Below are 54,701 nucleotides of genomic sequence, written 5' to 3'. Positions count from 1 at the left end.
ACCACCGTAGATGGTGGGCAGCCCCGGCGAGGTGCGGCTGGCGTTGATGTGACTGGTGATGAGGATCGCGCCGCCGCCGACGGTGAGCCCAAGCACCAACAGCACGAACACAATCCAGCCGAGGCGCAGACCCGGAGTGGATGACGACACCGACGGTGGCGCGTAATACCCGGGCGGAGGCGGCCCGTAATACCCGGGGGGAGGCGGTGTCCAGTTGCTCGGCGGCACCGAGGTCCCCAGCTCGCTGGTGTGGGCCTGCTCGGTCAGCGGACGCTCGAGTTGCTGAATGCGTTTCTCGGGATCGTCGTCTGGGTTCATCGCCTCGCACTCCTCGTTCCGGTTCCCGACAGAATATTGCCCACCCGGGTCTGCCCGGGGGTGATGAGGTCAACTTTCGGGTGCGCGCGGTATTGCCGTTGTTTGACCTCGAAAGCGTCATTGCTTGATGTCGAAAGCGCCTGTTTTGCGCTGGTCACGTAGGGGTACCTGCCGGCATGGCTCGTCCGCACCCCATCATCCGGCTGGCGCTTCACACCCCGGTCGAGATCTACGAGCACGGCTTCGGCCGGCTGCTCGGCAAGCGCTTCGTTCGCCTCAGTCACGGCGGATCCAACTCGTGCGACTGCCGCACGGTCCTCGAAGTCATCGGCGCGAGCGACGACGAGGTGATGGTCATCGCCGGTCTCGGGCCGTCGTGCGAGTGGTTCCGCGACATCGCATCCGGTTCACCGGCATCGATCGAACTCGGCGGGATGACGTTCTCCGCCGAGCACCGGGTGCTCAGCGAGCCGGAGGCCGTTGCGGTGATCGCCGAGTACGAACGGCGTCACTGGCTGATCCGCCCCCTCGTCTACCGGGTGATGGGGATCCTGCTTTGCCGGGACTACGACGGCAGTCCGGCAGCGCACGTCGAACTCGCGCACCGGCTGCCGATCGTCGCGTTTCGCCCTGCCCGCCTGGCCGCCTAGGTATGAGTGAGGGACTAGTTCGGCAGCAGTAGCCGAACGGCATGGGCGACGACCGCGTCGACGTCATCGCCGAGTGTGCCGGCCAGCCACTGCTGGGCCAACTCGGCCATCGCGCCCGCATACATCGCAGCACCGACTTCGGTTGCCACCCGGTCGGATTCGGGTGCGGTGCGGCGGTGCTCGTCGAGGACGAGTTCGCGGACGTGGTCCTGGGCCAGGGTCCGCCGCGCGGCCAGAACGGGATTGGTGCGTGCCTCGGTGAACAGGATCCTGCCCCGCCGCGGGTCGGCCGCGCTGAAGGCGAGCACCGCTCGGATGCCGGCCCGTAGCCGGGCGCGCCGGTCGCGGGCACCGGCCATCGCCGCGGTCAGCATCCCGCCGAGTTCTCCCGCAACCTCGTCGTAGACGGCGCCAAGGAGTGCATCGGTGTCGGTGAAGCTCTCGTAGAAGTAACGGGTGTTGAGTTCGGCTGCCCGGCACACCGACCGCACGGACATCGCGGTCTCGCCGCCCTCGCCGAACAGCGCGTAGGCGGCACGGACCAGAAGGGTCCGGCGCTCGGCCTGGCGGTCGGCGGCGGACAAACCCGCCCACCGGGTGGCACTCGGCATTGGCCGAGGATATACGGACATCGGGCGGCGCCATGTTATTTTGGTTACGGGCGTAACCAAAATGGCGTGCTCGCCGGAAGGGATCAGCCGAGATGAAACTGCCACTGCCGCACCAGCTTCTCGAGCGCAAGATCAGAGGCGATTTCGACAAGAACATCCGCGGGAAGTTCTTTCGTGGTCTGGAGTTTTCCGAACCCGAGGGCGACCCGGGCTGGTTCGGTCCCGGAAGCGCGGTCTGGCATGTCCACTCGCACACCCCTGCATTGATCTTCGGACTGCAGTGCGCCGCATTCATCGAGCGCTTCGACCCGAGCATCTTCTGGATGGGCTCCGATCATTCCCGGGTCGTCGAGCACGACGAGGACGGCAACCCCACCGGTCGGCTGGATCTCAAAGGGTCCGGGGTCCGCCTTGCCCACTCGGTGGCGTTCTTCATCGGAACTGCCTACGGATCCACCGCCACCGCCGAGCGGGTTGCCCAAACCGTGCGCGCCATGCACCACACGATCAAGGGAGTGCGGCCCGACGGCTTGCCCTATGACGCCGACGATCCCGAATGGCTGCGCTGGAATTACGCCACCGTGGTCTGGGGGATTGCGACGGGCCACGAGCTCTATCACCCGACGCCGCTGCGCAACATCGACCGGTACTACGGCGAGTTCGTGCGAGTCGGTCATGCCCTGGGCGGCACCGACCTGCCGTCGACCAAGGCCGAGACCCTCGATTGCCTGCGGTCGTATCTACCGCGGCTGGCCCTGACTCACGGCGCCGCCATGTTCACCGGGCCCAACCTGCAGAACAATCCGGACGTTCCGCAGGAGGCCAAGTTCTTCGACTGGGCCATCCGCGACAGCATGCCGGACTGGGCGGCGCAGATGCTCGGGCATCAACCGCCTCACCCGGTGGAACGAGCCGCGCGGCGTGCCGCAACCTGGGCCGCGCTCAACGCGACGCACCTCGCGATGGATCCGCTGCCGGAGTTCCAGCAAGCCTGTCGGCGGGTGGCCGGCGGCACCGTGGTCGGCCACACCGAGCCGTCCTATGTGTTGGGCAGCGATCCGGTCCGCAGCCGCGGGACCGTCGAACAGATGGTGTGATCTGGACCACTGGCGAATTGCTGAGACTGACTCGCTAAGCCTGCCGATCAGCGAACACGGTCGACATCAAGATCGTCGAGGGCCACATCCTGCCTCGGCGGAGCTCCGGGCGCGTCAATAAGTTAAGAACTTTCCTTAGGAATTTAGACGCGGCTGAGGCATTGTGATTTGTGCCTCTTTCGGCCCGGCGCCGGTAAGAAAATCTAAGGACGCGGGTCGTTGCATCCATTCGTCTGTGATCTTGAATACTGCTAAATGGGCACGTCAGAATACCTTTTCGCACGGCCATCAAACCTTTGCAACGAAATGATAACGATCACTGTCTTAGCAGTTGCTGAGATCTTCGGCGTGCTTGGGAATGGGTTCCGAAAAGCCGCGAATTCTCCGTGAATTGACTAGCTACACTCGACCCAGGCGGTTACCGGCAGGTAACGCGAAAACGACTAAAGACAATGCGCGGTGCAGTCCAGGCCGCCGGAGGTACGAGATCATGGCAAACACAACGGGAGTTACGGAAGGGTCCAATGTCACCGGTGTCGCGGTGGCTGAGCGGGCCACCGCGGAGCGCTCTCTGTGGCTGTCCTCGCTGCCGTCGATCCGACGGACCCCTATCGGCGACCTGCTGCCCCAGCTGCTGGGCGGCGCCGGACTGGAGCCGCTGACCGACCCGATCGCAGCGCCGGTGATGACCGTCGCCCGCACGCTCGCCGTCGGGCACGGACCCGTCAGCGACATCGCCGTCAGCCCGGACGGCCGTCATCTCATCACCGCCCACTACGGCGCCGACGTGGTGGGCGTCATCGACACCGCCACGCTGTCGGTCACCGCGACCATCGACGGGCTCAGCGAGCCATACGCGGCCGTCATCGTCGGTGACCGCGCCTACGTCAGCGCAGCCTCCAACGCCGAGGATGCCGTCATCGCCGTCGACACCCGCACCGCGACACCGCTCGCGGCTAAGACGTTCGACATGACGCTTTCCGGCCTGGCCGTCAGCCCGGCCGGCGACGTTCTCTACGTCGGCAGGACCGGCGAGGACGATGTCGATATCGCGGTCATCGACATCGAGTCCGGCTCCGTCACCAGCATCGCCGTCCCGGCCGCGCCCGGCGCCTCCATCGAGACGGTTCGGCTCAATGCCGATGGCACGCGTCTGTTCGCCGCGCTGACCACCCCGACGGGCGGCATGCTGGCGATCGTCGACACCACCGCCCGTGCGGTCAAAGCCGGAGTGTCCATCGACGGTTCGATCGGTGACATCGCAGTTGTGCCCAACGGCCGCACCGTTTTTGCCACCGGGTGGGACGTTGAACTCGGCGGCGTCATCCATGTCATCGACATCGCCGGGGCCCGCGTCACCGACACCATCGACATGGGTGGGGTCCCGACGCAGCTGGTGCTCAGCCGCGGCGGCGCGTGCGCCTACATCGTCGACCGTGACGAGATCGCGGTGATGTGCACCGCCACCACCGAGATCGTCGACAGCGTCGTCATCGGCCCGCAGTTGTCCTGCCTGGCCGTCGACCCGGTGCGGAACCGGCTGTACGCGGCGGACTACGCCGGTGCGATCACCGCCATCCGGCTCGATCCGGCCGTGCCACAGCCCCAGATGGCCGTCGCGGCATCCTGACCGGGCTGCCACGATGGAGTGATGACTTCGACTCCACGGCAGCGCGTCGTCAACTTCGTCCAGCGGCGGGTCGCCAACCCACTGATGCGGCTGGTCCCGATTCAGACTCTGCTGGAGACGACCGGGCGAAAATCCGGCCAACCGCGGACCACCCCGATCGGCGGCCGGCTCGACGGTGAAAAGTTCTGGCTGGTGTCGGAATTCGGCGATCGATCCCAATATGTCCGCAACATCGCGGCGAACCCGCGGGTACGGGTCCGCGTCCGCGGTCGCTGGCACAGCGGAACCGCCGTGGTTTTACCTGACGACGACGCGCGGGCGCGCCTGTCCGAGCTTCCTCGGATGAACAGTGCGGCGGTACGCGCGATGGGAGACAACCTGCTCACCATCCGCGTGGACTTGGACTAGTGCGCGCTGCAGTCCAGTGACACCGAGATCGTCTGGCTGGTGACCACCGGCACCAGAATGGTGCGATTGTTGCCGCGCCCCGGTCCGGTATAGGGCACCCACTGAGTGACGGTCTGCGGATTGCGCACATTTGTGACCACACACTTCGACATCGGACCCGTGCCGATGCGGTCGATGTTCACGGTGTAACCCTGACTCTGCAGCTGGCTGATCGTGGCCTGTGCCGAACTGTCGGCCCACGCCGTCGCGGCCGGCCCTGCGACGATTCCACCCGCGGCCGCCACCGCGGCGAGCGCATATGCGGTCCGCATGATCGTGTCTCCTCTTTTCCCGCCCAATGATCCTCCAGGTACATCGTCGTTGCCGATGAAAACGTTCCCGCTCCTGCAGATTCGCCTGGAGTTGTTTAGTCGGGGCAGGGCCGGGAACCCCGGACCTGCGGGCGGATGTGCGGTTGCGCGGTCGAAGACGACCGGCGCTGACCGAGAAATCGCCCGGTCAATGGGATGCACGGTGCGCATGCGCCTCATCCCGCACTGCAGGAACAGACGCCAAGGAGGACCCATGGCAGACAACAGCGGACCCGAAGAGGGCATCAAGGGCGTCGTCGAAGACGTCAAGGGCAAGGCCAAGGAAGCCGTCGGCGCCGTGACCGGCAGCGATGACCTCACCGAAGAGGGCAAGGCGCAGCAGGACAAGGCCGAGGCTCAGCGTGACGCCGCGGCCAAGGAAGCCGAGGCCGAGAAGGCTCGCGGCGAGGCGAAGGCCCAAGAGAAGCGACAAGAGTCGCACCAGTAGACGAGGTGCGAGAACCCGGCCGGAGCACCCGGCCGGGTTCTTGTCCTTTCAGGACCGTGGGCCGTACATGATCAGCGCCACCCCCACCAGGCAGATGATCGAACCGGTCACATCCCAGCGGTCCGGGCGAAAACCATCGGCCGCCATGCCCCAGAGCAGCGAGCCGGCGACAAATACCCCGCCATACGCGGCCAGGATTCGGCCGAAGTGCGGGTCGGGCTGCAGCGTCGCGACGAAACCGTAAGCCCCCAAAGCGATTACACCGAAGCCGACCCAAACCCAGCCTCGATGTTCGCGGACGCCCTGCCACACCAGCCAGGCGCCGCCGATCTCCAGAAGCGCCGCAGCCAGGAACAGAGCCGCTGATTTCAGCACAACCACCGGGCCAGCATGGCACGGGCGAGTTGCTCACACCCGCGCCGATCAGTCGCCAACGACACAGTGTGCGAAGCCGATCTGCGGTTAATCCCAGGCCGGTGACCACCACAGAACTGCCTTCCGGTGCGCGCGTCCGGCTCAGCCACGACGTGGTGCGCCTCGACGACGGTCACCGGGTCGGCGTCTCGACCGGCGGCCGCGGTGTCCCGCTGGTGTTCCTGCACGGCTACGGCCTGAACGCGCGGGCCTATCTGGGGCTGCTGAGCCGGCTGGGGGCGCTGGGATTCAGCGTGATCGCTGTCGACGCCGCCGGTCATGGCGGAACGCCGAGGCTGCCCGCCGAGGCAACGCTGGAACGCCGTGTCGATCTGACGCTGCGCGCCCTGGATGCAGTGGGCGTCCGGAAAGCGGTTTTTCTCGGCCACTCCATGGGTGGCCGGATGATCGTCGACCTGGCGGCCCGCGCACCCGAGCGGGTGCTGGCGGCGGTGTTGCTCAACGCCGCCGCGGGCGCGCCGTTCGACGAGTCGATCTCGTCCGGGCACCGCTCACCCCGCGCGGTCGCCGAGCGGCTACTGGCCGTTGCCGTCGACGCCCAGGGCGACCCGAGGCGGCTCCCGTTGGGTGAAATGGCCGGCTATCTGCGGGTGATGGCGGGTGCACTGGCTCGAAATACGCGCTCGCCGCGCGGACTGTCCGGGTCCCTGAGGGCGCTTCTGGGCTCCGGCGACTTCGGCGACAAGCTGGTCGCCATGCGCGCCAACGGTGTGCCCACGATCGTCGTGCACGGCGAGAAGGACGGCGTCGTTCCGTTCGAGAACGCCTACGACATGGCCGAGCGGGCCGACGGGACGCTCTACCGGGTGCCGGGTGCGCACCATTCGTGGATGTTGGCTCACCCGCGTCAGGGCGCCGACATGATGCGCCAGTTGCTCGGCGCCGAACTCGGCCGGGCGCTGGCGCGGGTGTACCGCGATACCCCGGACCTGGATGCCGATGAACTCGAACCCGTCGAACTGGAGTTGCTCCGATCGCCGGCGGCGCGTCGTCATTCGCGCCGTCGCCCGTGGGCTTTCCGGTGGCCGGCCCGCCGCCGGGTTCCGGCGGCACTGACCGGGTAACCGATCCCGGGCCTGCCGCGTTGCCCGCCGCGATAGATTCGGGCCTATGCAGAGCACCATGCAGAACTTTCCGCTGACCGTTTCCGCGATCCTGCGCTACGCCGCCACCGTTCACGGCGATCGGACCGTGACCACCGCGACCGGCGACGGGTTCCGGCACGCCACCTACCGCGAGGTGGGACAACAGGCCGCCCGGTTGGCCAATGCGTTGCGGCGCCTGGGTATCAAGGGCGATGACCGGGTTGCCACTTTCATGTGGAACAACCAGGAACACCTGGAGGCCTACGTCGCGGTGCCCTCGATGGGGGCGGTGCTCCACACGCTGAACATCCGGCTGTTCCCCGAGCAGATCGAGTTCGTCGCGTACGAGGCCGAGGATCAGGTGGTGATCGCCGACCTGTCGCTGGCGCCGATTCTGGCCCCGGTGCTGCCCAAGATGGAGACGGTGCACACAGTGATCGCCGTCGGGTCCGGCGATCTGGAGCCGTTCGAGGCGTCGGGCAAGCGGGTGGTGCGCTACCACGACGTGCTCGGTGCCGAGTCCGATGAGTTCGAGTGGCCGGAGATCGACGAAAACTCTGCCGCCGCAATGTGTTACACCAGCGGTACCACCGGTCATCCGAAGGGTGTGGTCTACGGGCACCGGTCGAGCTACCTGCACTCGATGGCAGTCTGCAGCGGTAACGGGCTCGGACTCAGCTTCTCCGACAAGGCCTTACCGATCGTGCCGATGTTCCACGCCAATGCCTGGGGGCTGCCGTATGCGGCGTTGATGGCCGGCGCGGATCTGGTGCTGCCGGATCGATTCATGGATCCCACCTCGTTGGTGAACCTGATCGAAAGCCAGCGCCCGACGGTGGCCGGGGCGGTGCCGACCATCTGGAACGACGTGATGAACCATCTGGACCGCAACCCTGGTCACGACATCTCGTCGCTGCGGTTGGTGTCGTGTGGCGGCTCGGCCGTGCCGGTGTCGCTGATGAAGGCGTTCGAGGAGAAGTTCGATGTGGAAATCCGCCAGCTGTGGGGGATGACCGAAACGTCGCCGATCGCCACCCTGGCTTGGCCGCCGCCGGGCTTGACCCCCGAAAAGCAGTGGGAGGTCCGGGGAACGCAGGGCCGGCCGATCTGCGGTGTGGAGACCCGCATCGTCGACGACGAGGGCGCCGTGCTGCCCAACGACGGCGAGGCGGTCGGGGAGCTGGAGGTCCGCGGTGCGTGGATCACCGGCTCCTACTACCGCAACACCGACGAGTCGAAGTTCCAGTCGGGCTGGTTGCGCACCGGGGACGTGGGTCGAATCGACGGCCAGGGCTACATCACGTTGACCGACCGCGCCAAGGACGTCATCAAGTCCGGTGGTGAGTGGATCTCCTCGGTCGAACTCGAGAACTATCTGATCTCCCACCCCGCGGTGCGGGAGGCCGCGGTGGTCGGGGTGCCCGACGAACGCTGGCAGGAACGACCGCTGGCCGCGGTGGTGCTGCACGAGGGGGCCGAGGCCTCGCCGCAGGAGCTACGTAATTTCCTGTCCGACAAGGTCGTTCGGTGGTGGCTGCCGGAACGGTGGACATTCGTCGACGAGATCCCGCGGACCAGCGTCGGCAAGTACGACAAGAAGACCATCCGTGCCAGGCACGCCGACGACGTCTACGACGTCACCCACCTCGGCTAGTGCGGCCATACCGGCGACGGAACTTCTCCACCTGACCGGCCGCGTCCATGATCCGGCGCTCACCGGTCCAGAACGGATGAGAGTCCGCGGTCACCTCCGCGACCACAAGAGGGTAGGTGCGCACGCCATCGGCCGTCTCCACGTCGATCGTGCGTGACGTCGTTACCGTGGAACGAGTCAGGAACGTCGTGCCCGTCGTGGCGTCCTGGAAGACCACCGGGCGGTAGTCGGGGTGGATACCGGGTTTCATCGATCTTCTCCGTGGTTGGTTGTGGGTTTGGGTGTGGGCTTGCTTGTGGGCGAAGATAATTCGCTGTGCCCGGCCGAGTCGCCGCACGGCTCCTCGTGCCAATGGCCGAACGGGTCGGGATAATCGGCCCAGCTTTCGGGACTGGTCATCTCGTCGTCGGTGACCAACGCCTGCCACAGCGCGTCCTCGATCTCGCGGCGTTCCGCCCCGCAGACCAGAACGGTCATCGACGTTCGGCGATCGCCGTATCGGTCGTCCCACGCCAGGCTTGCCATGACCCGGCGCTCCGGCTCGACGTAGGCGACCTCCGAATCGCTCATCGCCGCCAGCCACTTTCCGCCCGAGCTGACGCGCAGTCCGCCACCGGCGGACTCTAGGTACATCACGTTGTCGGGCTCATTGGCCAACCAGACCCGGCCGCGGCTGCGCACCACGCCCGTCAGCAGGACATCGAGCGCGTCGTGAAGGCGCTCAGGGTGAAACGGGCGGTCGGCGGCGAACTCGAGGATGCTCACCTGTCCGTCGGTGTCCAGTGGTGGCTCACCGTCCAGCAGCGGTCCGTGCGGATCGTCACTGCGGCCGCGACGCGCGCCGGACTCCAGGTTCGCCACCGCTTCCTCGACGTGATCGGGCAGCTGGATGATCCACGCGCGGGGCGCCAATCGACGCAGAACGGCCACGGTGGTGCGGTCCACTCTCGGCGCCACGATCACGTCGGCGAACTCACAGTGGCCGACCACCACCTGGGCCACGGTGCGCCCGTCGTCGAGCTCGTCGTCGCAGAGCGCCTGCGCGAGCCAGGTCGGTGAATCCAAACAGGTTATGACGCCGGTGATTTCGACGTCGCGGGACGCGGGTCCGTCGACGTAGCCGGGACCGAGGCGGGTGCGGATGTGGTTGATGGCCCAGCAGACAGGTTCGGGCTCCAGGGTGGACTCCAGGTGTACGACGATCCGCTCCACATCGCCGCGGCGGTGCAGTCTGCGCAACAGCAGGAGCAGGTCATTGCGCACCGTGCACGACAGGCAGCCGTGGTCCAGCTCCAGGACATAACCGGCGGAGGTTGGGACGCCGTTCTGGACGGTGGTCAGAACTCGGTGCACCACGTGGCCGTCGAAGTGGTGCCGCACGACCAGAGTTCCCTCCTGCCGCAGCAGTGTTCTGGCCACGGCGTCACTGTCACCGTGACCTGCGACGAGCAGTACCGGGGTTCGCACCGCACCTCCCGTATTGAAAACGATTTCCATTAACTGCCGGCACACGCTACAGTGCGAGACGGCACTTGTCGAAAATCATTTTCAATAACGCAAACGGCCGCAGGAGGGTTGTCGATGTCCGCACGATGCCAAGTCACCGGGCGCTCACCGGGTTTCGGGAACTCGGTGTCGCACTCGCATCGGCGCACCAGCCGGCGCTGGTCGCCGAATATCCAGACCAAGACCTACTACCTGCCGGCGGAGGGTCGGCGCGTCCGGCTTCGGGTCAGCGCCAAGGGCATCAAGGTCATCGACCGCGACGGGATCGAAGCCGTGGTGGCGCGCTTGCGCCGGGAAGGACAGAAAATCTGATGGCACGCAATGAGATACGGCCCACCGTGAAGCTACGGTCGACCGCCGGCACCGGGTATACGTACGTGACCAAGAAGAACCGCCGCAACGATCCCGATCGGATCGTGTTGCGGAAATACGACCCCGTGATCCGTCGCCACGTCGAGTTCCGAGAGGAGCGCTGACGTGGCCAAGCGATCCAAGATCGTCAAGAACAACCATCGCGCCGAGATCGTCGCCCGCCACGCCGAGCGGCGCGGCGAGCTCAAGCGCATCATCTGTTCGCCGCAGAGCACCGCCGAGCAGAAACTACAGGCGCAGCAGGAATTGGCGCGCCAGCCACGAGATGCCAGCGCGGTGCGGGTGCGCAACCGCGACTCCATCGACGGCCGTCCCCGCGGACATCTGCGGAAGTTCGGGCTCTCGCGGGTCCGGGTGCGCGAGCTCGCCCACCGAGGTGAGCTTCCCGGCGTGCGGAAGGCGAGCTGGTGAAGGCCAAAACCCGGAACCGGCGCCCCGCGGCGGAGGTCAAGCCCCGCCGCAACACTCTCACCGGAATGGGTCTGCGCGAGGTCGACTACAAGGACACCGCCACCTTGCGGGTGTTCATCTCCGAACGCGGAAAGATCCGATCGCGCAGAGTCACCGGCCTCACGGTCCGCCAGCAGCGGCAAGTCGCGACCGCGATCAAGAACGCCAGAGAGATGGCGCTGTTGCCGTACCCGGGGTCGACATGACGTCCACGCCGTTCACCGTTGTCGTGTGCGCCGGTTGCGCGCCACCGGACACGTCGGTGATCGACGCACTGCGGACCATGGTGCGGGAAAGCTCAGGCGGGATGCTGGTGTCCACGCCGTGCCTGCTCGGCCCGGACGGCTGCCCGGACGGCTGTCAGGCGCACCGCGGTGACGGTGCGGTCGCCATGCTCCAGCCGTGCCGCGCTGACCGCACGCCGGTCGGTCCCGCGCGGTGGATCGACCTCAGCGCTCCGCGCGCTGGTAGGCGGTGACGACCGCCGCGCCGCCCAGGCCGATGTTGTGCTGCAACGCGGCGGTGACGTTGTCCACCTGACGCTTGTCCGCGGTGCCACGCAGCTGCCAGGTCAGCTCGGCGCACTGCGCCAGGCCGGTCGCGCCCAGCGGATGACCCTTGGAGATCAGCCCACCCGACGGGTTCACCACCCAGCGTCCGCCGTAGGTGGTGTCGCCTGCGTCGATCAGCTCGGGAGCCTCACCCTCGCCGCACAGCCCCAGGGCCTCATAGAGCAGCAGCTCGTTGGCCGAGAAACAGTCGTGCAGCTCGATCACCTGGAAGTCGGCCGGGCCGAGACCGGACTGATCGTAAACCTGTTGTGCGGCCTGCACATTCATGTCATGGCCGATGATGTTGGCCGCGCTGCCGTCGAACGTCGACGCGAAATCGGTGGTCATCGCCTGCCCGACGATCTCGACGGCCTGACCGGCCAGCCCGTGCTTGTCGACGAACGCCTCGCTGGCCACGATCGCCGCGCCGCTGCCGTCCGAGGTGGGCGAGCACTGCAGCTTGGTCAGCGGATCGGAGATCATCTTCGCGCCCAGGATGTCGTCGAGGGTGTACTCCTCCTGGAACTGCGCATACGGATTGTTCACCGAATGCTTGTGATTCTTGAAACCGATCTTCGCGAAATGCTCGGCCGTGGTGCCGTACTTCTTCATGTGCTCGCGGCCTGCCGCACCGAACATCCACGGCGCCACCGGAAACGTCATCGAGTCGGTCTCGTTGAGGGCGACGATATGCCGCATCAGCGGCGACTCGCGGTCTTCGGCGCCACCGCCGAGCGAGCCGGGCTGCATCTTCTCGAACCCGAGGGCGATGGTGCAATCGGCGAGGCCTCCCCGGATCGCTTGCGCGGCCAGGTACAGCGCCGTCGAGCCCGTCGAACAGTTGTTGTTGACGTTGACGATCGGGATGCCGGTCATGCCGAGCTCATAGAGCGCACGCTGCCCGGAGGTGGAGTCGCCCGAGCAGTAGCCGACGTACCCCTGCTGCACCTCGGCGTAGTCGATGCCGGCGTCGGCCAGCGCCTTGGTGCCGGACTCGTTGGCCATCTGGGGATAGTCCCAGCCTTCGCGGCGGCCGGGCTTCTCGAATTTGGTCATCCCGACCCCGACGACGAACACCCGGTTCTTTGTTCCGGCCATGGCCCATTCCTTCCGTCTGCGGTGACGATCCCGCTAGTGTAGACCCGGCTGTAACACGTTCTAGTTTTCTGCGGAGGAGCACCAATGGCGTTGCGAGTCGTGCAGTGGGCAACCGGGTCGGTCGGGGTCGCGGCGATCAAGGGTGTGCTGGAACATCCCGAACTCGAACTGGCCGGCTGCTGGGTGCATTCCACGGACAAGGCCGGCAAGGACGTCGGCGATATCATCGGCACCGACCCGCTGGGCATCACAGCCACCAACAGCATCGACGACATCCTCGCCCTGGACGCCGACGCGGTGATCTACGCGCCACTGCTGCCCAACGTCGAGGAAGTGACCGCACTGCTGCGCTCGGGCAAGAACGTCGTCAGCCCGCTGGGCTGGTTCTACCCGAGTGAATCCGAAGCCGCCCCGCTGGAGGCCGCCGCCCGCGAGGGCAACGTCACCCTGCACGGCGCCGGGATCGGACCGGGTGCGGCCACCGAGCTGTTCCCGCTGCTGCTGTCGGTGATGTCCACCGGGGTGACGTACGTTCGCGCCGAAGAGTTCTCCGACCTCCGGACGTACGGCGCACCCGACGTGCTGCGCCACGTGATGGGCTTCGGCGGAACGCCGGAGAGCGCGTTGACCGGACCGATGCAGAAACTGCTCAACGGCGGCTTCTTCCAGTCGGTTCGGCTCATCGTCGACCGCCTGGGTTTTGCCGCCGAGCCGCAGATCCGCACCTCCCAGGAAGTAGCTGTCGCAACCGCCCCCATCGACTCGCCGATGGGGGTCATCGAACCCGGCCAGGTGGCTGGGCGGCGCTTCCACTGGGATGCCGTGGTCACCAACACCATCGTCGTGCGCATCACCGTCAACTGGCTGATGGGTGAGGAAAATCTCGATCCCGCATGGTCTTTCGGGCCGGCGGGGGAGCGCTACGAGATGGAGGTCCGGGGCAACCCGAACACGTTCGTCACGGTCAAGGGCTGGCAGCCGGAGAGCGTGGAGGAAGGGTTGGTCAGAAACCCCGGTGTGGTGGCCACCGCGGCGCACTGCGTCAACTCCGTGCCGGCGACCTGCGCCGCCGCGCCGGGCATCGCCGGCTTCTTCGACCTGCCACTGATCACCGGACGCGCAGCACCTCAGCTCGCACGCTGACTATCCTTGGCGAGATGGCTCACCCCGTCGTCGTCCAGCAGTCCCGCGCCATTCCCGTCGCGGTACCCGATGCGTTCGCCAAGACGCTGCCGATGCCGCTGCCCCAGTTGTTCCACCGCTGGTATGGACCGATCCCGCCGATCAAAGCCGTGCACGACCAGACCGGCGACTGGTCGGCGGTGGGGCAGACCCGCACCATCGCCCTGGTCGGGGGCGGAGGCATGCGGGAAACCCTGACGACGGTGGATGCCCCACATGCGTTCGGCTACACCCTCACCGACGTCCGCGGTGCGATGGCGCCGCTGATCGATCACGTCGAGGGGCTGTGGGCCTTCAGCGAACGCGGGACCGGCACCAAGGTCACGTGGCAATGGACCTTGCATCCCAAGTCGGCGCTGACCGCGCCGTTGCTGCCGGTGTTCGCCCGGATCTGGCGTGGCTACGCCAGCCAGGCCCTGGGCACCCTGTCGGATCATCTGCTGAGTTAGGACCCCAGAATGGCCGCGGGCCCGCGCTGCAGCAGCTGGCGCCCGATGATGATCCGCTGAATCTCGCTGGCGCCCTCCCAGATTCGCTCCACCCGCAACTCGCGGAACATCCGCTCTGCGACGTTCTCGCGCATGTATCCGCGCCCGCCGAAGATCTGCACCGCCCGGTCGGCGACCCGGCCGGCCATCTCCGAGCAATACAGCTTGGCCATCGAGGCCTGCCCATGCAGCGCCTTGCGGTCGAGTCCGGCGTCGATACCCCGGGCCACCTCGTAGAGCATGCTGCGTGCGGCGAACAGCTCGGTGGCGCTGTCGGCGAGCATGCCGGCCACCAACTGGTATTCGCCGAGTGGCTTGCCGTCCACCATGCGATCCGTTGCGAATGAGGTCATCTCGTCGACCAGACGTTGAGCGGCCCCCACACAGCGCGACGCCACCATGAGCCGTTCGAACCGGAACCAGTCCTGGGTGAACATCATGCCTTCACCCTCGGCGCCGACCAGATGACTGACCGGAACCCGGACATCGGTGAACGACACGATCGGATGCTCGTCGGGAATGTGGTGCGAATAGTGCGGGGTGCGCACCACCTCCACGCCCGGCCAGGGCAGATCCACCACCAGCAGCACGTGGTCGCCCTCGTGCGGACCGCCGACCAGAACAGCCTGAACGAAGACGTACTCGGCCAGATTGAACGACGTGACGTGCCACTTGATCCCGTTGATCACGTACTCGTCGCCCTGGCGGCGCGCGGTCGTCTCCAGCGCCGACACATCGGAGCCGGCGAACTCCTCGGTGATGGCGTACGCCTCGTGCTTCTCGCCACGCACCGCGGGCAGCAGCCAGCGCTGCTTCTGGTAGTCGGTGGCCACCTCGGCCCACCATTGCGGCGGGGTGTGCATCACCCAGGCGATCGCGTTGGTGACCCTACCGACCTGCTCTTGGACCAGAACCTGTTGTAGCGCAGTGAATCCCGGGCCACCCACCGAGGTGGGCATGTTGGTGGCGTACAGGCCCAGCTCGATCGCCCTGGCGTGATGCTCGGCGGTCAGCTCCTTGGGTAGCCGGCCGCCGGCCATCTCGGCATCCACCTCGTAGGGGATCAGGGTCTCGACGAACTCGCGGGCGGTGTCCCGGATCCGCAGGTCTTCGGCTGTCAACCCGTACATTCGCGGTGCTCTCCGCTCGCTGGAAGCTCTTGACTGAGCGTTCAGTCTATGCCACGGTCTTGAGGTATGGCCAGCAGTCGCAGTGCAGACGTCGTGGTCGTCGGTGGCGGAACTGTCGGGGCGTGGACGGCCGTGCAATTGGCCGAACGCGGCGCAGGCCGCGTGGTGCTCCTCGAGGCTCAGACACTCGGTGACGGGGCCAGCAGTCGCGCCGCCGGAATGGTGCGCGCACAAGGTGGCACCGAGACCGCGATCCGGTTGGGGCTGCGCAGCCAAGAGTTCTACGCCACCAGCGGGGATCGCTACCCACTGGATTGTGGCTTCGTCGCGCAGGGCTACCTGATGCCGTGCTTCACCGATGTCGAGGTGCACCAGGCACACGATCGGATTGCGTTGCAGCGCCGACTCGGACTGGCCGTCGAATGGCTGTCCAGTTCCGACATTGACGACCGGCACACGGGTTTGGCGCCCGGAGTGACCGCAGGCGGCTCGTACGCGCCCGGCGACGGATACATCAACGCGCCGCGCAACGTGCTCGCGTATACCGCTGCGCTGACCGCACACCGAGTGGATGTCCGGGAACGCTGCGCCTTCACCGGTCTGCGGGTGGCCAACGGGCGGGTGGTCGGCGTCGACACCTCCGACGGTCCGATCGACACCGGCCGCGTCGTGCTCACCGGTGGGCCGATGCTCGGTGAGGTCGGCGCGGCGGCCGGTGGGCGCATCCCGGCGGGCGGCACCCGCCACCAGGTCGTGGTCACCGAACCGCTGCGTGACGCCGACATCGACGAACTTCCCATGGTGTTCGACGTCAGCGAAGGAATCTACTGGCGCCCCGGGGAATTCGGAGGCGTGCTGTGGGGGATGAGCAACCCGGACGAACACCCCGGCGCGGCGACCGAGTTCGACTGGACCTACTACCAGAAAGCGCTGGCCCGCATCGAGTCACTGTTCCCGGCGGTGCGCGGGCTGGGCCTCCGGCGCACCTGGGCGGCGACGATCGACTACACCAACGACCATCTACCGATCCTGGGTCCGCTGCTGACCGACGACGGTGCGATCGACGGCACCGTGGTGGCCAGCCCCGCCGGTCACGGCATGATGTGGGGCCCCGCGGTCGCCGAGGCGGCCGCCGACGTCACGCTCACGGGTAGGTGCGACTGGCTGGATCTGACCGACCTCGGCCTCGACCGTTTCGATGCCGACGGCAACAGCAGGCTCGAGCCCGAACCGATCTCCCTCCCGTTTCCCGAACACGCCTGACACGAAAGGCTCCCTCTCATGACCGCTGCTGTGCTGACCACCGTCCTCGCCAATGCTGCCGACGCCGAACTCGAGGATTGGGGACCGCTGGAGGAGGCCACCGCAGATCCGATGGCGACGCACGGTCTCGAGGTATGGGTCGACGGCGACAAATCGGCCGGCATCTGGCAATGCGCCCCCGGCCCCTCGCACTGGACGCTCGAGGTCAACGAGATGATCTATGTGGTGTCCGGGCGGATGACCGTCACCCCCGACGGCGGCGAGCCGAGTGAGGTCGGCGCCGGTGACCTCGCGGTCTTCCCCGTCGGCTGGACCGGCACGTGGGTGATCCACGAGACGCTGCGCAAGGCCTACGCGATGTTCTGACTCGGTCACCGGGCGCGCGGGATGACCAACGCGTCGACAGCCACCACCCCGCAGGGCGACACGATCACCGGGTTGGCCTCGGCGGCGTCGAGGTGCTCGCCGAGTTCCATTGCCAGCTGCGAGAATCCGACGACAGCATCGGCCAGCGCGTCGATGTCCGCCGCGGGTGCGCCACGCCAGCCCGCGAACAGCGGCGCGCTACGCAACGAGCGCACCAGCTCGCCGGCCGCCTCGCGGCTGACCGGCGGACAGGCGACCGCGCGGTCCGCCAGCAGCTCGACCAACGTCCCGCCTGCGGCGACCACGAGCATCGGCCCGAAGTTGTCGTCGCGCACCACACCCAGCGAAATCTCCACGCCCGCAGGGGCCATCGCGTCAATGCTGACGTCAGGTCCCAGTCGTTCGGCCATCTCCTCGTAGGCCACCCACAGCGATTCGCGGTCACGGATGCCGAGAATCACTCCGCCGACGTCGCTCTTGTGCGCGGTGCCCAGTGTTTTCAGCACCACCGGATAGCCGACGGCTTTCGCGGCGGCCAGCACCTCCGCGACGCTGTGAGCGGGATATGAGCGGGTGACCGGGATGCCGTAGTCGGCCAGCAGCCGGAAGGCGGCCGGCGCGTTCCACTCGGCCGCAGTGAGGGCGGCCGTCCAGCGCTGTGCCCGCTCGGTGTCGATGCGGGGGAGTGCCGTCGAGACCGGCAGCGGCCAGCGGGCCAGGTGACCGAGGGCTGCGATGCCGCTGCGCGCGCCTTCGAGGACTGGAATGCCGTTGCTGCGCAGGCGCGTTGCCGTCGGGCCGTCCACCGCCGACGGTACCGAGGTCAACACCGCCAGCGCGGCGTCGGTGTCGGTGGCGACGTCGAGCATTGCATCGGCGTAGGCGGTGTCGCCGTCGAACTCGGTGACCAAGTCGACGGCCAGTGCGGTCACTGCCACGCCGGGATCGTCGACCAGCGCTCGCAGACAACCGCCGAACAGCGCGCGGGTGTCGGCACCGGTGCCCCAGACGTCCAGGGGGTTACCGGGGGACAGTCCATCGTCGAGCAGTCCTGCGAGTGTGTGCAGCGTCGGTGCGGCGAGTTCGGCGAAATCCACCGCCAACTCGTGGGCCAGGTCGGCGCAGAGCGCACGTTCGGCCCCGGAATCATGCACCGTCGCGATGCCGCGCGCGCCGCCGCGTCGCCGACGGAGAGCCTCGAAAAGTTCGATGGTGTCGACGAATTCGGCCAGGTCGGTGACCCGGATCGCGCCGGTGCCGGCGCAGAACGCCTGCCAGCCGGCCGCGTCGCCGGCGAGCGCACCCGAGTGCGCGGCGACCATGGCGCGCCCGCGCGGGGAATGCCCGACCGGCAGGATCACCACGGGGATGTCGCGCTGCGCGGCACGGCGCAGCCCGGCTCGCAGCCGTCCCACCGACCGGGGTGTCTCCAGCAGCAGGGCGATCATCGTCGTGCCCGGGTCGTCGACGATGTAGTCCACGTAGTCGGCGGTGTCGGTGACAAGCTCCTGGCCGGAGGAGACCGCCATCCGGAACCCGAAGCCGCGAGACGCCCGCAGAATGGTGGAGAACGCCGACCCCGAGTGGGTGACCAGCGAAACACCGCCCGGGGGAAGGGGAGCCGGCTCCAGATAGCCCAGCGCGCGCAGTCCGGTGACATTGTTGACGAACCCCATGCAGCCCCCGCCGCACACCGCCATCCCGGCGTCGGCGGCGATCTCCGCCAGGGCTTGGCGCAGCGGGCCGCCGTGCGCGGAGCCGAAGATCACCGCCGACTTCGCGCCCACCGCCGCCGCGCTTGTCAGCTCGGCGAGCAGGGCGGTGTCGGGCACTCCGAGCAGCACCAGATCGACCGGCTCGTCGAGGGCGGACAGCGATGGGGCACAGGTGATGCCATCGATGCGGTCGTAGCGCGGATTGACCAAGTGCATTCGCGCCGAACTGCGGCGCGCTTCGATGATCATGCGCTCCCCGAAGCTGCCCGGTTTCGCCGAGGCCCCGACGAGCGCCACCGAGCGGGCCTCCAGCATGGCGGCGACGGGGCCCCGCCGGCTGTCGCTCATCGCCTGCGGAAGCGCTTCTTCTTCGTGTCGGCCAGAGCGGCTCGTGCCGCCTGCCAGCCGGGGATACCGCAGACGCCACCGCCCGCGTGGGTGCCGGAGCTGCCGTTGTAAAGCCCGGCGATCGGCGTGCGGTAGTCGGCGTAGCCGGGCGCGGGTCGCATGTGGAACAGCTGCTCCAGGGACAACTCGCCGTGGAAGATGTTGCCGCCGATGAGACCGTACTCCTGTTCCATCTCATGCGGCCCGACGATGTCGCGATGCAGGATCGAGGATTTGAAGCCCGGTGCCACCTGGTCATACAGGTCGATCAGGCGGTCGGTGTAGGCATCCAGCTCCGCGGTGTGCGGTTCGTTCGCCCAGTCCGCGGGCACCCACTGGGTGAACAGCGACATGATGTGTGTGCCATCGGGATTGAGCGTCTTGTCCAGCGTCGTGGGAATGACGCCGTCGCTGAACGGCATCAACGCCGGTTTGCCGACGCGAGCGTCCTGGAATGCCGCCTCGATGTATTCCATCGTGGGCGCCATCTCGACCGAACCGGTGTGGTGCTCGGCCTGCCCGTCGCTGGGATCGGCGGTGAAGTTCGGCAGCTCGGCCAGGGCCAGGTTGATCTTCACCACGCCGCTTCGGGTCTTGAAGTGTTCGATATCGGCGACGAACTCCGGGGGCAGCTCGGTGCGCGGAACATGATCCAGGAAGGCAGTTTTCGGGTGTAGCGTGGTGACGACCAGGGGTGCGCGCAGCTCGTCGCCGTTCTCGAGAGCCACGCCCTCGATTCGCCCGCCCCGCACCAGCATTCGTGAGACGCGGGCCTTGGTGCGGATCTCCGCACCGAAGCTGCGGGCCGAGCGGGCGATGGCTTCCGACACCGCACCCATGCCGCCCTCCGGATAACCCCAGCTGCCGAGCTGGCCGTCACCGACGTCGCCGATGGAGTGGTGCGCCATCACGTAGGCGGTGCCGGGCTCGTACGGTCCGGCCCAGGTGCCGATCACACCGTTGACGGCCAGAGCGCCTTTGATTTGCGGTGATTCGAACCAGTCGTCGAGCAGATCGGCGATGCTCATGGTGAGCAGCCTGGTGACGTCTCCCATCATCCGGGTGGTCATGCCGCGTTGGCTCCAGCCGAGCTTGGCGAGCTCGAAGAGATCCGACGGCTTGTGCGATCCGATGTTGGGCGGCACCTGGGTCAGCAGTGGCCCCATGACGTCAGCGATCCCTTCGAGCCAGGCGTTCCACTTCGGCCAGGTGTCGGCGTCCTTCTTGGAGAACTTGGCCAGCTGCTCATAGGTGCGGGCCGGGTCGTCCTCGTAGATGGTCAGCGACCCACCTTCCGGAAACGCCTGGTAGTACGGGCCCATCGGGTGCACCTTGTAGCCGTGCCGTTCCAGGTTCAGATCCCGCACGATCGTCGGTGGCATCAGGCTCATCACATAGGACAGCCGGGTGACCCGCAGATGCGGCGCGTCCTCCCACGGCGCCTCGGTGGTGGCCGCGCCGCCGAGCGAGCCACGCGATTCCAGCACCACGGTGTTGGCGCCCGAGCGCGCGAGGTAGGCCGCCGAGACCAGCCCGTTGTGCCCGCCGCCGATGACGATGGCGTCGTAGGTGTTCGACATGACGCGTCACTCCCGTTCACCCCACGCGGGGCCTCTTTGACTGACTGTTCAATCTAATCGAGTGTTAGGCTTTCAACAAGAGCCGGCACCGGCGCCGCAGAGGGGAGTACGACGAGATGGCAGATCCCGCACCCGCCACCGAGAACAATGAGGCGAGGCGCATCCAGATGTTGCGTGCCGCAGCGGAGCTCATCTGCGAACGCGGCTTCTCGGAGACCAGAATCTCTGATGTGGCCAAACGGGCCGGGGTCAGCTCGGCGTTGGTGATCTACTACTTCGGCACCCGGGACCGGCTACTGGTCGACGCGCTGCGCCACTCGGAGGAATCGTTCTACGAAGCCGCCGAGCAGATGCTCGCCGAGGTGCCGTCGGTTCGGGAACGGTTGTCCTTGCTGATCCAGTGGACCTGTGTTCCCGAGGCCGAGAACGAGATCCCCGGGGCGTGGGGCCTGTGGTTCGATCTGTGGGCGCAGGCATTCCGGCACGACGAAGTCAAAGCAGGCCGGGTGGAGCTCGACGCCCGCTGGCGCCGGATGATCGTCGACACCGTGGAGTCGGCCGACCTGAAGTCCGACGTCGACGCGAAGATGTTCGCCCTGGAGTTCTCCGCTCTGCTGGACGGCTTGTCCATCCAGGTGGCACTCGAGGATCCGGAAGTCGATTCGAAGGTGGCCTACGAGATCGCGATGCGGTTCGCCGAACGGGAACTTGACCTGCCCCGCGAGAAGCGCACCCTGGTCGCGGCCGGCAAGGGCCGGCGCTCGCGTTAAACCGGGCCCGCGACCAGATCCGCTGCCGGATCCTTGATAACGACCGCTGCACTGCGGGCCAGGACCCGTACCGCATCTGTCGAACACACACAGGTGATGGGCATTCCGGCGTCGTAGGCAGCCGACCCTGGACCGTACCGGTTGGGGACGTCGACGACGAGAGCGGTCGGCTCGCCGACGTCGACGTGCACCTGGGTCGACGCGCCGTGGTAGACGACCTGGGCGACGGTACCGCGGATCACGTTGTGTCCCGGCGATACCGGATCCTCTGCAGACTGCAGGGCGATGCGCTCCGGCCGGATCACGATCGCGGCAGGCCCGGGCCGGCACGAGGCGTCCACCTCGGCGCCGAGACGTGTCGCCAGCGCCGAGCACAGCGCCGCACCGTTGTTGTTCTCCAGCACCTCGGCGTCGAAAATATTGGCCGCACCGAGGAATCCGGCCACATAGGTGGTTGCCGGCGCGGAGTAGATCTCTTGCGGCGGACCGACCTGTTCGACGCGGCCCTCGGCCAGGACGGCGATCTGATCACTCATCGTCAACGCCTCGTCCTGGTCGTGGGTCACATAGACGAACGTGATCTCGACCTCGCGCTGAACGGCTCGCAACTCAAGCTGAAGTTGCTTGCGCAGCTTGGCATCCAGCGCGCCGAGCGGCTCGTCGAGCAGCAGCACCCGGGGCTGCAGCACCAGTGCACGGGCCAGGGCGACGCGCTGTTGCTGGCCGCCGGACAGCTGGGTGGGGCGCCGTTTGGCGAACTCGTGCATCCGGACCAGCTCGAGTGCCTCACCGACACGGCGTTTGATGTCCTGCTTGGGTGCCTTCTGGTAGCGCAGGCCGAACGCCACGTTGTCCCAGACCGACATGAACGGGAACAGCGCGTAGGTCTGGAAGACGGTGTTGACCGGTCGCTTGTGCGGCGGATCCTGCGCGACGTCGCGGCCGTCGAGTTCGATACGTCCGGAGTCGGGCTTCTCGAATCCGGCGATCATCCGCAGTGTGGTGGTCTTGCCGCACCCGGATGCCCCGAGCAGCGAATAGAACTGTCCAGCTGGGATATCCAGGTCTATCCCCGTCACGGCGGGAACGCCGTCGAATGCTTTCGCCAGCTGATGCAGCCGGATGGCGCCGCCGGTCACCGGCGGCCGTCCCGACAGCAGGCGGTCAGGCTGCCACCGCCTCGGCCAGCCGCGCGAAGTTCGCGGCGAACCGGTCGACATCGGCTTCGTCGTGCTGAACAGACAACAACCATTGCTCCACCTTGCCCCACGGTGGTAGGAACACACCGCCATTGTGCTGCATGAGCCAGTGCAGGTGGCCCAATCGGTCGTCGATGTGCAGGAAATCGCGGAAGTCGTGGACCGGCTCGCGCTTGAACGTCACGCAACCCTTGGCTCCGACAGTCACCACGTGCCAACCGTAACCGTGTTCGGACACTGTCGCCTCCAGAGCGCCGCGAAGCCGCTGCGCCAGCGACGCCATCCGGGCGTAGGCCGCCGGTGTGAGCACCTCTGCGAGGGTGGCCCTGGTGGCGGCCATCGCCAGCGGGTTGCCGTTGAAGGTGCCGACCTGTTCGTACCGGCCGTCGGCGATCGCCGACATCACCGCAGCAGTGCCGCCGATCGCGGCGACTGAAATGCCACCACCCAAAGCCTTTGCCAGACAGATGATGTCGGGAACCACGCCGGATGTCGCCGTAATCCCACCCGGGCCGGTGGTGAAACCGGTCTTGACTTCGTCATAGATCAGCAGGGCGCCGTCGGCGTGCAGCAGGTCGCGAATGGCGGCCAGATAGCCGGCATCGGGTGGGATGATCCCGGCGTTCATCATGACCGGTTCCACGATCATCGCGGCGATCTGGCCGCGGTGCTCGGTCAATGCCCGGGCCACCGCCTCGGGATCGTTGAACGGAACCACCACCACCAGATCACGGATCGCCGCCGGGATGCCCGTGTTGCCCGGCACCCCGATCGGGTGCTCGCGCGGACCGACCTGGTCGGCCTCGGGGAGCACCGAGACCTCCACCGAGTCGTGATGGCCGTGGTAGCAACCTTCGACCTTGATGATGAGGTCCCGCCCGGTGACGGAGCGGGCGAGGTGCACCGCGTCCATGGTGGCTTCGGTGCCGGAATTGGCGAAGCGCCACAACGGCAAATCGAACCGTCGGGCCAGCTCCGTCGCGATCCAGATCGCGTCCTCGGTGGGCTGCGCGAAATGCGTACCGCGGCGGACCTGCCTGCTGACCGCTTCGACGATCGCGGGGTGCGCATGCCCGGCGATGGAAGCGCCGTAGCCACCGTGCATGTCGACGTACTCGGTGCCGTCGACGTCGTAGACCTTGGAGCCCGCACCATGGCTCATCCAGACTGCCTGCGGTTGGGCGATCTGCCAGTTCGACGTCGCCCCGCCGGCGAGGTGTTCGCGTGCGCGGCTGATCATTTCGGTGCTGCGTGGCTGGCGCGCCAGGAACACCTTCTCCTGGTCGGCGATCAGTCTGTCGACCGCATCCTGAACCGGGCTCTCGATTGTCGGCGAAGCCACTCCGGGCACCTTCCGCTCGATTAGCGTGCGGACCTGCGAAAAAGCCGTCCGACATCTATTGACTGAGCGTTCAGTCTATGTCAGAGTCCAGGGAGCGATCAAGACTCGAAACCACGGAGGCGCGGATGCCAGCACCCATCGGTCCCGGCCCGAACCGTCGGCAGTTCCTCCAGCGGGCCGCTCTGCTGGCCGCGGGGACTCCTGCGCTCGTGGCATTCCTCGACGCGTGTTCCAAAGGGGGGCAATCAACTTCGGCTCCCACTCTGAAGATCGCCTCACCGCAGAACCCGGTGAAGTGGGACATACCGAATGACAACAAGCCGATCGCGGACGGGCTGGCGCCGGAGAAGGGTGCGACGCTGCAGCTGTACAGCTACGCCGACTACATCGCGCCCGACGCGATCAAGTCGTTCGAGGACAAGTACGCCACCAAGGTGGCGGTGTCGACGTTCAACGACACCGACGAGGCCATCACCAAGATCCGCGGCGGCAACGTCGACTACGACATCTACTTCCCGAGCTACGACCAGATCAGCCGGCTGGTGAACGGCGGCCTGGTCCGCCCGCTCAACCACAGCTATATCGGCAACATCACCAACGTCTGGCCGTTCTTCGCCAACCCCTGGTACGACCAGGAGTGGCGCTTCACAGTGCCCTACACCGTGTACACCACCGGCATCGGCTGGCGCACCGACCAGGTACCCGCCGACATCGGCGCCTTGAAGAACCCCTACGAGTCGCTGTGGGATCCGGCCTACAAGAACAAGACTGCCGTCATCGACGACTGGCACACCGCGATGGCGATGGTGCTGCTGAAGCTGGGGATCACCGACGTGAACACCTCCTCGGCCGACGATCTGAAGAAGCTCGGCGACCAGCTGACCGAGCTGGTGAAGGCGACCTCACCCAAGGTCACGGTCACGATGTACAGCGACCTGCCCGCCGGCCAACTCGGACTTTCGCAGATGTGGTCCGGGGACATCGTCAACGCCGTCAACTACCTCCCGGAAGGAACGGGTCCGGAGATCCTGCGCTACTGGTTCCCCTCCGACGGCAAGGGGCTGGTGGACAACGATCTGATCGTGCTGCTGCGTGGCGGCAAGAACCCGGTGCTCGGGCACCTGTTCCTCAACCACATGCTCGATACCGAGGTGGCCAAGCAGAACTTCAAGCAGATCGGCTATCAGCCGCCGCAGGTGTCGCTGAACCCGGACTCGCTTGTCGCGGAGGGCCTGGTCCCGGAAAACCTGAAGAGCGCGATCGTCCGTCCCGAGTACTTCGATACCGGGTACCGGCTGTTGGAATTGGACGCCAGCAATGATGCTGCCTGGCATAACGTTTGGCGGGCTTTCAAGGCCGGGGGATCCTGACCGCGGTGCCGCGCACGCGCAACAGCCGGCTGTGGCCTCTGCTGGCGATGCCCGGCACGCTGTGGCTTGCGCTGTTCTTTATCGCGCCGCTCTACGTGGTGCTGGCCATCGTCTTCGGCCAAGTCGACCCGATCTTCCGAACGCCCATCCCGGTGTGGAACCCGTTGGAATGGGACTCCTCTCAGTTCGCGTATGTGCTCACCCACATCGTCGGCGCCGACGGTGTCTACGGTCCGGCGCTGGTGCGCACCGCGGTGTACGTCGTGCTGGCCAGTGTCCTGTGCCTGCTGATCGCGTTTCCGGTCGCCTACTTCACCGCGCGGCTGTCGGGCCGGTGGGCGGGGGTGCTGCTGGCCGCGTTGATCGCACCGTTCTGGATCAGCTACATGATGCGAATGCTGGCCTGGGTCAACCTGCTTCAGGACGACGGCATGGTGAACCGGCTGTTCAGCCTGGGCGGCCTGTTCGACGTCAACGTGCACTGGCTGACCGGGCAGCCGGTGGTGGTGGTGCTCGGCCTGGTGTACGGCTATGTGCCATACATGATCCTGCCGCTGTATGCCGGCCTGGACCGGCTGCCCCAGGCGACTCTGGAAGCCGCACGGGACCTGGGCGCCAACAGGTTCGGGTCGTTCTGGCGGGTGACGTTGCCGATGTGCCGGCCGACGATCGTGGCCGCCGTGCTGCTGACCTGCTTGCCGATGCTCGGTGACTACTTCACCTCCGACATGCTGTCGGCGTCCCCGAAGACCGCGATGGTCGGCAACCTCATCAACGACAGCGTGCAGTCGCCCGGCCAGACCGGGCAGGCTGGTGCGTTCGTGATGCTGGTGCTGATCGTGACCGTGGTGCCGATGTTCTACTACGTGCGGGTGACCTCCCGCGGCGACGAGGTGTCCTCATGAGAGGCCCGCTGGCGTGGTGGCGCGACCCGTGGCGGCCGCCGTGGGTCCTGACGGCGGTCACCGCCGGCTATCTGGTGTGGTCGCTGCTGCCGGTGTTGATCGCGGTGGCCTTCTCCTTCAACGACGGCAGGTCGCGAACCAACTGGCAGGGCTTCTCCTTTCGCTGGTACTGGGGTGACGCAACCAAGTCGGTGTGGCACGATGCGTCGCTACACACCGCTCTGTTGCAGACGTTGAAACTCGGGGTGATCACCACGCTGATCACGGTGCCGCTGGGTGTGTTGTTCGCCATCGGCATCGACCGGTGGCGGGGACGACTACCCGCCGGCGCCAACTTGATGATGCTGGTGTCGTTCGTGGTCCCCGAGGTGTTGCTCGCTGTCGCTTTGCTGTTCGTGATGACATCGCTGGCGTTGCCGTTCGGGCTGGGAACTTCGGCGCAGGTGATCGGTCTGGTCACGTTCCAGATCGCTTACCCGGCGGTCCTGGTGCGAGCCCGGCTGGCCACGATCGGTTCCCAATACGAAGAAGCCGCAATGGATTTGGGTGCGTCCCCGATGCAGGCACTGCGGCGGGTGACGGTCCCGATGCTGTTCCCGGCTATCTTCGCCAGTACGGTTCTGGTGTTCGCCGATGTCATCGACGACTTCGTGCTGGTGCGCTATCTTTCCGGAAACTCGGCCACCGAACCGGTTTCGGTGAAGATCTACAACACTGCCCGCGCCGCACCGACCCCGGCGCTCAACGCACTGGCGACTCTGTTGCTGGTCGCGGCGCTGATAGCGGTGACCGTGGGATACCTGGTGTACCGCCGACTGACCCGCGGCGACGACACCGCGGGCGGCGGTATCGCCGCGTTCGCCGGGGAGGCCTGAGCCATGCCATCTCTGGACCTGCGCCGGTCGCCGGACTAGTCTGACTGTATGTTCAAACAGACTCCGGCGCCGGTGCCTGCCGATGGCCTTGCAGCCGCGCTCGCCCCGTTCGGCCAGTCGCGGATGTTGCCGCGCGAGGCCTACGTCGACAGGGCAGTCTTCGAGTGGGAGAAGCACAACATCTTCGGCGGCTGGCATTGCGTGGGCCATGCCGGCGATCTGGATGGTGTCGGCGCCCAGAAGGCGGTCGGCTCTGGTTCGGACGGAATTCTGTTGGTGCGCGGCGAAGACGGCCGGGTGCGTGCGTTCGCCAACGTATGCCGCCACCGCGGTCACGAACTGCTTGCCTGCGGTGCGAGCGCCAAGCGGCGCGGCATCATCTGCCCCTACCACTCGTGGTCGTACAAGCTGAACGGCGAGCTGCGCAATGCGCCGGCCTTCGACGGCGTCGGCGGCCCCGACCCGGTCGAATTCGGTTTGACCGAACTGGCGTTGGTGGACTGGCACGGTTACCTCTTCGTCGATCCCAGCGGCAGCGACGGCGATTTCGCTCTCCACATCGCGGGACTGGAAGAGGTCGTCGGCCCCTACCGGACCGAGGATCTGACGGTCGTCGCGCGGCACTCCTACGAGTTGGAGACCAACTGGAAGGTGATCGTCGAGAACTACCAGGAGTGCTACCACTGCTCGACGATTCACCCCGAGCTGTCCAAGATCAGCCCACCGACCAGCGGCGAGAACATCGACCTGCCCGGCGACTGGATGGGCGGCTGGATGGGCATGATCGACGAGGCCGAGACGATGTCGCTGAACGGGCGAAGCGGCGGCGTGGCGATCAAGGGCCTGTCCGACCACGAGCTGCGCACGGTGATGTATCTGGTCGGGTTCCCCAACCTGCTGGTGAGCCTGCACCCCGACTATGTGATGACCCACCTGATGACACCACTGGCCGTCGACCGCACCCATGTGGAATGCGCGTGGGCCTTCCCCAAAGAAGCATTGGACAAGCCCGGTTTCGACCCGTCGTACGCGGTGGACTTCTGGGACCTGACCAACCGGCAGGACTGGGCGGCATGCGAGTCGGTGCAGCGCGGGCTGAGTTCGCCGCACGCAAAGCCGGGCCCGCTGGCACCCGACGAGGACGGCGTCTACCAGTTTGTCACCCGGGTCGCGCGGGCCTACATGGGATCTCGCTGATCGCGTCGGGCTGGTAGCGTCCGCAATGGCCAGCACTCTGCCCGCCGACCCCTCGTTTGAGCAGCTGGTGTCGGAAGTCCGCGCCCTGCACCGCGAAGGCCCCCGGCCACTGTCGCTGGACGACGCGCACCAAGCGATTGCCCGCCGGTACGGGTTCAGCGGCTGGCCCGCGCTCGTCGAGTTCATGGCGATCGCCGACCAACTCGCGGTGCACCCCGGTGGCATCGACCCGGCTACGTTGGGCGTAGCCGACCAGTTCTGCTCACTCGCGTCATTGCGCTACGACCACACCGACGCCCCACCACGCTGGCAGGCCGCTGCGGCATTGCTCGAGTCCAATCCTGCTGTGCCGCAGCATCATGTGTGGGCCGCCGCGTCGGCGGCCGACCCGGTGGCACTGACCCATCACCTGGAGGATCAGCCGGAACTGGTCACCACGCCCGGCGGACCTTTCGGCTGGGTACCGCTGCTGTATCTGTGCTATTCACGGGTCCCGCTGCCGCACAGGGAAACTGATGTCCTGGCCGCGGCCAGTGTGCTGCTCGACGCGGGCGCCGATCCCAACGCCGGCTATCTGTGGCGCGCCCTGCCGACACCGTTCACGGGGCTCACCGGAGTGTTCGGCGAAGGTGAGCAGGGGCCCGGGCGTCAACCCCGGCAACGGTTTGCGACCGCCTTGGCACGCCTGCTGCTGGAGCGCGGTGCCCATCCCGCCGACCAGCAGACCCTCTACAACCGGATGTTCCGCGCCGACGATTCGCACCTCGCGCTGCTGTTCGACCACGGCCTGGCCGACGCCGGTCCGAGTCCGTGGGAACAGCGCCTGGGTGAGGCGATGGAGACCCGCGACCAGATGTGGCAGCGCCAAATCGACTGGGCCGCCGAGCATGGCTTCGCAGACCGGCTGGCCCTGCTGGCTCGCCACGGGATCGACGTGTCGGGGGCCGAGCTGGTGCACCCGCCGTTTCCCGACGACCCGAACGTCCGCGACGCCGACGGCGCCACGCCGCTGCATCACGCGGCGTGGAGCGGCGACCTGGACCTGATCCGTCGGCTGCTCGACGCCGGCGCGGACCCGGACCTGGTCGACTTTCGCTATGGGACGACGCCTTTGGGCTGGGCGCAGCACGCCTACCAGACCGACGCGATCGACTACCTGGGCAGCTGGCAGACTCACACGCTGTGACCACGAAACGAGCCTTGATACTGGCCGGCGGCGGTATCGCCGGTATCGGCTGGGAGACCGGCATTTTGCGCGGGATCGCCGACCGGTCGCCGGATACCGCGCAGAGCCTGCTCGACTCCGATGTGCTGGTCGGAACCTCGGCCGGTTCGACCGTCGCCGCACAGATCAGCAGCTCGCTGTCGCTGGAGGCGCTCTTCGAACGCCAGACGGCGGAACCCTCCTCGGAGATCGACCCCGGGGTCGACATCGAGGAGATTTCCGCGCTGTTCCTCACGGCCATGGCCGAACCCGGCGAGCTGACCGAGAAACTCCAGCGGATCGGACGCATCGCGCTGGACACGCCCACCGTCGGTGAAGCCGTGCGCAGACGCGTCATAGAAGCGCGACTTCCCGAACATCGTTGGCCGGACCAGGATCTGCGGATCACCGCCATCGACACCGCTACCGGGGAACTGGTGGTGTTCGACTCGTCGTCGGGGGTTGACCTCGTCGACGCCGTGGCTGCCAGCTGCGCGGTGCCCGGTACCTGGCCGCCGGTGACGATCGGCGACCGGCGCTACATGGACGGCGGTGTCAGCAGCTCGGTCCACACCGCGGTGGCCGCCGACTGCGCGACGGCTGTTGTGCTGGTGCCGGCGAGCGAATCAGCGCCGTCGCCGTTCACCCACGGCACCGCGGCCGAGATCGCCGGCTTCGGTGCGCGAACATTCGCCGTCTTCGCCGACGACGCCTCCCTGAACGCCTTCGGTCCCAACCCGCTGGACCCGCGCTGCCGGATCCCGTCGGCGCTGGCCGGACGCGAGCAGGGCCGCCGGGTGGCGGCGGCCGTCACGGAGTTTCTGGCGTGATGATGATTTCCGGACCGATGTGGCGGTAGCCGTCCAGCGCTTTGACGGCCAGTTCGCGACCCAGCTCAATGATCTCGGCGGCGCGGTGGAAATCCAAACTGCGGCAAGCGGTTCGGGGCACCTCGATGAGCAGGTCCGGGGGATAGGCCGCCATCTGATGGCGAGCCAGTGCGGCCTGCGCGATGTCGATCGTGCGGTTCATCACCGCGAAGCTGCCCAGCTTGGGGATCGCAGCTTCACGTGAGCTGTCGATCAGCTGATCATCGCTGCTGGGCTCGACGTCGTCGCCGTCCTCCGACACCGAACTGGTTCCGAAGCGGCTCAGCATCGACCTGGCCGCGGGAGTGTCCAGAAGCGAACGGGCGGTGTTGGTGTCCAACAGTGCCGACGTGCTGCGCAACAACCGGCCGAGCCATTCGGTGCTGGCGGCGGATTCCGGAGCTTCGGTGTCCTGGCTGCCTTCCGGGTCGGGCCCGGACAGGCTGATCGCGATCGTCAGATCGGCATTGACGGCGGCGATCGGGGCCAACGGCAGCGGGTCGAGGATTCCGCCGTCGGCCAGCAGCCTGCCGTCGAGCACGTGCGGTGCGATCACGCCGGGGATGGCGATCGAGGCGCGGATCGCGGCGTCGACCGGACCGCGCTGCAGCCACACCGATTTCCCCGCGATGAGGTCGGTGGCGACTGCCGTGTAGGGGATCGGCAGGTTCTCGATGGTGACGTCGCCGAGGATGTCCCGGACCGCGTCGAGGATCTTCTCGGCGCGCAGCACGCCGGCCGCGGTGATCGACGGATCGAGCAGCCGCAGCACAGCTCGTTGCGTCAACGTCTGCGCCCACTTTGCGAATTCGTCGAGCGACCCGGCCGCGTGCAGGCCGCCAACCAGCGCGCCCATCGACGATCCGGCGACACCGACGATCTCGTAGCCGCGACGGGTCAGCTCGTCGATCACGCCGATGTGCGCGTATCCGCGCGCACCGCCGCTGCCGAGCGCCAGAGCGACCCGGGAGTTGGGGGTTTGGTCGGGCATGGGGTCCATTCTGCTCACCGACAGCGGAAGGGCACCCCTTTCGGGATGCCCTTCCGTGGTGGCGCGTGTCACCGCGCCGCGCTCAGTCGCGCTGAATCACGTCGATGGTGCCGAGATTGTCGCCACCAACGGTGTATCCGAGCGAGTCGATTGTGGTGTCGCGGGCGTCACCGGGCCCGCTGGGGGCGGCGGCCGCGGGGGCGGCCAGGCCGATGACGAACGCGCTCATCGCGGTGCCCAACAGGCCCGCGACCGCGTACTTGGTCATGATGATGTGCCTCTTCTTCGTTTTCCTCTGCTGCCGGCTTTCGCCGATCAATTACAAGGAGGTAAACCGCGAGGTCAGGCATTTAATTCCGGTGGCAGCAACTGAACGACAGGTGGCAGTAATCGCGCGCTGCCGCCGACTTTTGCTGCCCGTGATCGAAAGGATCAGCAGCCGCCCTCGGCGGCGGCCTTCACCGCGATGACGACCGCGGCCTGCTGCGCCGTCGACAACTGGCCCCAGGTGCTGTTGAACGTCGCCGGGCCGGGGGCCGCGTTGCCCTGCAATTCCTTCAGGAACGGTTCGACCAACGTCTTCGGGTCGCCGCCCTTGGCTTCCATCCACGTCTTCGTCGCCATGCAGGCCTGCGCATATTGTTCTTCGGTCGATTCGGCGGGCACGTCAATCCGGGTGGTGACCCCACCCGGCGAGGTGCCAACCGTGCCCGACGGTGCGGCCGCTTCCGTCGACTGCGCCGCACTGCTCGACGGCGCCGAAGTTGTTGAGGGGGACTGCCCGCCGCCGCCCGACGAGCATGCCGTCAGCACGGCGGCCACGCCCGCGACACACGCCGCGGCGGCGGACAGGGAGCGACATCGGTAGGGGCGCATCGTTTCAATCTATGCAACACTGGCGGCCATGACGGAGCGGACCAGGTCCAGGGAGTGTTGTCGGTACTAGCCGACCCCCCGATCTGACCCTGCAACGTGCGGAAAGTTTCTCGTCATGCCGTATTCGGGCGCTGCCCTTTCACTTGCCACATTCCCGTCCATCGCACCAGCCGTCTCCGCACCCACGCGGCTGCGGTTGCCCGACCTGATGCACGCCACTGACCAGTACGCCGACGGCGTGCTGCGCGGCCAGTTCGACGGGCTGCTGCCCGCCGGTGGTCCGCCGAGCGACGAACGCTGGTTCACCCGGTTGCACGCCGACGACGAGCTCGACGTCTGGCTGATCAGCTGGGTCGCCGGCCACACCACCGAGCTACACGACCACGGCGGATCGCTGGGTGCATTGACCGTGCTCTCCGGCGCGCTGCACGAATACCGTTGGGACGGTGAGCGATTGAACCGCCGTCGCCTCGACGCCGGAGACCAGGCGGCTTTCCCTCTCGGGTGGGTGCACGACGTCGTCGGCGCCCCGGCCGTAGCCGCACCCGCCTCTGCCACACTGAGTGTGCACGCGTATTCGCCGCCACTCACGGCGATGTCGTATTACGAAGTCACCGAGCGTAATACGTTGCGCCGCACCCGCACCGAGCTGACCGATGCACCTGAGGGGAGCTGATCCGATGAGTAGCCGAATCGACCGCGTCCTGGCTGACGCCAGGGCGCGACTGAACCGGTTGCCGGCTGAGGAGATTCCGGCGGCACTGCGTCGCGGAGCCATCCTGGTCGACATTCGCCCTGCCGCACAACGCGCCGCCGAAGGCGGGACGCCGGCCGCGCTGGTGATCGAACGCAATGTGCTGGAATGGCGCTGCGATCCGACCAGCGACGCCCGGTTGCCTCAGGCGGCCGGCGATGACGTCGAGTGGGTGGTGCTGTGCTCGCAGGGGTACACCTCGAGCTTGGCCGCGGCCGCGTTGCAGGACCTCGGACTGCACCGCGCCACCGACGTCGTCGGCGGCTATCAGGCTTTGGCCGCAGCCGACGTACTCACCGAGCTGAGCGAATTCACTCCGGCGCCTTGACGATTCCGCGCAGGCGCTCGGTCTTCTCCGGCGTCCACCCCGGCGGCTGCAGGATCGACGCCCACGCGTTGACGACGTCGCGCACGTAACGGTGACCGTGCCCGTCAGGAACATCGACGGCCACCGCCATGTCAGCCGACACCTGCAGGAACGTCACGATCGGAATCCAGTACATGTCCGGCGACACGTCGTACCCGCGTGCCTCACGTAACCAATCCGGTTCGGCGAACAGCAGATTCGGGTTCCACCAGCTGATGGGGTCGGATGCGTGCTGGAGGTAGACGATCCGCGGGTAGCCCCACGGCTTGTCGGGCCGGCCCAGATTGTCGGGGCGTGCCGCGAATCGGATGTTCTGGCCGTCGTCGAAGATCGGCAGCCACATCGGGGATCCGGCGTCGCGATTGACGGTGACGTCGTCCCACATCGTGTTGTTGAACGTCGGACCGGAGAACAGCGCCCCGTCGGTGCGGGCGATGATGTTGTTCGGGCTCAGGAACGGCGCCTCGCCGCCAAAGGATCCGAGGCTCTCGCCGAACACCACGATCTTGGGCCGCTGAGCCTCAGGCATTTCGCGCAGACGTGCGTCGACCGCCTCGAACAGCGCCTGGCCGGCCTGCCGGGCGTTCTCCTTGTCGACCAGGAACGACAGCCAACTCGGCAGGAATGAGTACTGCATGCTGACGATCGCGGTGTCGCCGTTGTACATGTATTCCAGGGCAGACGCTTCGGCCTCGTTGATCCAGCCGGTGCCCGTCGTGGTCGCGACGGCGATGACCTTGCGCTTGAATCCGCCGGCGCGCTCCAACTCTCGCGCGGCCAGTTCGGCGGACGCCTTGATGCCGTTGGCGGAGTTCTTGCCCGCGTAGGCCCGGATCGGTTCGACCGCGGGGGCTCCGTTGAATTTGGTCAGTTCTTCGACGGAGGGTCCACCGGCGACGAACACGCGGCCCTGGTGGCCGAGGGTGTCCCAGGAGACCAGCGAGCCCGGGCCACCGGAGCGCAACGGGGTCTTCGGGGCCGGGTTGTCCGGATCCATCTCGTCGTTCACCGAGGCGAAAGTGCTGTTCAGGAAGCTCATCCCGCCCCTGATCACCACGCCGTTGAGTATCGCGATCGTCAGGCTCAGCAGCAGCACCACCACAACCACCGCCGAAACACGCGGTGGTGCATACCGATTCAACAGGCGGACCAGATATCTGACGAGTCTGCCGACCAGCTGGCCGATTTCGACGAACAGGAACAGCACGACCACGCCGATGATCGCGGCCTGCGGGTAGTTGTACCACTGCAGCCGCGGCACACCCATCAGGTCGCGAACGTGGTCCTGCCAGATGTGGAACCAGTAGATCGTCACGACCAGCCAGACGATTCCGACGGCGACCAGCACCGGCCAGGACCACCGCGGCGGACGCGGGCTGGACGGCCGCGACAACATGAACCGCACCAGCCACACGGCGAACACGCCCAGCCCGTAGCCGACCGAGCCGGCCGCACCGCTGACGAGGCCCTGGAACAGCGGTCCGCGCGGCAGCAGCGACGGGCTCAGGGACAGGCCGAGGAACACCAGGCCAACAGCCGTTCCGGTGAAGGTGTATCGGCGCTGCCACCAATCCGGCTTGCTCTCCGGGGCAGGCGCCGGGTCGGCGGCCTCGGTCGATTCCGACTCGGTGACGGTCACGTCAGCACCTTAGCGGTGCGTGAAGTTGGCAGGGCGCTTCTCGGTGAAGGCGGCCATCCCCTCGGTCTGGTCGTCGGTGGCGAACGCGGAGTGGAACAACCTGCGCTCGTAGAGCAGGCCTTCGGTCAGCGTGGATTCGAAGGCACGGTTGACCGCCTCCTTGGCCATCCGGGCGGCCGACCGTGACATCTGCGAGATGGTCGTCGCGACGGCTTTGGCCTCGGTGAGCAGGTCGTCGGCCGGTACCACGCGTGACACCAGGCCGCTGCGTTCAGCCTCGGCGGCGTCGATGGTGCGGCCGGTCAGGATGAGGTCCATCGCCTTGGCTTTCCCGATCGCCCGGGTCAGCCGCTGCGAGCCACCCATGCCGGGCAGCACGCCCAGTTTGATCTCGGGTTGGCCGAACTTTGCGGTGTCGGCGGCGATGAGGACGTCGCACATCATCGCCAGCTCGCAGCCGCCGCCGAGGGCGTAGCCGGCGACCGCGGCGATGGTCGGGGTGCGGACGGCGGCCAGCTTGCCCCACGCCGCGAAGAAGTCCGCGTCGAAGACCTCGGAGAACGAGAGTTCGGCCATCTCTTTGATGTCGGCACCGGCGGCGAACGCCTTCTCGTTGCCGGTGATGACGATGGCGCCGATACCCGGATCGTTGTCGAATTCGGCGGCGGCCGTGGTGACCTCGACCATCACCTGGCTGTTGAGTGCGTTGAGCGCCTTGGGGCGGTTGAGGGTGATGGTGCCGACCCGCTCGTCGCGGTCGACCAGGATGGTCTCGTAATTCACTTGTCCTCCTCGAAGGTCAGGTCCGGGTCCGCCGGCGCGAAGTACTGTTCCACATCCTGCTCGGTCACCGCGGCCAGTGACGGCGGGTTCCACGTCGGATTGCGATCTTTGTCGATGATCTGCGCGCGGATTCCTTCGACGAAGTCGTGGGAGTCCAGCGACGCCGACGACACCCGGTACTCCTGAACCAGAACGTCTTCCAGGGTGTCGAGCTCGGCGGCGCGACGCACCGACGCCAGCGCGACGGACGCCGCGATGGGGGAGCGGGACGCGATGAGGTCGCCGGCTTTCCTGGCGTCCTCGTCGTCGTGGCCGCGCAAGGCGGCGATGATGTCGGCGACGGTCTCGCCGGCATAGCATTCGTCAATCCAATGCTGTTGGGATAGAAGGTGACTGGCCGGCGGTTCGGTGGCGAACGCCTGAACGGCGGCGTCCACGCCGTCGGCGACGATCGCTTCGACGAATCCCTGGAGTTGCACATGAGGGACGTAGTGGTCGGCGAATCCGAGCGCGATGGCGTCGGCCCCGGAGAACGGCGCGCCGGACAGGGCGGCGTGCAGGCCGAGTTGACCGGGAGCCCGCGACAACAGATAGGTGCCGCCGACGTCGGGGACGAAGCCGATCCCGACCTCGGGCATGGCGACCTTGGAGGTGTCGGTGACCACGCGGACGCTACCGTGCGCGGCGACGCCGACACCGCCGCCCATCACGATGCCGTCCATGATCGCCACGAAGGGCTTGGGGTAGCGACCGATCTGGGCGTTGAGGCGGTACTCGTCGAGCCAGAAGCGGCGAGCGTCGGAACCGTCGCCGCGGGCGCTGTGATAGATCGCCACCACGTCGCCGCCGGCGCACAGGCCGCGTTCCCCCTCGCCGGCGAGGAGTACCGCGCGGACATCGTCGTCGTGCTCCCAGTCGGTGAGCGCCGTCGCGATGATCGTGACCATCGTGTGGGTCAGCGAGTTGATGGCCTTCGGGCGATTGAGCGTCAGGAAGCCGACGCCGCCGTCGACCCGGGTCAAGACTTCGTCGGATTCAGCCGTCACGGCAGAGCGGTCCTTTCCGTCCATCAAATTGGTTGGATGTCCTAGTTTTTGGAAAAGGCAAAAGTACCAGTTGGCAAAAGATCGTCACCCGCCGGATGCCGCTCACAGGTAAGGTCAGGCTTCGTAGCGCCGGACACGCCGGGAAGAACGTTGTGGACTTCCTGGGAACTGGTTCCGGCAGCCGTTCGTTGACGGTGTGTTACGCGACTTCCAGGAGAGGATTCCGACGGTGCGGGAGACCAGCAACCCGGTATTTCGTTCGCTGCCCAAGCAGCAGGGCGGATACGCACAATTCGGCACCGGTGTAGCCGGTGCCCAGCAGGTGGCTTACCAGGCCGATCCATACGCGGGCGCCTACCAGCCGCAAACCGGCGTCTCGCGGCCGATGACGATCGACGACGTCGTCACCAAGACCGGCATCACCCTCGGTGTGCTGTCCGTCGTGGCGGTCATCTCCTACTTCCTGGTCTCGGCCAACCTGGCCCTGGCCATGCCGTTCACCCTGATCGGTGGGCTCGGCGGCCTGGTCCTGGTGCTGATCGCGACCTTCGGTCGTAAGCAGGACAACCCGGCCATCGTTCTGAGCTACGCCGCACTCGAGGGCCTCTTCGTCGGCGCGGTGTCGTTCATCTTCGCCAACGTGGTGGTGTCCGGCGCCAACGCCGGTGTGCTGATCAGCCAAGCGGTGCTCGGCACCATCGGCGTGTTCTTCGGCATGCTCGTCGTCTACAAGACCGGCGCCATCCGGGTCACCCCCAAGTTCACCCGCATGATCGTCGCGGCCATGGTCGGCGTGCTGGTGCTGCTCCTGGGCAACTTCGTACTGGCGATGTTCGGGGTCGGCGGCGGCGAGGGCCTCGGCCTGCGCAGCGGCGGCCCGGTGGCCATCATGTTCTCGCTGTTCGTGATCGCGCTGGCGGCGTTCAGCTTCCTGATCGACTTCGACGCTGCCGACCAGATGATCCGCGCCGGTGCGCCGGAGAAGGCGGCCTGGGGCGTGGCCCTCGGCCTGACCGTGACGCTGGTCTGGCTGTACATCGAGATCCTGCGGCTGCTCAGCTACTTCCAACAGCGCTAGCCGCTTCACCGTGCAAAGCCCCGGCCTGACGGCCGGGGCTTTGTTTTTTGCGGGGTCGACCATCGAGGCAGACCTCACGGCGCTGAAAAGTGCTCTTTCGTTGCACTCAGTTCTGCCTCGATGAGCTGTGGATGGATGAACACAGCGATGGCGGGTCACCGCGATCCTGTCCGAGTGCAGCGGGTGTTCATCGGGAGCGACGCGATCGCTGCGGGCGAGCTGACGCGGTATCAACTCCGGGCCCACTGCCGACGCATATTTCCGGACGTGTACGCGTACGGAATTGGTGAACTGTCGGTTCGTGACCGGGCAGTCGCGGCTGTTCTGTGGTCTCGGGGTCGTGCGGTCGTCACCGGTTTGGCGGCGTCTGCAGTGCACGGAGCGAAGTGGATCGATTCATCGATACCGATCGAACTCGCCTATCCGAACAACAAGGCGCCAGCAGGGATCATCAGCCGCGCCGAGACGCTGTTCGACGACGAGGTGCACCCGATACCGGGTCTACCGGTTACCACTTTGGCGCGCACCGCGTTCGACCTTGCACGGCGGGGGACGGTGGGCGAAGCTGTGGCCCGAGTCGACGCGCTCGCGAACGCCACCCGGTTGAACGTCGACGACGTACTGGAGCTGCTGCCGCGTCATCCCAATATGCGAGGTGTACGCCGAGTGCCCGCGGTCCTCGACCTCGCCGACGCCGGATCGCAATCCCCGCGAGAGACCTGGTTGCGGCTGCTGCTGATGGCCGCTGGATTTCCGCGTCCCGAGACCCAGATCCCGGTGCTCAGGGATGACGGCCGGTCGCGCTACTTCCTGGACATGGGGTGGCGCGATGTGATGGTCGCGGTCGAGTACGACGGCGAGCAGCATCGCCTGGACCGCGGTATCTATCGCAACGATCGGACCCGATCGGAATTCATCGCCGACATGGGGTGGCGCCGGATCCGAGTGGTCGCCGGCGACCGAACTGCCGACATCATCGAACGGACCAGGCGCGCATGGTCATCGAGTCAGACCCCAGGGCGATGAAGTGGTACCGATCGTCGCTCTGAGGTCTGACTCGATGGCTGCAAGTTACGAGAGGCGCTCGATCACCATGGCCATACCCTGGCCACCGCCGACGCACATCGTCTCGATGCCGAACGTCTTGTCGTAGGTCTGCAGGTTGTTCAGCAGCGTGGCGGTGATCCGCGCGCCGGTCATGCCGAACGGATGCCCCAGCGCGATCGCGCCACCGGAGACGTTCAGCTTGTCCTCGTCCATGCCGAGCGCCCGCGCCGAGCCGAGCACCTGGACCGCGAACGCCTCGTTGATCTCGTAGAGGTCGATGTCGCCGATCGTCATGTTCGCGTGTGCGAGAGCCTTTTTCACGGCCTCGATCGGGCCGAGGCCCATGATCTCCGGCGACAGGCCGGACACGCCCGTCGACACGATGCGCGCCAGCGGGGTCAGCCCCAGCTCCTTGGCCTTGGTGTCGGACATGATGACCAGCGCGGCCGCGCCGTCGTTCAGCGGACAGGCATTGCCCGCGGTGATCGTGCCGTTGGGCCGGAACACCGGCTTGAGCTGGCTGATCTTCTCGTAGGTGGTGCCGGCGCGCGGTCCGTCGTCCTTGGACACGACCGTGCCGTCGGGCAGCGTGACCGGCACGATCTCGCGCTCGAAGAAGCCACTGTTGATGGCTTCCTCGGCCTTGTTCTGCGAACGGACGCCCCAGTGGTCCTGGTCTTCACGGCTGACGCCGGTGAACAGCGCCACGTTCTCGGCGGTCTGACCCATCGCGATGTACACGTCGGGAAGCAGGCCGTCCTCGCGCGGGTCGTGCCACTCGTCGGCGCCGGCGGTGGCTGCCTCCGAACGCGCCATCGCATCCGCGAACAGCGAGTTCTTGGTGTCCGGCCAGCCGTCGGCGTTGCCCTTGCCGAAGCGCGACACCGTCTCGACGCCGGCCGAGATGAATGCGTCGCCCTCGCCGGCCTTGATCGCGTGGAACGCCATCCGGGTGGTCTGCAGCGACGACGAGCAGTACCGGTTGACCGTGGTGCCCGGCATGAAGTCGTACCCCAGCTCGACGGCGACGGCGCGGCCGATGTTGAAGCCCGACTCACCGCCGGGCTGACCGCAGCCCATGATCAGGTCGTCGATGTCGTGCGGATCCAGCGAGGGCACCTTGTCCAAAGCGGCGCGCACCATCTGCGCGGCCAGATCGTCGGGACGGATGTCGACCAGCGACCCCTTCATCGCGCGCCCGATCGGCGAGCGGGCAGTGGAAACGATGACAGCTTCGGGCATGACGGCTCCTCGTGAGGTGTGCAGCTTGAGTGCAGCGAGACTGCACACGAACCTAGCTCGCGGTCATCACGATCGGTGCGGGGACCCCGGTTGTTCTGCGGCGCAGCAGCTGCGCCAGCGGCCCCAGCCGGTCGGTGAGCGCCCGCACCTCCGACTTGGTAGCCCACGGCAGGTCGGGCACGGTGACACCGGTCCACTCGCCGAGGGCATGGCACAGAGCGGGCATCAGTTGGTTGGCGGCCAACGCATATCCCGCCGCCGACGGGTGGTAGCGGTCCTCGGAGAACATCACCTCGGGTGCCTGCCGGAAGTTCGGCGCCAGCAGGTCGGCCAGCGGCACCGGGACTCCGCCTGCGGCGCGCACCGCAGCGGCTTGCACGCGGGCCAGCCGTAGACCGCGGTTACGGGCCGTCCATCGCAGCGGTTGGGGGATGTCTTTGATGACCCCGAAATCCGGGCACGTCCCGACCACCACCACCGCACCGGAGGCGCGCAGCCGCTGCACGGCCGCGCCGAGCCGGCGCGCCGAGGGGCTGATGCCGTTGAGTGCGGTGATGTCGTTGGCGCCGATCATGATCACCGCCGCATCGGGTGGCGGGCCGGCCACGAACATCGCGTCGACCTGACCGGACAGCCCCTTGGACGTCGCACCCACGATCGCCTTGGTCGACAGCCGGATGAGCTTGCCGGACTCCTCGGCGAGGCCGCGGGCGAGTAGCACGCCGGGCACCTCGTCGGCGCTGCGACAGCCGTAGCCGGTGGCCGTCGAGTCGCCGAACACCATCAGATGGAGGTCGAACTCCATCCCGCGTTCCCAGCGCTGGACGGGACCGCCGCCCGGGGCGTAGATGCCGTCCGCCCGCGGTGGGACGTCCCAGGACTTCGGAATCACATTGCGGACCTGGTCCGCCTGACCCGTGAGCAAACTGCGCGCACCCAGGACGGCGGTTCCGGTCGAGGCCAGAACCCCCGCCGCTGCCAGCGCGGCCGTTGACTTCCGCCGAGCGCGTATCCCCACGAGCCCAGTTTAGGTGCTGCTCGGGCGTCAATTCGGGGCGCAACAGTGGCCCCGCGATTACAGACAGGTATCAGATCCGGTAAGAAATCAGATCGTTAGTTGTTATAGGTAAGGCAGATGGCAAAGCTAAGTTACCGGGCTTCGCTCGAGTGTCCGGAACACGTATCTACATTGGCGTAGGGAGTGTTGACAATGACCGCACCCAGCAAGGTCCGGGCTGCTGCCCCCCATCATGTTCACGCTGGTAGCGGTCGCCCGCGCCGGTACCCGGTCAGCGATGGCGCGCCGGTCGAGGTCGTCGAGAGCGGCCCGAGTGTCGCCGCGCGGCTGGTCTCGATGGGCACCCGCGCCACCATGTGGCCCACATTGGCGGTGCTCAGCCACGTGCCGCACTGGCCATGGCCCTTCGGGCTGGTCGACTTTGTCGCCCGCGCGCTGCTGCCCACCCCGGGCACGGTTCGGGCCACGGTCGGTTTGCCGAACGCCTCGGCGCAACTGGTCCGGGCGCCCGGCGTCCTGCCTGCCGACGGCAACCGCCGCATCGTGCTCTACATGCACGGCGGCGCCTTCCTCACCTGCGGGGTGAACTCGCACAGCCGCATCTCGGTCGCGCTGTCGAAGTTCGCGGACTCGCCGGTGCTGGTGGTCGACTACCGGCTCATCCCGAAGCACACGATCGGCAACGCCGTCGATGACTGCTTCGACGCCTACCAGTGGCTGCGGACCCGCGGCTACGAGCCCGACCAGATCGTGCTGGCCGGCGACTCCGCCGGCGGCTATCTGGCCCTGACTCTGGCGCAGCGGCTGCAGGCCCTTGGCGAGGAGCCCGCCGCCCTGGTGGCCATCTCGCCGCTGCTGCAGCTCGACCACGAGCAGAAGGTGGCCCACCCGAACATGCGCACCGATGCGATGTTCCCGCCCAAGGCGTTCGACGCCCTCGTCGCCCTGGTCGCCCGGGCTGCGGCCAAGAACATCGTCGACGGTGAGCCCGAAGGGGTCTACGAGCCGCTCGACCACATCGAGCCGGGCCTTCCGCGCACGCTGATTCATGTGTCCGGATCAGAGGTTCTGCTGCACGACGCCCGGCTGGCTGCGCGCCGGCTCGCCGCCGCCGGTGTGCCGACCGAGGTGCGGGTCTGGCCGGGTCAGATCCACGACTTCCAGCTCGCCGCGCCGCTCATCCCGGAAGCGAAACGCTCACTGCGTCAGATCGGCGAGTACATCCGCGAAGCCACCGGCTAGCCGCGCGGATTCGCCGCCTGACACGATGTAGGCATGCGAATCGCGTCGCACATCAGCGAGCTGATCGGGCACACCCCACTGGTCCAACTGAACTCCGTCGTGCCGGAAGGCGCAGGCGTGGTCGCGGCCAAGATCGAGTACCTCAATCCCGGCGGCAGCGCCAAGGACCGCATCGCCGTGAAGATGATCGACGCCGCCGAGGCCAGCGGCGAGTTGAAGCCCGGCGGGACGATCGTCGAACCCACCTCCGGCAACACCGGCGTCGGGCTGGCCCTGGTCGCGCAGCGACGCGGCTACAAGTGCATCTTCGTCTGTCCCGACAAGGTCAGCGAGGACAAGCGCAATGTGTTGCGCGCCTACGGCGCCGAGGTCGTCGTCTGCCCGACGGCCGTCGCGCCTGACGACCCGGACAGCTACTACAGCGTGTCCAACCGGCTGGTCACCGAGATCGAGGGCGCCTGGAAGCCCGACCAGTACTCCAACCCGATGGGCCCGGCCAGCCACTACGAAACCACCGGCCCGGAGATCTGGGCCGACACCGAGGGCAAGGTCACGCATTTCGTGGCCGGCGTCGGCACCGGCGGGACGATCACCGGCGCCGGGCGCTATCTCAAGGAGGTGTCCGGCGGCACGGTGAAGGTGATCGGCGCCGACCCGGAGGGCTCGGTGTACTCCGGTGGCACCGGACGGCCCTATTTGGTCGAGGGTGTCGGCGAAGACTTCTGGCCGGCCGCCTACGACCCGGCCGTGCCCGACGAGATCATCGCGGTCTCGGATGCGGATTCGTTCGACATGACCCGACGGCTGGCCCGCGAAGAAGCGCTGCTGGTCGGCGGCTCCTGCGGGATGGCGGTGGTCGCCGCGCTCAAGGTGGCGCAGGAGGCCGGCCCGGATTCGGTGGTCGTCGTGCTGTTGCCCGACGGCGGCCGCGGGTATCTGTCGAAGATCTTCAACGACGGGTGGATGTCGTCGTACGGATTCCTGCGGACCCGCCTGGACGGTTCGGTGGTCGAGCCGACGGTCGGCGATGTGCTGCGCGGCAAGTCCGGTGCGCTGCCCGACCTGGTGCATACCCATCCGTCGGAGACCGTCCGCGACGCCATCGGCATCCTGCGTGAGTACGGCGTCTCACAGATGCCGGTCGTCGGCGCCGAGCCCCCGGTGATGGCGGGCGAAGTGGCGGGCAGCGTCTCCGAGCGAGAACTGCTGTCCGCGGTGTTCGAGGGCCGAGCCAAGCTCGCCGACGCGGTGGCGGTGCACATGAGCCCACCGCTGCCTCTCATCGGTGCGGGAGAACTGGTCAGCGCGGCGGCAAAGTCGTTGGGGGAGCGGGACGCATTGATGGTCGTCGAGGAGGGCAAGCCGGTCGGCGTCATCACTCGCCACGATCTGCTCGGCTTCCTGTCCGACGGGCCCCGCCGACGCTGAAGTAGTTTCTCGGGCAAATTCTTTGGGCGGCGCATTGCGCCCAGATGAAGATTGCGCTTTGCCGCGATACGCAGGTACTTCTCAGGTACATTTAGGCCGCTTTATCCCAGGTGATCACCGTCGAAGTGGAAGGCGCCATGACCGAACAACCGCCAGGCCCCCCGCCGGGGAGCTACCCGTCGCCGCCTCCGGGGAACTATCCGCCGCCACCCGCCGGTAACTATCCGCCGCCGCCACCGCCTCAGGGCGGTTACGCGCCGCCCCCGCCGGGCGCCGCCTTCGGTGGTCCGCCCATGCCCGGTCAGCCCGTTCCCCAGCTGCCGCAGAGCGCCTACACGTCGTGGTTCACCCGCGTCGTCGCGTGGCTGATCGACTACATCCCGGCCTACATCATCTTGGGCATCGGCTACGGCGTCGTGATCGCCACCACGGACACCGAATGCGTCACCGACACATCGCAGTACGAGACCGCTGACTACTGCGCGACAGGCACCTCCACCATCGGCACGCTGGCTCTGGTCGTCGCAGGCCTGATCGCGATCGCGTTCGTGGTCTGGAACCTCGGCTACCGCCAGGGCACCACCGGGTCGAGCATCGGCAAATCCGTGATGAAGTTCAAGGTGGTCAGCGAAAAGACCGGACTGCCAATCGGTTTCGGACTGTCTTTCGTCCGCGAGATCCTGTACCTGGTGGCTTCCTACCTCTGCCTCGGCATCGTGTGGTTGATCGCCGTGCTGTTCCCGCTGTGGGACAGCAAGCGCCAGACCCTGGCCGACAAAATCATGACCACCGTCTGCCTCCCTCTGTAGACAAGGACTTCCGATGACGCAACCGCCCCCTCCGCCCGGTAACTACCCGCCCCCTCCGCCGGGGAACTATCCGCCGCCCCCTCCGCCGGGGAATTACCCGCCCCCTCCGCCGGGGAACTATCCGCCGCCGCCCCCGCCCGGTGCCGGCGTGCTGTCGAAGGAGGCATACACCCCGTGGATCAAACGGGTCGGCGCCTTCATCATCGACACCCTCCCGATCGCGACCTGTCCGGAGTCGGGCAGGGGTTGTCGTTCGCCACCGGCGAGAACAACTGCACCTCGAGCAGCGTCGACAACAGCTACGGCGTGTACTGCACCTCGCAGCCGTCCACGCTGGGCCTGATCCTGTCGTTCGTGTTCGGGCTCGCGAGCTTGGCGTTCTGGGTCTGGAATTACGGCTACCGCCAGGGCACCACCGGGTCGAGCATCGGCAAGTCGGTGCTGAAGTTCAAGGTGATCAGCGAAAAGACCGGGCAGCCGATCGGTTTCGGCCTGTCGATCGTGCGCCAGATCGCCCACTTCGTCGACGCGATCATCTGCTACATCGGCTACCTGTTCCCGTTGTGGGACGCCAAGCGGCAGACGCTCGCCGACAAAATCATGACGACGGTGTGTGTGCCGCTCTGAGCATGTGAGCCGATAGGCTCGCTCGTGATGAGTGAGCAGCGCAGCGCAGCCGACCGGCACCGGGCACAGGGGTTCGCGACCAGGGCCATCCATGCCGGATACCGTCCCGATCCCGCGACCGGTGCGGTCAACGCGCCGATCTATGCCAGCAGCACCTTCGCGCAGGATGGCGTCGGCGGCCTGCGCGGTGGCTTCGAGTACGCCCGCACGGGAAACCCGACGCGCGCCGCGCTGGAGGCAGTGCTCGCCGCGGTGGAGGACGGCACCTTCGGGCGCGCGTTCAGTTCGGGCATGGCCGCCACCGACTGCGCATTGCGGGCGGTGCTGCGTCCCGGCGATCACGTGGTCATCCCCGACGACGCCTACGGCGGCACCTTCCGGCTGATCGACAAGGTGTTCACCCAGTGGGGGGTTCAGCACACGCCGGTGGCGCTGTCCGACCTCGACGCGGTACGCGCGGCGATCACCGCCACCACCAAGCTGATCTGGGTTGAGACGCCCACCAATCCGCTGCTGTCGATCGCCGACGTTGCCGCGATCGCCCAGATCGCTGCGGTCGGCGGGCAGAAGGTGCTGGTGGACAACACGTTCGCCTCACCGGCGCTGCAGCAGCCGCTCAATCTCGGTGCCGACATCGTGCTGCATTCGACGACGAAGTATATCGGCGGGCACTCCGACGTGGTCGGTGGCGCGCTGGTCACCAATGACGAGGAACTGGACACCAAGTTCGCGTTCCTGCAGAACGGCGCGGGCGCGGTACCCGGCCCGTTCGACGCGTATCTGACGATGCGCGGTCTGAAGACCCTGGAGCTGCGGATGCAGCGGCACAGCGCGAATGCCGCCAAGGTGGCCGAATTCCTGGCTGAACACGATGCAGTGAGTCAGGTGCTCTATCCGGGCCTGCCCTCGCATCCCGGCCACGAGGTGGCGGCACGGCAGATGAGCGGATTCGGTGGCATGGTGTCGGTTCGGATGCGCGACGGCATCGAAGCCGCACGCCGGTTATGTTCGCGCACCGAGGTTTTCATTCTCGCCGAGTCGCTGGGCGGGGTCGAGTCACTGATCGAACACCCCGGTGCCATGACGCACGCGTCGACCGCCGGATCGCAACTCGAGGTACCCGACGACCTGGTTCGCCTCTCGGTCGGAATCGAAGACCCGGCAGATCTGCTCGGCGACCTCGAGCAAGCCCTAAACTAGCGCCGACCGCACCGTGGCGGTGGTCACCGCCAGATTGACTTCCGCCAAGTTGGCGTCGTCAACCCATGTGCCGCTGGCGATCTCGCTGGCTCGATCGCAGACCCAGTGCCAGCCACGGTCGTTGAGGCTCAGAACCGCGCCCAGTGCGCCGACGGTATGCAGCAGCGAGATGATCGTCGCCGTTGCCGGGTCAGGGCGCTTGCCGTCGAACAGGGTGGACAGCAGAGCGGACCGGGCCCGATCCACCCGCGCCCGGCCGGCCAGCGGCCAGGCATAGGTATTTCTGCGAAACCGATTCTGCGACAACGCAATCTGATGAATCTGGCCGGTGCGCAGCAGCTGATCGATCACGCGGTCCTCGATCTGCTTGCGCAGCCTGGCGATCGCCGCGCCGGCGGTGATCGGTGCTTCCTGCAGCAGTGCCAGCGCCGGCCGCGCAACAGGATCCAGCGGTGGCGGCCCCATCAACACGACAAGTCGATCGGGCGGCACGGGTTCACCTGGTATCGCAGGCCGGATCCGGCAGTCGTAGGCCAGGTCCAGCAGCACGGCGGCGGCCAGCAGCCTCTGCAGCTGGGACTGCTCGACGGCGGGCTGCGCCGCGGCATTGTCGAGCAGCAGCAGAAGAAGGTCTTCGGCGATGCGCGCCACGCGCGGGAAAGGCTACGAGTGGTACGGCTCGGCGCTGACCAGCGTGACCTTCACGGTCTTGCCGCTCGGCACCGCGTATTCGCGGGTGTCGCCGACCTTGGCGTTGAGCAGCGCGCCGCCCAGCGGGGAGTTCGGCGAGTAGACCTCGAGCTTGTCGTGGTCGATGCCCTCCTGGCGGGTGGCGATCAGGAAGGTCTCGGTATCTGACTCGTCGCCGTCGTAGTAGACCTTGACCACCGAGCCGGGGAGCGCCACGCCGGACTGCTTGGGCGCCTCGCCCACCTTGGCGGTGTTCAGCAGCTCCTGCAGCTGGCGGATGCGGGCCTCCTGCTGGCCCTGCTCTTCGCGCGCGGCGTGGTAGCCGCCGTTCTCGCGCAGGTCGCCCTCTTCGCGACGGTCGTTGATCTCGGCAGCGATGACCGGACGGTTGGCGATCAACTGATCCAGCTCGGTCTTGAGGCGGTCGTACGACTCCTGGGTCAGCCAGGTCACCTGGGTATCGGTCATCTCGCTGCGCTCCTCATTCGTTGGTTACGCGATGTTCGCGTTGCAGTCTGTCGTCGCTGCCGGGAACATGCGGATGGTTCCGCGTGTATTGCCATCGAAGAGCTGCGATCAAACGCGCTAATGAAGCAATACACGGCTCCCAGCAGGAACCGTGTATCGCACAAGTCTACCACCGCGAGGACAGGCAGCCTTCATGCTTTCGCAGTTCGCTGTTGGTCGTTCCGTCGCCGGTCAGGGCGCGACGAGGTATCCGGGAACGTCAGTTCCGCAGCCGTAAATATCGCCGACGAATGGTCGTTTGTATGACTTCACAAATGTAGTGACCTGCACCGTTGGCGCCTGCGACGGAGGCACCAGAATTTCGCGCCTGCCGGTCTCATCGCCGTCATGAGAACGAACTCGGACAATGCAATGCACGGGCCGGGACGGGTCCTTTCGGGTCACGCTGATCGTCACCGAGACGGTGTGGTCATCGGTGACTTGATACGCCGCGATCGAGCCCTCGACATCGTTGCCCTCGAAGCGCTGGTAAGCGATCAGAGCGAGCACCAGACCGGCCGCCAACACCAGCACACCCAGCGCGAACGCCACCCGGCGCCGGGTGGTCGCCGGCAGGCGGGTACGTCCGTAACGCTCCTGCAGGAGCGGCGGCGGGCTGTCGGTCATGAGTGTGCGGCGAGTCTCTCGTCAGCGGGCTTCGATTACGGGTATCCACGCCCGAGTGGAACTATTGGACTATAGGGCGTGCTGTCGCTGTTACATCAGCACGTAAGGCCCAGGGAAAGCCCAAGACGAGACAGTGAGTACAGGGGAGACGTGACCGAACTGCGGCTGATGGCTGTGCACGCCCATCCGGACGACGAGTCCAGTAAGGGCGCGGCAACCGTTGCCCGGTACGCCGCCGAAGGCCACCGGGTCATGGTGGTGACTCTGACCGGCGGCGAACGTGGCGACATTCTGAACCCGGCGATGGACCTACCCGAGGTGCGCGACCGCATCGCCGACATCCGGCGTGACGAGATGGCCCGCGCCGCCGAGATCCTCGGGGTCGAACACCACTGGCTGGGGTTCGAGGACTCCGGGCTGCCGGAGGGTGATCCACTGCCGCCGCTGCCCGACGGCTGCTTCGCGTTGGTGCCGCTGGAACAGCCGGTCGGTGAATTGGTGAAGCTGATCCGTGAGTTCCGTCCGCACGTGATGACCACCTACGACGAGAACGGTGGCTATCCGCATCCGGATCACATTCGCTGCCACCAGGTTTCGGTGGCCGCCTACGAAGCCGCGGCCGACTACCGGCTGTATCCCGATGCCGGGGAACCCTGGGCGGTCAGCAAGCTCTACTACAACCACGGCTTCCTGCGGGCGCGCCTGCAGCTGCTGCAGGACGAGTTCGCCAAGCACGGCCAGGAAGGCCCGTTCGCCAGCTGGCTGGCGAAGTGGGATCCCGAGATCGACATCTTCGCCGGGCGGGTGACCACCCGGGTGCTGTGCTCGGAGTATTTCAACCAGCGCGACGAGGCCCTCAAGGCGCACGCGACCCAGATCGACCCCGACGGATTCTTTTTCGCGACGCCCATAGAGTGGCAGCAGCGGTTGTGGCCCACCGAGGAGTTCGAACTGGCTCGTTCGCGGGTGCCCGCCACATTGCCTGAAGACGACCTGTTCACCGGAATCGAGATCTTCGAGTGAGAGACCTGTTCACCACGGCCGTGATGGTGCTGGCTGATCCGCCCAAGAACACCGGGCCGGATTTCGGCAAGGCCAGCCCGTTCGGCCTGCTGATCGTCGTCATCCTGCTGATCTGCGTCTTCGTCCTGGTCTGGTCGATGAACCGGCACCTCAAGAAGCTGCCCCAGAGTTTCGATGAGCAGCCGGTCGACGGCGAAGCCATCGGCGCGACGACAACCGACGACTCCGCAGGCACCGAGCGCGAGACCAAGACACCCCCGCATGAGCCAGGCGGCTAACACGCTCGGCAGCGCGACCAGCCCATATCTGCGTCAGCACGCCGACAACCCGGTCCACTGGCAGCAGTGGACCCCCGAGGCACTGGCCGAGGCTGCGCGTCGGGATGTGCCGATCCTGCTGTCGGTGGGGTATGCGGCCTGCCACTGGTGCCATGTGATGGCCCACGAGTCCTTCGAGTCCGAGGACGTCGCGGCGGTGGCGAATGCGCATTTCGTCTGCATCAAGGTCGACCGCGAGGAGCGGCCGGACCTCGACGCGGTGTACATGAACGCGACGGTGGCGATGACCGGCCAGGGCGGCTGGCCGATGACCTGCTTTCTGACCCCCGACGGCCGGCCGTTCTTCTGCGGCACCTACTACCCGAAGCCGCAGTTCCTGCAGCTGTTGGACGCGGTATCCGAGACCTGGCAGACGCGCCGCGATGAGGTCGAAGAGGCGTCCGATCAGGTGGCCGGGGAGCTGCGACGAATGGCCACCGGGCTGCCCGACGGCCCGGAGATCGAGCCCGCGTTATGCGACCACGCCGTCCTGGCGATCCTGCGCGACGAGGACGTCGAGCGTGGCGGCTTCGGCCGGGCCCCCAAGTTTCCGCCGTCGGCGTTGTTGGAAGCGCTATTGCGGGCCTTCGAGCGCACCGGCTCGCCGCTGCCCCTGGACGCTGTCGTCCGCACCGGCACCGCGATGGCTCGCGGCGGCATCTACGACCAGCTGGCCGGCGGGTTCGCGCGGTACAGCGTCGACGCCGACTGGGTGGTGCCGCACTTCGAGAAGATGCTCTACGACAACGCCCTGCTGCTGCGGGGGTACGCGCACTGGGGCAGGCGCACGGGTGACCCGCTGGCGTTGCGAATCGCGGCCGAGACCGCCGGTTTTCTGCTCAACGATCTCGCCGACGGCGGCATGTTCATCTCGGCATTGGACGCCGACGCCGCGGGTGTCGAAGGCTCGACGTATGTATGGACGCCCGCACAGTTGCACGAGGTGCTCGGTGATTATGACGGTGCTTGGGCGGCAAGCCTTTTCGCGGTCACTGATGTTGGCACTTTCGAGCACGGGTGCTCGGTGCCGCAGCTGCCCGCCGATCCCGACGACGCGCAGCGTTTCGAGCGCGTCCGGCAAGCACTGCTGGCGGCCCGCTCGACGCGGGTGCAGCCTGCGCGCGACGACAAGATCGTCACGGCATGGAACGGCTTGACCATCACCGCCCTCGCCGAAGCCAGTGTGGCCCTTGATGTTCCGCCGCTGCTAACCGCGGCGTCGCGGTGTGCGCGGGCCCTGCTGGACCTGCACATCGTCGACGGCAGGCTGCGGCGGGCGAGCCTCGGCGGGGTGGTGGGCGACAGCGCGGGCATCCTCGAGGATCACGCCGCGCTGGCCACCGGCTTGCTGACGCTCTACCAGCTCACCGGTGAAGCGGCGTGGCTGGCGAGCGCCACCGATCTGCTCGACATCGCGCTGCGGCACTTCGCTGACCCGGATCGTCCGGGCCGCTGGTTCGACACCGCGGACGATGCCGAGCAGCTGATGGTCCGTCCCGCCGACGCGTTGGACAACGCCACGCCCGCGGGTGCCTCGCTGATCGCCGAGGCCCTGCTGATCGCCGCGCATCTGGCCGACGCCGATCGCGCGGCGCGCTACGGGCAGGCCGCCGAGGCCACCTTGTCGGCGCATTCGGCACTGCTGGCCCGTGCGCCGAGATCGGCCGGTCACTGGCTGGCCGTCGCCGAGGCGGCCGTGCGCGGTCCGCTGCAGGTGGCTGTCGCCAGCGACGGACCTGACTCTGAATTGCTTTCCGCCGCCCGACAATTGGCACCCGGTGGCGCCATTGTCGTCGGTGGGACCGTCAACTCCTCGGCGCTGCTGGAAGGCCGCGACCGGATCGGTGGAATCGACGCTGCCTACGTGTGTCGCGGCCGGACCTGTGACCTGCCGGTGACAGGAGCCCGGGAACTCGCCGACGCGCTGGGTGTGTCCGTGTAGCGTTTGCGGCCATGAGCGATGCCCTCGATCTCGAAGCCCTGGTCAACCGTTACCTGAGCACCGTCGCCGCGGGCAAAGCGGCCGACGTCGCGGCGCTGTACGCCGAGGACGCCACGCTGGAGGATCCGGTCGGCTGCGGCGAAGTCCACATCGGCCGGCAGGCGATCGAGGGCTTTTACAAGAACGTCGAAGGCGCCGAGGTGAAATCGGAGCTGCTGTCGTTCCGCGCCGGTGGTACCGAGGCGGCATTCATGTTCGCCCTCACGGTCGCGGGCGCTATGCGGATCGAGGTCATCGAGGTGATGGCGTTCAACGGCGACGGCGAGATCACGTCGATGAAGGCCTACTGGGGCCCGGAGAACGTCACCCAGCTCTAGCCAATCCCCGGGTCGCTTCGCTCCTGCCCGCCGGGCGCTAGAAGACCGCGAACCACATCGCGATGTAGTGGCAGATCGCCGCTACCGCGGTGCAGGCGTGGAAGAACTCGTGGTGGCCGAACGTGGTCGGCCACGGGTTGGGCCACTTCAATCCGTAGAGCACCCCGCCCACGCTGTACAACAACCCGCCGACGACCAGCAGCACCATGGCGGCGATCCCGGCGCCGTTCATGATCGGGACGATGAACCACACCGCCACCCAGCCCAGCAGCAGATAGAGCGGTACGCCCACCCACCGCGGTGCCGACGGCCAGAAGCACTTCAGGAGCACACCGGCCAGCGCGCCGCTCCACACGATGGTCAGCAGGATCGCGCCGCTCTTCTCGGGCAGCGCCAACATCGCGAACGGCGTGTAGCTGCCGGCGATGAAGATGAAGATCATCGAGTGGTCGAGCCGCTTCATCCACTTGCGTGCGCTCGGCGACGTCCAGTTCACCCGGTGATACGTGCCGCTGACGGTGAACATCGCCACGATCGTCAGCGTGTAGATCAGCGTCGAGATGCCGGCCCTGGTCGATTCCGCCGACCACGACACCGACACCAGGGCAGCACCGGCAATCGCCGCGATGACGGCGGCATAGACGTGAATCCAGCCTCGCAGCCGTGGTTTTCCGAAGAACTCGACAGCGGCGTCGACGACGGCCTCGGGGAAGTCCTCCGCGTCGGACGACGCGGATCGGCGGGGATCGGTGGTGCCGACTCCTGCGGTCATCTCACCTCCATTGCGCCAGGGGCTACCTGTCGCTCACAGTAGTCTGGATTGTCGTGGAGATCATTCCCCCGCGCCTCAAGGACCCGGCCTACCGGCTCTACGAGATGCGGCTGCGCCAGGAGCTGGCGCGCTCCAAGTCCCAGCTACCCCGCCACATCGCCGTCCTGTGCGACGGCAACCGGCGTTGGGCTCGTGATGCTGGTCACGACGACGTCGCCTACGGCTATCGGATGGGCGCGGCCAAGATCGCCGAAATGTTGCGCTGGTGCGCCGAATCCGGCATCGAGATGGCCACGGTCTACCTGTTGTCCACCGAGAATTTGCAGCGCGATCCGCAGGAATTGTCGGAGCTGATCGAGATCATCACCGACGTCGTCGAACAGATCTGTGCACCGGCCAACCGCTGGAGTGTGCGGACCGTCGGCGATTTGGAACTGCTCGGCGAGGAGCCTGCGCGACGGCTGCGCGACGCCGTGGACAGCACCGCGCCGCTGGCGTCGACGGCGGCGTTCCACGTCAATGTCGCCGTCGGTTACGGCGGCCGGCAGGAGATCGTCGACGCTGTGCGTGCGCTGCTGAGCAAGCAGCTGGCCAACGGCGCCAGCCCGGAACAGCTGATCGAGTCCGTCACGATCGACGGCATCTCGGAGAATCTCTACACCTCGGGGCAGCCCGATCCCGACCTGGTGATCCGGACGTCGGGGGAGCAGCGGCTGTCCGGTTTTCTGTTGTGGCAGAGCGCCTATTCGGAGATGTGGTTCACCGAGGCGCACTGGCCGGCGTTCCGCCGGGTGGACTTCCTGCGCGCATTGCGCGCCTACAGCCGCAGACATCGTCGATTCGGCATGTGATGGCCGTGTCGGTGCAAGGCGAATTTGCAGTGCCCGAGTCGTGAATAGACTCCCGGCCGACGCTGGCACCCCTTGAATGAGCTCGGTCACCGCCTCGCATAAGATACGCCGCAGTCTTGGATGACCACCGCATGGCGCGACCGCACCTGCGACCACACTGCTGAGCTTCAGCGAAGACATATCGGAAAGAGGGGGTGCGCGATGCAGGTGATCACATTCGCAGCCGCACGTGAGGCCAGCTTGGAAGAGACCGGCGGAGTCATCGCGGAGGGTTTCCCGATGACCAGTTGCTTCGTAGGCAACTTTCCCGCCCAGATCACCATCTCCGTAATTCTCGCCGTCTATACCAGCGGTGGGAGCGAATACGAGCCGTGCCGCTATATCGTCGCAAAATCGCCGAGTGGAGAGCGGGTCGGATCTCTGAAGTCGACGTGGAATTGGCCTGACAAACCGGGCAGCCCGTTTAAATTCCGCGTCTTCGCGCACAGGCTACCCATCTCGGTGCCTTCATCGGGTGTCTACACCATTGGACTGTACGAAGATCCCGACGGCATCGAGTCCGAAGCTGCTTTTCCGTTGCCAGTGCTGAAATTGAATCCGCTCACCGGTGGTCCGTCGGCATAGCTGGACCCTGCCAGCAGGCTGGCTGTAGTCGAGTGATCGGGTAAGTCTTCGAGTATGCTGCGGCGGCGTGCATGTTGTGGAACCGCAGCCGGGTGGAACGCGCCCGCAGCTCCTCCTCACATCGAGCCAACACGCCCGCTACCGAGGTCCTGGCTGATTCGCCTATAACTTGCGCAGCCGCAGCCGGTTGATCGCGTGATCGGCATCCTTGCGCAGCACCAGCGTTGCCCGCGGGCGGGTCGGCAGGATGTTCTCGATCAGGTTCCTGACTTGGCTCACTTTTCGGACGCGGAGTTGATCGCGACTCGTTGACCTGGGG

At 66.9% G+C, this 54,701-nt stretch carries 61 protein-coding genes and 2 pseudogenes (1 of these 63 running past the window's edge); 38 read left to right on the top strand and 25 right to left on the bottom strand.

The features are described 5' to 3' along the window. Positions 1-318, bottom strand: partial view of a DUF3060 domain-containing protein gene (locus CRM90_RS21040; protein WP_102808876.1) — the 5' portion only. Its footprint begins 354 nt before the window's first position; only the first 318 of its 672 coding nucleotides appear in the window; the start codon lies at positions 316-318; the stop codon falls past the left edge of the window. 176 nt (positions 319-494) lie between these two features. Between CRM90_RS21040 and CRM90_RS30740 the strand changes: the two genes are divergently transcribed. Next, positions 495-968: a hypothetical protein gene (locus CRM90_RS30740; protein WP_199189977.1), complete on the top strand. Its 474-nt coding sequence runs from the start codon at positions 495-497 to the stop codon at positions 966-968. 14 nt (positions 969-982) lie between these two features. On the opposite strand, the gene CRM90_RS21030 is transcribed toward CRM90_RS30740, so the two are convergent. Next, positions 983-1,579 (bottom strand): TetR/AcrR family transcriptional regulator, encoded by a 597-nt coding sequence (locus CRM90_RS21030; RefSeq protein WP_102808875.1) that lies wholly within the window; start codon positions 1,577-1,579, stop codon positions 983-985. A gap of 98 nt (positions 1,580-1,677) precedes the next feature. Here CRM90_RS21030 and CRM90_RS21025 point away from each other — a divergent pair, with 98 nt between their 5' ends. From CRM90_RS21025 to CRM90_RS21015, 3 genes are all read left to right on the top strand, one after another. Then, positions 1,678-2,676, top strand: coding sequence for an oxygenase MpaB family protein (locus CRM90_RS21025; protein ID WP_502693296.1), 999 nt, complete (start codon positions 1,678-1,680; stop codon positions 2,674-2,676). Positions 2,677-3,166: 490 nt separating this feature from the next. Then, positions 3,167-4,306, top strand: coding sequence for a YncE family protein (locus tag CRM90_RS21020; RefSeq protein WP_158249043.1), 1,140 nt, complete (start codon positions 3,167-3,169; stop codon positions 4,304-4,306). A gap of 21 nt (positions 4,307-4,327) precedes the next feature. After that, complete coding sequence (locus tag CRM90_RS21015) at positions 4,328-4,714, top strand: nitroreductase/quinone reductase family protein (protein ID WP_102808872.1); 387 nt, start codon at positions 4,328-4,330, stop codon at positions 4,712-4,714. Here CRM90_RS21015 and CRM90_RS21010 read toward each other — a convergent pair. Beyond that, positions 4,711-5,025 carry a hypothetical protein gene (locus CRM90_RS21010; protein WP_083120675.1) on the bottom strand — a complete coding sequence of 105 codons (315 nt, stop codon included), beginning with the start codon at positions 5,023-5,025 and terminating at the stop codon, positions 4,711-4,713. The genes CRM90_RS21015 and CRM90_RS21010 overlap by 4 nt on opposite strands. A 253-nt stretch (positions 5,026-5,278) precedes the next feature. On the opposite strand from CRM90_RS21010, the gene mbp1 reads away from it, so the two are divergent. Continuing rightward, positions 5,279-5,512: a microaggregate-binding protein 1 gene (gene mbp1 / locus CRM90_RS21005; protein ID WP_102808871.1), complete on the top strand. Its 234-nt coding sequence runs from the start codon at positions 5,279-5,281 to the stop codon at positions 5,510-5,512. 48 nt (positions 5,513-5,560) lie between these two features. Here the strand turns inward: mbp1 and CRM90_RS21000 are convergent, their stop codons facing one another. Further along, a complete protein-coding gene (locus tag CRM90_RS21000) occupies positions 5,561-5,893 on the bottom strand; it encodes a YnfA family protein (RefSeq protein WP_102808870.1) in 333 nt (110 codons plus the stop codon). A gap of 95 nt (positions 5,894-5,988) precedes the next feature. Here CRM90_RS21000 and CRM90_RS20995 point away from each other — a divergent pair, with 95 nt between their 5' ends. Together CRM90_RS20995 and CRM90_RS20990 are read left to right on the top strand one after the other, a co-directional pair. Beyond that, on the top strand, positions 5,989-7,011 hold the full coding sequence (locus CRM90_RS20995; protein ID WP_158249042.1) for an alpha/beta fold hydrolase: 1,023 nt from the start codon (positions 5,989-5,991) through the stop codon (positions 7,009-7,011). Between the two features lie 46 nt (positions 7,012-7,057). Next, on the top strand, positions 7,058-8,686 hold the full coding sequence (locus tag CRM90_RS20990; protein ID WP_102808868.1) for a long-chain fatty acid--CoA ligase: 1,629 nt from the start codon (positions 7,058-7,060) through the stop codon (positions 8,684-8,686). Here the strand turns inward: CRM90_RS20990 and CRM90_RS20985 are convergent. After that, positions 8,670-8,936: a type B 50S ribosomal protein L31 gene (locus CRM90_RS20985; protein WP_102808867.1), complete on the bottom strand. Its 267-nt coding sequence runs from the start codon at positions 8,934-8,936 to the stop codon at positions 8,670-8,672. The two genes, CRM90_RS20990 and CRM90_RS20985, sit on opposite strands and share 17 nt — an antisense overlap. After that, on the bottom strand, positions 8,933-10,153 hold the full coding sequence (mrf, locus tag CRM90_RS20980) for a ribosome hibernation factor-recruiting GTPase MRF (RefSeq protein ID WP_102808866.1): 1,221 nt from the start codon (positions 10,151-10,153) through the stop codon (positions 8,933-8,935). Before mrf ends, CRM90_RS20985 begins: the two co-directional genes overlap by 4 nt. A gap of 114 nt (positions 10,154-10,267) precedes the next feature. Here mrf and rpmB point away from each other — a divergent pair, with 114 nt between their 5' ends. The 5 genes from rpmB to CRM90_RS20955 are packed head-to-tail and all read left to right on the top strand — an operon-like array spanning position 10,268 to position 11,492. Then, positions 10,268-10,504: a 50S ribosomal protein L28 gene (rpmB, locus tag CRM90_RS20975; protein WP_102808865.1), complete on the top strand. Its 237-nt coding sequence runs from the start codon at positions 10,268-10,270 to the stop codon at positions 10,502-10,504. Beyond that, entirely contained in the window at positions 10,504-10,668 is a 165-nt protein-coding gene (rpmG, locus tag CRM90_RS20970; protein WP_102808864.1) for a 50S ribosomal protein L33, read from the top strand. The genes rpmB and rpmG overlap by 1 nt, the downstream gene beginning before the upstream one ends. A gap of 1 nt (position 10,669) precedes the next feature. Continuing rightward, positions 10,670-10,975 carry a 30S ribosomal protein S14 gene (gene rpsN / locus CRM90_RS20965; protein WP_102808863.1) on the top strand — a complete coding sequence of 102 codons (306 nt, stop codon included), beginning with the start codon at positions 10,670-10,672 and terminating at the stop codon, positions 10,973-10,975. Then, positions 10,969-11,220: a 30S ribosomal protein S18 gene (gene rpsR / locus CRM90_RS20960; RefSeq protein WP_102808862.1), complete on the top strand. Its 252-nt coding sequence runs from the start codon at positions 10,969-10,971 to the stop codon at positions 11,218-11,220. The genes rpsN and rpsR overlap by 7 nt, the downstream gene beginning before the upstream one ends. Next, positions 11,217-11,492 carry a hypothetical protein gene (locus CRM90_RS20955; RefSeq protein WP_102808861.1) on the top strand — a complete coding sequence of 92 codons (276 nt, stop codon included), beginning with the start codon at positions 11,217-11,219 and terminating at the stop codon, positions 11,490-11,492. Before rpsR ends, CRM90_RS20955 begins: the two co-directional genes overlap by 4 nt. Here CRM90_RS20955 and CRM90_RS20950 read toward each other — a convergent pair. Continuing rightward, positions 11,464-12,663 (bottom strand): lipid-transfer protein, encoded by a 1,200-nt coding sequence (locus CRM90_RS20950; protein ID WP_102808860.1) that lies wholly within the window; start codon positions 12,661-12,663, stop codon positions 11,464-11,466. The two genes, CRM90_RS20955 and CRM90_RS20950, sit on opposite strands and share 29 nt — an antisense overlap. 84 nt (positions 12,664-12,747) lie before the next feature. On the opposite strand from CRM90_RS20950, the gene CRM90_RS20945 reads away from it, so the two are divergent. Continuing rightward, positions 12,748-13,806 (top strand): NAD(P)H-dependent amine dehydrogenase family protein, encoded by a 1,059-nt coding sequence (locus tag CRM90_RS20945; RefSeq protein WP_102808859.1) that lies wholly within the window; start codon positions 12,748-12,750, stop codon positions 13,804-13,806. 14 nt (positions 13,807-13,820) lie between these two features. Beyond that, complete coding sequence (locus CRM90_RS20940; RefSeq protein ID WP_102808858.1) at positions 13,821-14,294, top strand: SRPBCC family protein; 474 nt, start codon at positions 13,821-13,823, stop codon at positions 14,292-14,294. Here the strand turns inward: CRM90_RS20940 and CRM90_RS20935 are convergent. After that, positions 14,291-15,463 (bottom strand): acyl-CoA dehydrogenase family protein, encoded by a 1,173-nt coding sequence (locus CRM90_RS20935; RefSeq protein WP_102808857.1) that lies wholly within the window; start codon positions 15,461-15,463, stop codon positions 14,291-14,293. The genes CRM90_RS20940 and CRM90_RS20935 overlap by 4 nt on opposite strands. A 66-nt stretch (positions 15,464-15,529) precedes the next feature. Here CRM90_RS20935 and CRM90_RS20930 point away from each other — a divergent pair, with 66 nt between their 5' ends. Both CRM90_RS20930 and CRM90_RS20925 read left to right on the top strand, forming a co-directional pair. Continuing rightward, complete coding sequence (locus CRM90_RS20930) at positions 15,530-16,726, top strand: NAD(P)/FAD-dependent oxidoreductase (protein ID WP_102808856.1); 1,197 nt, start codon at positions 15,530-15,532, stop codon at positions 16,724-16,726. A gap of 18 nt (positions 16,727-16,744) precedes the next feature. Continuing rightward, positions 16,745-17,092, top strand: a complete 348-nt coding sequence (locus CRM90_RS20925) for a cupin domain-containing protein (protein ID WP_102808855.1) — start codon at positions 16,745-16,747, stop codon at positions 17,090-17,092. A 5-nt stretch (positions 17,093-17,097) separates the two neighbouring features. On the opposite strand, the gene CRM90_RS20920 is transcribed toward CRM90_RS20925, so the two are convergent. Both CRM90_RS20920 and CRM90_RS20915 read right to left on the bottom strand, forming a co-directional pair. After that, on the bottom strand, positions 17,098-19,155 hold the full coding sequence (locus tag CRM90_RS20920; protein WP_102808854.1) for an acetate--CoA ligase family protein: 2,058 nt from the start codon (positions 19,153-19,155) through the stop codon (positions 17,098-17,100). After that, complete coding sequence (locus tag CRM90_RS20915; protein ID WP_102808853.1) at positions 19,152-20,774, bottom strand: phytoene desaturase family protein; 1,623 nt, start codon at positions 20,772-20,774, stop codon at positions 19,152-19,154. Before CRM90_RS20915 ends, CRM90_RS20920 begins: the two co-directional genes overlap by 4 nt. A gap of 116 nt (positions 20,775-20,890) precedes the next feature. On the opposite strand from CRM90_RS20915, the gene CRM90_RS20910 reads away from it, so the two are divergent. After that, positions 20,891-21,544 (top strand): TetR/AcrR family transcriptional regulator, encoded by a 654-nt coding sequence (locus CRM90_RS20910; protein ID WP_102808852.1) that lies wholly within the window; start codon positions 20,891-20,893, stop codon positions 21,542-21,544. On the opposite strand, the gene CRM90_RS20905 is transcribed toward CRM90_RS20910, so the two are convergent. Together CRM90_RS20905 and CRM90_RS20900 are read right to left on the bottom strand one after the other, a co-directional pair. Further along, a complete protein-coding gene (locus CRM90_RS20905; RefSeq protein WP_102808915.1) occupies positions 21,541-22,683 on the bottom strand; it encodes an ABC transporter ATP-binding protein in 1,143 nt (380 codons plus the stop codon). The genes CRM90_RS20910 and CRM90_RS20905 overlap by 4 nt on opposite strands. A gap of 25 nt (positions 22,684-22,708) precedes the next feature. Further along, positions 22,709-24,085, bottom strand: coding sequence for an aspartate aminotransferase family protein (locus tag CRM90_RS20900; RefSeq protein ID WP_233209428.1), 1,377 nt, complete (start codon positions 24,083-24,085; stop codon positions 22,709-22,711). Between the two features lie 125 nt (positions 24,086-24,210). Between CRM90_RS20900 and CRM90_RS20895 the strand changes: the two genes are divergently transcribed. From CRM90_RS20895 to CRM90_RS20870, 6 genes are read left to right on the top strand one after another with little or no spacing between them, the layout of a single operon-like run. Further along, positions 24,211-25,455, top strand: a complete 1,245-nt coding sequence (locus tag CRM90_RS20895; protein WP_102808850.1) for a polyamine ABC transporter substrate-binding protein — start codon at positions 24,211-24,213, stop codon at positions 25,453-25,455. Positions 25,456-25,460: 5 nt separating this feature from the next. Next, positions 25,461-26,360, top strand: a complete 900-nt coding sequence (locus tag CRM90_RS20890) for an ABC transporter permease (protein ID WP_233209427.1) — start codon at positions 25,461-25,463, stop codon at positions 26,358-26,360. Further along, on the top strand, positions 26,357-27,235 hold the full coding sequence (locus CRM90_RS20885; RefSeq protein ID WP_102808848.1) for an ABC transporter permease: 879 nt from the start codon (positions 26,357-26,359) through the stop codon (positions 27,233-27,235). Before CRM90_RS20890 ends, CRM90_RS20885 begins: the two co-directional genes overlap by 4 nt. 48 nt (positions 27,236-27,283) lie before the next feature. After that, the gene (locus CRM90_RS20880) at positions 27,284-28,432 is read left to right on the top strand and encodes an aromatic ring-hydroxylating oxygenase subunit alpha (protein WP_102808847.1); all 1,149 of its coding nucleotides are present in this window, start codon (positions 27,284-27,286) and stop codon (positions 28,430-28,432) included. Positions 28,433-28,457: 25 nt separating this feature from the next. Then, positions 28,458-29,618, top strand: coding sequence for an ankyrin repeat domain-containing protein (locus CRM90_RS20875; RefSeq protein ID WP_102808846.1), 1,161 nt, complete (start codon positions 28,458-28,460; stop codon positions 29,616-29,618). Next, on the top strand, positions 29,615-30,466 hold the full coding sequence (locus tag CRM90_RS20870) for a patatin-like phospholipase family protein (protein WP_199189976.1): 852 nt from the start codon (positions 29,615-29,617) through the stop codon (positions 30,464-30,466). Before CRM90_RS20875 ends, CRM90_RS20870 begins: the two co-directional genes overlap by 4 nt. Here CRM90_RS20870 and CRM90_RS20865 read toward each other — a convergent pair. The 3 genes from CRM90_RS20865 to lpqV form a co-directional block, all read right to left on the bottom strand. Further along, positions 30,447-31,496 carry a patatin-like phospholipase family protein gene (locus CRM90_RS20865; RefSeq protein ID WP_102808845.1) on the bottom strand — a complete coding sequence of 350 codons (1,050 nt, stop codon included), beginning with the start codon at positions 31,494-31,496 and terminating at the stop codon, positions 30,447-30,449. The genes CRM90_RS20870 and CRM90_RS20865 overlap by 20 nt on opposite strands. Before the next feature lie 82 nt (positions 31,497-31,578). Further along, on the bottom strand, positions 31,579-31,764 hold the full coding sequence (locus CRM90_RS20860; protein ID WP_102808844.1) for a hypothetical protein: 186 nt from the start codon (positions 31,762-31,764) through the stop codon (positions 31,579-31,581). Positions 31,765-31,928: 164 nt separating this feature from the next. Further along, complete coding sequence (lpqV, locus tag CRM90_RS20855; RefSeq protein ID WP_102808843.1) at positions 31,929-32,372, bottom strand: lipoprotein LpqV; 444 nt, start codon at positions 32,370-32,372, stop codon at positions 31,929-31,931. Between the two features lie 115 nt (positions 32,373-32,487). On the opposite strand from lpqV, the gene CRM90_RS20850 reads away from it, so the two are divergent. Further along, positions 32,488-33,048, top strand: a complete 561-nt coding sequence (locus CRM90_RS20850; protein ID WP_102808842.1) for a cupin domain-containing protein — start codon at positions 32,488-32,490, stop codon at positions 33,046-33,048. Positions 33,049-33,052: 4 nt separating this feature from the next. Next, the gene (locus CRM90_RS20845; RefSeq protein ID WP_102808841.1) at positions 33,053-33,454 is read left to right on the top strand and encodes a rhodanese-like domain-containing protein; all 402 of its coding nucleotides are present in this window, start codon (positions 33,053-33,055) and stop codon (positions 33,452-33,454) included. Here CRM90_RS20845 and CRM90_RS20840 read toward each other — a convergent pair. The 3 genes from CRM90_RS20840 to CRM90_RS20830 are packed head-to-tail and all read right to left on the bottom strand — an operon-like array spanning position 33,438 to position 36,961. After that, positions 33,438-35,132, bottom strand: coding sequence for an alpha/beta hydrolase (locus CRM90_RS20840; protein ID WP_102808840.1), 1,695 nt, complete (start codon positions 35,130-35,132; stop codon positions 33,438-33,440). The genes CRM90_RS20845 and CRM90_RS20840 overlap by 17 nt on opposite strands. A 9-nt stretch (positions 35,133-35,141) precedes the next feature. Beyond that, complete coding sequence (locus CRM90_RS20835; protein ID WP_102808839.1) at positions 35,142-35,915, bottom strand: enoyl-CoA hydratase; 774 nt, start codon at positions 35,913-35,915, stop codon at positions 35,142-35,144. Then, the gene (locus CRM90_RS20830; RefSeq protein WP_102808838.1) at positions 35,912-36,961 is read right to left on the bottom strand and encodes an enoyl-CoA hydratase/isomerase family protein; all 1,050 of its coding nucleotides are present in this window, start codon (positions 36,959-36,961) and stop codon (positions 35,912-35,914) included. Before CRM90_RS20830 ends, CRM90_RS20835 begins: the two co-directional genes overlap by 4 nt. Positions 36,962-37,190: 229 nt before the next feature. Between CRM90_RS20830 and CRM90_RS20825 the strand changes: the two genes are divergently transcribed. Further along, entirely contained in the window at positions 37,191-38,039 is an 849-nt protein-coding gene (locus CRM90_RS20825) for a Bax inhibitor-1/YccA family protein (protein WP_102808913.1), read from the top strand. Positions 38,040-38,174: 135 nt separating this feature from the next. Then, positions 38,175-39,065 (top strand): hypothetical protein, encoded by an 891-nt coding sequence (locus tag CRM90_RS20820; protein ID WP_233209426.1) that lies wholly within the window; start codon positions 38,175-38,177, stop codon positions 39,063-39,065. A gap of 45 nt (positions 39,066-39,110) precedes the next feature. Here CRM90_RS20820 and CRM90_RS20815 read toward each other — a convergent pair whose 3' ends face one another. Both CRM90_RS20815 and CRM90_RS20810 read right to left on the bottom strand, forming a co-directional pair. Then, positions 39,111-40,328, bottom strand: coding sequence for an acetyl-CoA C-acetyltransferase (locus tag CRM90_RS20815; protein WP_102808837.1), 1,218 nt, complete (start codon positions 40,326-40,328; stop codon positions 39,111-39,113). A gap of 52 nt (positions 40,329-40,380) precedes the next feature. Further along, entirely contained in the window at positions 40,381-41,346 is a 966-nt protein-coding gene (locus CRM90_RS20810; protein ID WP_102808836.1) for an SGNH/GDSL hydrolase family protein, read from the bottom strand. 192 nt (positions 41,347-41,538) lie between these two features. On the opposite strand from CRM90_RS20810, the gene CRM90_RS20805 reads away from it, so the two are divergent. The 5 genes and pseudogenes from CRM90_RS20805 (at position 41,539) to CRM90_RS20785 (ending at position 46,652) form a co-directional block, all read left to right on the top strand. Continuing rightward, positions 41,539-42,588, top strand: a complete 1,050-nt coding sequence (locus tag CRM90_RS20805) for an alpha/beta hydrolase (protein WP_102808835.1) — start codon at positions 41,539-41,541, stop codon at positions 42,586-42,588. Between the two features lie 33 nt (positions 42,589-42,621). Beyond that, the gene (locus CRM90_RS20800) at positions 42,622-44,016 is read left to right on the top strand and encodes a cystathionine beta-synthase (protein WP_102808834.1); all 1,395 of its coding nucleotides are present in this window, start codon (positions 42,622-42,624) and stop codon (positions 44,014-44,016) included. A gap of 137 nt (positions 44,017-44,153) precedes the next feature. Next, the gene (locus CRM90_RS20795) at positions 44,154-44,825 is read left to right on the top strand and encodes an RDD family protein (RefSeq protein WP_102808911.1); all 672 of its coding nucleotides are present in this window, start codon (positions 44,154-44,156) and stop codon (positions 44,823-44,825) included. Positions 44,826-44,838: 13 nt separating this feature from the next. Continuing rightward, a pseudogene (locus CRM90_RS20790) lies at positions 44,839-45,452 on the top strand (RDD family protein). A gap of 27 nt (positions 45,453-45,479) precedes the next feature. Next, on the top strand, positions 45,480-46,652 hold the full coding sequence (locus tag CRM90_RS20785) for a cystathionine gamma-synthase (RefSeq protein WP_102808833.1): 1,173 nt from the start codon (positions 45,480-45,482) through the stop codon (positions 46,650-46,652). Here CRM90_RS20785 and CRM90_RS20780 read toward each other — a convergent pair. The 3 genes from CRM90_RS20780 to CRM90_RS20770 all read right to left on the bottom strand — a co-directional run bounded on the left by CRM90_RS20780 (position 46,644) and on the right by CRM90_RS20770 (position 48,476). Beyond that, positions 46,644-47,303: a GPP34 family phosphoprotein gene (locus CRM90_RS20780; RefSeq protein ID WP_102808832.1), complete on the bottom strand. Its 660-nt coding sequence runs from the start codon at positions 47,301-47,303 to the stop codon at positions 46,644-46,646. The genes CRM90_RS20785 and CRM90_RS20780 overlap by 9 nt on opposite strands. Before the next feature lie 12 nt (positions 47,304-47,315). Then, complete coding sequence (greA, locus tag CRM90_RS20775) at positions 47,316-47,810, bottom strand: transcription elongation factor GreA (RefSeq protein WP_071950063.1); 495 nt, start codon at positions 47,808-47,810, stop codon at positions 47,316-47,318. 231 nt (positions 47,811-48,041) lie between these two features. Then, complete coding sequence (locus tag CRM90_RS20770) at positions 48,042-48,476, bottom strand: DUF4307 domain-containing protein (RefSeq protein ID WP_102808831.1); 435 nt, start codon at positions 48,474-48,476, stop codon at positions 48,042-48,044. Positions 48,477-48,626: 150 nt separating this feature from the next. Here CRM90_RS20770 and mca point away from each other — a divergent pair, with 150 nt between their 5' ends. From mca to CRM90_RS20750, 4 genes are read left to right on the top strand one after another with little or no spacing between them, the layout of a single operon-like run. After that, a complete protein-coding gene (mca, locus tag CRM90_RS20765; RefSeq protein WP_102808830.1) occupies positions 48,627-49,499 on the top strand; it encodes a mycothiol conjugate amidase Mca in 873 nt (290 codons plus the stop codon). 23 nt (positions 49,500-49,522) lie between these two features. Next, complete coding sequence (locus CRM90_RS20760) at positions 49,523-49,777, top strand: hypothetical protein (RefSeq protein ID WP_102808910.1); 255 nt, start codon at positions 49,523-49,525, stop codon at positions 49,775-49,777. Beyond that, positions 49,761-51,758, top strand: coding sequence for a thioredoxin domain-containing protein (locus tag CRM90_RS20755; protein WP_102808829.1), 1,998 nt, complete (start codon positions 49,761-49,763; stop codon positions 51,756-51,758). The genes CRM90_RS20760 and CRM90_RS20755 overlap by 17 nt, the downstream gene beginning before the upstream one ends. 11 nt (positions 51,759-51,769) lie before the next feature. Continuing rightward, positions 51,770-52,135, top strand: a complete 366-nt coding sequence (locus CRM90_RS20750) for a nuclear transport factor 2 family protein (RefSeq protein WP_102808828.1) — start codon at positions 51,770-51,772, stop codon at positions 52,133-52,135. A 37-nt stretch (positions 52,136-52,172) separates the two neighbouring features. On the opposite strand, the gene trhA is transcribed toward CRM90_RS20750, so the two are convergent. After that, positions 52,173-52,907 (bottom strand): PAQR family membrane homeostasis protein TrhA, encoded by a 735-nt coding sequence (gene trhA, locus CRM90_RS20745; RefSeq protein WP_102808827.1) that lies wholly within the window; start codon positions 52,905-52,907, stop codon positions 52,173-52,175. A gap of 53 nt (positions 52,908-52,960) precedes the next feature. Here trhA and CRM90_RS20740 point away from each other — a divergent pair, with 53 nt between their 5' ends. Both CRM90_RS20740 and CRM90_RS20735 read left to right on the top strand, forming a co-directional pair. After that, positions 52,961-53,758 carry a (2Z,6E)-farnesyl diphosphate synthase gene (locus CRM90_RS20740; RefSeq protein ID WP_036343654.1) on the top strand — a complete coding sequence of 266 codons (798 nt, stop codon included), beginning with the start codon at positions 52,961-52,963 and terminating at the stop codon, positions 53,756-53,758. Between the two features lie 120 nt (positions 53,759-53,878). After that, the gene (locus CRM90_RS20735) at positions 53,879-54,382 is read left to right on the top strand and encodes a hypothetical protein (protein ID WP_233209425.1); all 504 of its coding nucleotides are present in this window, start codon (positions 53,879-53,881) and stop codon (positions 54,380-54,382) included. Positions 54,383-54,544: 162 nt separating this feature from the next. On the opposite strand, the pseudogene CRM90_RS31030 reads toward CRM90_RS20735, so the two are convergent. Next, positions 54,545-54,701: pseudogene (locus tag CRM90_RS31030) on the bottom strand (hypothetical protein); the annotation flags it as partial.

Origin of the sequence: Mycobacterium sp. ENV421 (assembly GCF_002887815.1) — a bacterium.
Classification (GTDB): domain Bacteria; phylum Actinomycetota; class Actinomycetes; order Mycobacteriales; family Mycobacteriaceae; genus Mycobacterium.
Note: the sequence above shows the minus strand (reverse complement) of the source record. Positions and strands in the feature narration are given on the sequence as shown.

Bases quoted from the DNA above. Each gene is read 5' to 3' on its own strand.
- CRM90_RS20865 (WP_102808845.1), bottom strand. From the start codon at position 31,496: ATGCCCGACCAAACCCCCAACTCCCGGGTCGCTCTGGCGCTCGGCAGC.
- CRM90_RS20945 (WP_102808859.1), top strand. From the start codon at position 12,748: ATGGCGTTGCGAGTCGTGCAGTGGGCAACCGGGTCGGTCGGGGTCGCG.
- lpqV (WP_102808843.1), bottom strand. From the start codon at position 32,372: ATGCGCCCCTACCGATGTCGCTCCCTGTCCGCCGCCGCGGCGTGTGTC.
- CRM90_RS20910 (WP_102808852.1), top strand. From the start codon at position 20,891: ATGGCAGATCCCGCACCCGCCACCGAGAACAATGAGGCGAGGCGCATC.
- CRM90_RS20990 (WP_102808868.1), top strand. From the start codon at position 7,058: ATGCAGAGCACCATGCAGAACTTTCCGCTGACCGTTTCCGCGATCCTG.
- rpmG (WP_102808864.1), top strand. From the start codon at position 10,504: ATGGCACGCAATGAGATACGGCCCACCGTGAAGCTACGGTCGACCGCC.
- CRM90_RS20940 (WP_102808858.1), top strand. From the start codon at position 13,821: ATGGCTCACCCCGTCGTCGTCCAGCAGTCCCGCGCCATTCCCGTCGCG.
- CRM90_RS20735 (WP_233209425.1), top strand. From the start codon at position 53,879: ATGACCACCGCATGGCGCGACCGCACCTGCGACCACACTGCTGAGCTT.
- CRM90_RS20915 (WP_102808853.1), bottom strand. From the start codon at position 20,774: ATGTCGAACACCTACGACGCCATCGTCATCGGCGGCGGGCACAACGGG.
- CRM90_RS20875 (WP_102808846.1), top strand. From the start codon at position 28,458: ATGGCCAGCACTCTGCCCGCCGACCCCTCGTTTGAGCAGCTGGTGTCG.
- CRM90_RS20760 (WP_102808910.1), top strand. From the start codon at position 49,523: ATGGTGCTGGCTGATCCGCCCAAGAACACCGGGCCGGATTTCGGCAAG.
- CRM90_RS20860 (WP_102808844.1), bottom strand. From the start codon at position 31,764: ATGACCAAGTACGCGGTCGCGGGCCTGTTGGGCACCGCGATGAGCGCG.
- CRM90_RS20885 (WP_102808848.1), top strand. From the start codon at position 26,357: ATGAGAGGCCCGCTGGCGTGGTGGCGCGACCCGTGGCGGCCGCCGTGG.
- greA (WP_071950063.1), bottom strand. From the start codon at position 47,810: ATGACCGATACCCAGGTGACCTGGCTGACCCAGGAGTCGTACGACCGC.
- CRM90_RS20805 (WP_102808835.1), top strand. From the start codon at position 41,539: ATGACCGCACCCAGCAAGGTCCGGGCTGCTGCCCCCCATCATGTTCAC.
- CRM90_RS20950 (WP_102808860.1), bottom strand. From the start codon at position 12,663: ATGGCCGGAACAAAGAACCGGGTGTTCGTCGTCGGGGTCGGGATGACC.
- rpmB (WP_102808865.1), top strand. From the start codon at position 10,268: ATGTCCGCACGATGCCAAGTCACCGGGCGCTCACCGGGTTTCGGGAAC.
- CRM90_RS30740 (WP_199189977.1), top strand. From the start codon at position 495: ATGGCTCGTCCGCACCCCATCATCCGGCTGGCGCTTCACACCCCGGTC.
- CRM90_RS21030 (WP_102808875.1), bottom strand. From the start codon at position 1,579: ATGCCGAGTGCCACCCGGTGGGCGGGTTTGTCCGCCGCCGACCGCCAG.
- mbp1 (WP_102808871.1), top strand. From the start codon at position 5,279: ATGGCAGACAACAGCGGACCCGAAGAGGGCATCAAGGGCGTCGTCGAA.
- CRM90_RS20785 (WP_102808833.1), top strand. From the start codon at position 45,480: ATGAGTGAGCAGCGCAGCGCAGCCGACCGGCACCGGGCACAGGGGTTC.
- CRM90_RS20845 (WP_102808841.1), top strand. From the start codon at position 33,053: ATGAGTAGCCGAATCGACCGCGTCCTGGCTGACGCCAGGGCGCGACTG.
- CRM90_RS20895 (WP_102808850.1), top strand. From the start codon at position 24,211: ATGCCAGCACCCATCGGTCCCGGCCCGAACCGTCGGCAGTTCCTCCAG.
- CRM90_RS20800 (WP_102808834.1), top strand. From the start codon at position 42,622: ATGCGAATCGCGTCGCACATCAGCGAGCTGATCGGGCACACCCCACTG.
- CRM90_RS20750 (WP_102808828.1), top strand. From the start codon at position 51,770: ATGAGCGATGCCCTCGATCTCGAAGCCCTGGTCAACCGTTACCTGAGC.
- CRM90_RS20755 (WP_102808829.1), top strand. From the start codon at position 49,761: ATGAGCCAGGCGGCTAACACGCTCGGCAGCGCGACCAGCCCATATCTG.
- trhA (WP_102808827.1), bottom strand. From the start codon at position 52,907: ATGACCGCAGGAGTCGGCACCACCGATCCCCGCCGATCCGCGTCGTCC.
- CRM90_RS20820 (WP_233209426.1), top strand. From the start codon at position 38,175: ATGAACACAGCGATGGCGGGTCACCGCGATCCTGTCCGAGTGCAGCGG.
- CRM90_RS21015 (WP_102808872.1), top strand. From the start codon at position 4,328: ATGACTTCGACTCCACGGCAGCGCGTCGTCAACTTCGTCCAGCGGCGG.
- CRM90_RS21020 (WP_158249043.1), top strand. From the start codon at position 3,167: ATGGCAAACACAACGGGAGTTACGGAAGGGTCCAATGTCACCGGTGTC.
- CRM90_RS20985 (WP_102808867.1), bottom strand. From the start codon at position 8,936: ATGAAACCCGGTATCCACCCCGACTACCGCCCGGTGGTCTTCCAGGAC.
- CRM90_RS20925 (WP_102808855.1), top strand. From the start codon at position 16,745: ATGACCGCTGCTGTGCTGACCACCGTCCTCGCCAATGCTGCCGACGCC.
- CRM90_RS20795 (WP_102808911.1), top strand. From the start codon at position 44,154: ATGACCGAACAACCGCCAGGCCCCCCGCCGGGGAGCTACCCGTCGCCG.
- CRM90_RS21010 (WP_083120675.1), bottom strand. From the start codon at position 5,025: ATGCGGACCGCATATGCGCTCGCCGCGGTGGCGGCCGCGGGTGGAATC.
- CRM90_RS20770 (WP_102808831.1), bottom strand. From the start codon at position 48,476: ATGACCGACAGCCCGCCGCCGCTCCTGCAGGAGCGTTACGGACGTACC.
- CRM90_RS20850 (WP_102808842.1), top strand. From the start codon at position 32,488: ATGCCGTATTCGGGCGCTGCCCTTTCACTTGCCACATTCCCGTCCATC.
- CRM90_RS20935 (WP_102808857.1), bottom strand. From the start codon at position 15,463: ATGTACGGGTTGACAGCCGAAGACCTGCGGATCCGGGACACCGCCCGC.
- CRM90_RS20880 (WP_102808847.1), top strand. From the start codon at position 27,284: ATGTTCAAACAGACTCCGGCGCCGGTGCCTGCCGATGGCCTTGCAGCC.
- CRM90_RS20920 (WP_102808854.1), bottom strand. From the start codon at position 19,155: ATGAGCGACAGCCGGCGGGGCCCCGTCGCCGCCATGCTGGAGGCCCGC.
- CRM90_RS20930 (WP_102808856.1), top strand. From the start codon at position 15,530: ATGGCCAGCAGTCGCAGTGCAGACGTCGTGGTCGTCGGTGGCGGAACT.
- CRM90_RS20815 (WP_102808837.1), bottom strand. From the start codon at position 40,328: ATGCCCGAAGCTGTCATCGTTTCCACTGCCCGCTCGCCGATCGGGCGC.
- CRM90_RS20955 (WP_102808861.1), top strand. From the start codon at position 11,217: ATGACGTCCACGCCGTTCACCGTTGTCGTGTGCGCCGGTTGCGCGCCA.